Origin of the sequence: Streptomyces sp. NPDC050617 (genome assembly GCF_040654795.1) — a bacterium.
In the GTDB taxonomy this organism is placed as follows: Bacteria; Actinomycetota; Actinomycetes; order Streptomycetales; family Streptomycetaceae; genus Streptomyces.
On record NZ_JBFAIS010000047.1, the window covers coordinates 1 to 45,660 of the forward strand.

40 protein-coding genes and 5 pseudogenes are annotated in these 45,660 nt (G+C 70.9%); 25 read left to right on the forward strand and 20 right to left on the reverse strand.

Annotation, left to right across the window (positions count from 1 at the left end; genetic code table 11):
* Positions 1 to 292: 292 nt before the first annotated feature.
* Positions 293 to 1,594 carry a glycosyltransferase 87 family protein gene (locus tag AB0I49_RS36405; protein ID WP_363231513.1) on the reverse strand — a complete coding sequence of 434 codons (1,302 nt, stop codon included), beginning with the start codon at positions 1,592 to 1,594 and terminating at the stop codon, positions 293 to 295.
* 216 nt (positions 1,595 to 1,810) lie between these two features.
* Positions 1,811 to 2,935, reverse strand: coding sequence for a glycerate kinase (locus AB0I49_RS36410; protein ID WP_363231550.1), 1,125 nt, complete (start codon positions 2,933 to 2,935; stop codon positions 1,811 to 1,813).
* A gap of 177 nt (positions 2,936 to 3,112) precedes the next feature.
* Between AB0I49_RS36410 and AB0I49_RS36415 the strand changes: the two genes are divergently transcribed.
* Positions 3,113 to 4,894, forward strand: a complete 1,782-nt coding sequence (locus AB0I49_RS36415; protein WP_363231514.1) for a BCCT family transporter — start codon at positions 3,113 to 3,115, stop codon at positions 4,892 to 4,894.
* Positions 4,895 to 4,908: 14 nt separating this feature from the next.
* Here AB0I49_RS36415 and AB0I49_RS36420 read toward each other — a convergent pair whose 3' ends face one another.
* From AB0I49_RS36420 to AB0I49_RS36445, 6 genes and pseudogenes are all read right to left on the reverse strand, one after another.
* Entirely contained in the window at positions 4,909 to 6,276 is a 1,368-nt protein-coding gene (locus tag AB0I49_RS36420; RefSeq protein WP_363231515.1) for a cytochrome P450, read from the reverse strand.
* A 50-nt stretch (positions 6,277 to 6,326) separates the two neighbouring features.
* On the reverse strand, positions 6,327 to 7,325 hold the full coding sequence (locus AB0I49_RS36425) for a hypothetical protein (protein ID WP_363231516.1): 999 nt from the start codon (positions 7,323 to 7,325) through the stop codon (positions 6,327 to 6,329).
* Positions 7,326 to 7,405: 80 nt separating this feature from the next.
* Positions 7,406 to 8,746, reverse strand: coding sequence for a monooxygenase (locus AB0I49_RS36430; protein WP_363231517.1), 1,341 nt, complete (start codon positions 8,744 to 8,746; stop codon positions 7,406 to 7,408).
* Between the two features lie 271 nt (positions 8,747 to 9,017).
* A complete protein-coding gene (locus AB0I49_RS36435; protein ID WP_363231518.1) occupies positions 9,018 to 9,527 on the reverse strand; it encodes a methylated-DNA--[protein]-cysteine S-methyltransferase in 510 nt (169 codons plus the stop codon).
* A 62-nt stretch (positions 9,528 to 9,589) separates the two neighbouring features.
* Positions 9,590 to 11,062: an AlkA N-terminal domain-containing protein gene (locus AB0I49_RS36440; protein WP_363231519.1), complete on the reverse strand. Its 1,473-nt coding sequence runs from the start codon at positions 11,060 to 11,062 to the stop codon at positions 9,590 to 9,592.
* 204 nt (positions 11,063 to 11,266) lie between these two features.
* A pseudogene (locus tag AB0I49_RS36445) lies at positions 11,267 to 11,512 on the reverse strand (transferase); the annotation flags it as partial.
* Between the two features lie 27 nt (positions 11,513 to 11,539).
* Here AB0I49_RS36445 and AB0I49_RS36450 point away from each other — a divergent pair.
* Positions 11,540 to 11,705: pseudogene (locus tag AB0I49_RS36450) on the forward strand (transposase); the annotation flags it as partial.
* Between the two features lie 54 nt (positions 11,706 to 11,759).
* On the opposite strand, the gene AB0I49_RS36455 reads toward AB0I49_RS36450, so the two are convergent.
* Positions 11,760 to 12,377: a TetR/AcrR family transcriptional regulator gene (locus tag AB0I49_RS36455; protein ID WP_363231520.1), complete on the reverse strand. Its 618-nt coding sequence runs from the start codon at positions 12,375 to 12,377 to the stop codon at positions 11,760 to 11,762.
* A 65-nt stretch (positions 12,378 to 12,442) separates the two neighbouring features.
* Here AB0I49_RS36455 and AB0I49_RS36460 point away from each other — a divergent pair, with 65 nt between their 5' ends.
* Genes AB0I49_RS36460 through AB0I49_RS36470 form a run of 3 tightly spaced genes read left to right on the forward strand, consistent with a single transcriptional unit; the run spans position 12,443 to position 14,750 of the window.
* Positions 12,443 to 13,348 (forward strand): oxidoreductase, encoded by a 906-nt coding sequence (locus AB0I49_RS36460; protein ID WP_363231521.1) that lies wholly within the window; start codon positions 12,443 to 12,445, stop codon positions 13,346 to 13,348.
* A gap of 14 nt (positions 13,349 to 13,362) precedes the next feature.
* Complete coding sequence (locus AB0I49_RS36465; protein WP_363231522.1) at positions 13,363 to 14,292, forward strand: SDR family NAD(P)-dependent oxidoreductase; 930 nt, start codon at positions 13,363 to 13,365, stop codon at positions 14,290 to 14,292.
* On the forward strand, positions 14,289 to 14,750 hold the full coding sequence (locus AB0I49_RS36470) for a nuclear transport factor 2 family protein (protein ID WP_363231523.1): 462 nt from the start codon (positions 14,289 to 14,291) through the stop codon (positions 14,748 to 14,750). Before AB0I49_RS36465 ends, AB0I49_RS36470 begins: the two co-directional genes overlap by 4 nt.
* Positions 14,751 to 14,793: 43 nt before the next feature.
* On the opposite strand, the pseudogene AB0I49_RS36475 reads toward AB0I49_RS36470, so the two are convergent.
* A pseudogene (locus AB0I49_RS36475) lies at positions 14,794 to 14,952 on the reverse strand (transposase); the annotation flags it as partial.
* On the opposite strand from AB0I49_RS36475, the pseudogene AB0I49_RS36480 reads away from it, so the two are divergent.
* Positions 14,952 to 15,245 (forward strand): annotated as a pseudogene (locus AB0I49_RS36480) (IS5/IS1182 family transposase); the annotation flags it as partial. The pseudogenes AB0I49_RS36475 and AB0I49_RS36480 sit on opposite strands and share 1 nt — an antisense overlap.
* 22 nt (positions 15,246 to 15,267) lie before the next feature.
* Here AB0I49_RS36480 and AB0I49_RS36485 read toward each other — a convergent pair.
* The 4 genes from AB0I49_RS36485 to AB0I49_RS36500 form a co-directional block, all read right to left on the reverse strand.
* Positions 15,268 to 15,747 (reverse strand): hypothetical protein, encoded by a 480-nt coding sequence (locus AB0I49_RS36485; protein ID WP_363231524.1) that lies wholly within the window; start codon positions 15,745 to 15,747, stop codon positions 15,268 to 15,270.
* 82 nt (positions 15,748 to 15,829) lie between these two features.
* The gene (locus AB0I49_RS36490) at positions 15,830 to 16,063 is read right to left on the reverse strand and encodes a DUF397 domain-containing protein (RefSeq protein WP_363231525.1); all 234 of its coding nucleotides are present in this window, start codon (positions 16,061 to 16,063) and stop codon (positions 15,830 to 15,832) included.
* Between the two features lie 99 nt (positions 16,064 to 16,162).
* On the reverse strand, positions 16,163 to 17,017 hold the full coding sequence (locus tag AB0I49_RS36495) for a helix-turn-helix transcriptional regulator (RefSeq protein WP_363231526.1): 855 nt from the start codon (positions 17,015 to 17,017) through the stop codon (positions 16,163 to 16,165).
* Positions 16,990 to 17,523, reverse strand: a complete 534-nt coding sequence (locus AB0I49_RS36500) for a DUF6879 family protein (RefSeq protein WP_363231527.1) — start codon at positions 17,521 to 17,523, stop codon at positions 16,990 to 16,992. The genes AB0I49_RS36495 and AB0I49_RS36500 overlap by 28 nt, the downstream gene beginning before the upstream one ends.
* 378 nt (positions 17,524 to 17,901) lie before the next feature.
* Between AB0I49_RS36500 and AB0I49_RS36505 the strand changes: the two genes are divergently transcribed.
* Positions 17,902 to 18,279 carry a CU044_2847 family protein gene (locus tag AB0I49_RS36505; RefSeq protein WP_363231528.1) on the forward strand — a complete coding sequence of 126 codons (378 nt, stop codon included), beginning with the start codon at positions 17,902 to 17,904 and terminating at the stop codon, positions 18,277 to 18,279.
* A gap of 7 nt (positions 18,280 to 18,286) precedes the next feature.
* Here AB0I49_RS36505 and AB0I49_RS36510 read toward each other — a convergent pair whose 3' ends face one another.
* The 4 genes from AB0I49_RS36510 to AB0I49_RS36525 all read right to left on the reverse strand — a co-directional run bounded on the left by AB0I49_RS36510 (position 18,287) and on the right by AB0I49_RS36525 (position 23,198).
* A complete protein-coding gene (locus AB0I49_RS36510) occupies positions 18,287 to 19,708 on the reverse strand; it encodes an NAD(P)/FAD-dependent oxidoreductase (RefSeq protein WP_363231529.1) in 1,422 nt (473 codons plus the stop codon).
* Positions 19,709 to 19,776: 68 nt separating this feature from the next.
* Positions 19,777 to 20,607, reverse strand: a complete 831-nt coding sequence (locus AB0I49_RS36515; protein WP_363231530.1) for an inositol monophosphatase — start codon at positions 20,605 to 20,607, stop codon at positions 19,777 to 19,779.
* A 68-nt stretch (positions 20,608 to 20,675) separates the two neighbouring features.
* Positions 20,676 to 22,475: a gamma-glutamyltransferase gene (locus AB0I49_RS36520; RefSeq protein WP_363231531.1), complete on the reverse strand. Its 1,800-nt coding sequence runs from the start codon at positions 22,473 to 22,475 to the stop codon at positions 20,676 to 20,678.
* A 141-nt stretch (positions 22,476 to 22,616) separates the two neighbouring features.
* Positions 22,617 to 23,198, reverse strand: a complete 582-nt coding sequence (locus tag AB0I49_RS36525; RefSeq protein WP_363231532.1) for a DUF3761 domain-containing protein — start codon at positions 23,196 to 23,198, stop codon at positions 22,617 to 22,619.
* Between the two features lie 431 nt (positions 23,199 to 23,629).
* Here AB0I49_RS36525 and AB0I49_RS36530 point away from each other — a divergent pair, with 431 nt between their 5' ends.
* From AB0I49_RS36530 to AB0I49_RS36545, 4 genes are all read left to right on the forward strand, one after another.
* Positions 23,630 to 24,556 (forward strand): AraC family transcriptional regulator, encoded by a 927-nt coding sequence (locus tag AB0I49_RS36530; RefSeq protein ID WP_363231533.1) that lies wholly within the window; start codon positions 23,630 to 23,632, stop codon positions 24,554 to 24,556.
* Positions 24,557 to 24,805: 249 nt separating this feature from the next.
* Positions 24,806 to 25,870: a biotin/lipoate A/B protein ligase family protein gene (locus AB0I49_RS36535; RefSeq protein WP_363231534.1), complete on the forward strand. Its 1,065-nt coding sequence runs from the start codon at positions 24,806 to 24,808 to the stop codon at positions 25,868 to 25,870.
* A 346-nt stretch (positions 25,871 to 26,216) separates the two neighbouring features.
* Positions 26,217 to 27,443, forward strand: coding sequence for a threonine--tRNA ligase (gene thrS / locus AB0I49_RS36540; protein WP_363231551.1), 1,227 nt, complete (start codon positions 26,217 to 26,219; stop codon positions 27,441 to 27,443).
* Positions 27,444 to 27,917: 474 nt separating this feature from the next.
* Positions 27,918 to 28,403, forward strand: a complete 486-nt coding sequence (locus tag AB0I49_RS36545) for an SAM-dependent methyltransferase (protein ID WP_363231552.1) — start codon at positions 27,918 to 27,920, stop codon at positions 28,401 to 28,403.
* Between the two features lie 49 nt (positions 28,404 to 28,452).
* Here AB0I49_RS36545 and AB0I49_RS36550 read toward each other — a convergent pair whose 3' ends face one another.
* Positions 28,453 to 29,859, reverse strand: a complete 1,407-nt coding sequence (locus tag AB0I49_RS36550) for an MFS transporter (RefSeq protein WP_363231535.1) — start codon at positions 29,857 to 29,859, stop codon at positions 28,453 to 28,455.
* A gap of 190 nt (positions 29,860 to 30,049) precedes the next feature.
* Here AB0I49_RS36550 and AB0I49_RS36555 point away from each other — a divergent pair, with 190 nt between their 5' ends.
* Positions 30,050 to 30,724 (forward strand): helix-turn-helix domain-containing protein, encoded by a 675-nt coding sequence (locus AB0I49_RS36555; RefSeq protein ID WP_363231536.1) that lies wholly within the window; start codon positions 30,050 to 30,052, stop codon positions 30,722 to 30,724.
* Positions 30,725 to 30,883: 159 nt separating this feature from the next.
* On the opposite strand, the gene AB0I49_RS36560 is transcribed toward AB0I49_RS36555, so the two are convergent.
* Positions 30,884 to 32,374, reverse strand: coding sequence for an MFS transporter (locus AB0I49_RS36560; RefSeq protein ID WP_363231537.1), 1,491 nt, complete (start codon positions 32,372 to 32,374; stop codon positions 30,884 to 30,886).
* 445 nt (positions 32,375 to 32,819) lie between these two features.
* Here AB0I49_RS36560 and AB0I49_RS36565 point away from each other — a divergent pair, with 445 nt between their 5' ends.
* The 13 genes and pseudogenes from AB0I49_RS36565 to sufC all read left to right on the forward strand — a co-directional run.
* On the forward strand, positions 32,820 to 34,007 hold the full coding sequence (locus tag AB0I49_RS36565) for a hypothetical protein (RefSeq protein WP_363231538.1): 1,188 nt from the start codon (positions 32,820 to 32,822) through the stop codon (positions 34,005 to 34,007).
* Between the two features lie 33 nt (positions 34,008 to 34,040).
* A complete protein-coding gene (locus AB0I49_RS36570; protein WP_363231539.1) occupies positions 34,041 to 35,435 on the forward strand; it encodes a hypothetical protein in 1,395 nt (464 codons plus the stop codon).
* Positions 35,436 to 35,440: 5 nt separating this feature from the next.
* Complete coding sequence (gene leuD / locus AB0I49_RS36575) at positions 35,441 to 35,914, forward strand: 3-isopropylmalate dehydratase small subunit (RefSeq protein ID WP_363231540.1); 474 nt, start codon at positions 35,441 to 35,443, stop codon at positions 35,912 to 35,914.
* A gap of 29 nt (positions 35,915 to 35,943) precedes the next feature.
* Positions 35,944 to 37,230, forward strand: a complete 1,287-nt coding sequence (locus AB0I49_RS36580) for an aconitase/3-isopropylmalate dehydratase large subunit family protein (RefSeq protein WP_363231541.1) — start codon at positions 35,944 to 35,946, stop codon at positions 37,228 to 37,230.
* Complete coding sequence (locus AB0I49_RS36585) at positions 37,230 to 37,763, forward strand: 3-isopropylmalate dehydratase (protein WP_363231542.1); 534 nt, start codon at positions 37,230 to 37,232, stop codon at positions 37,761 to 37,763. The genes AB0I49_RS36580 and AB0I49_RS36585 overlap by 1 nt, the downstream gene beginning before the upstream one ends.
* Before the next feature lie 88 nt (positions 37,764 to 37,851).
* Positions 37,852 to 38,973, forward strand: a complete 1,122-nt coding sequence (locus AB0I49_RS36590) for a radical SAM protein (RefSeq protein ID WP_363231543.1) — start codon at positions 37,852 to 37,854, stop codon at positions 38,971 to 38,973.
* Positions 38,974 to 39,082: 109 nt separating this feature from the next.
* Complete coding sequence (locus AB0I49_RS36595; RefSeq protein WP_363231544.1) at positions 39,083 to 40,288, forward strand: PLP-dependent aminotransferase family protein; 1,206 nt, start codon at positions 39,083 to 39,085, stop codon at positions 40,286 to 40,288.
* 63 nt (positions 40,289 to 40,351) lie between these two features.
* Positions 40,352 to 41,611 carry a 3-isopropylmalate dehydratase large subunit gene (locus AB0I49_RS36600; protein ID WP_363231545.1) on the forward strand — a complete coding sequence of 420 codons (1,260 nt, stop codon included), beginning with the start codon at positions 40,352 to 40,354 and terminating at the stop codon, positions 41,609 to 41,611.
* A 16-nt stretch (positions 41,612 to 41,627) separates the two neighbouring features.
* Entirely contained in the window at positions 41,628 to 42,002 is a 375-nt protein-coding gene (locus AB0I49_RS36605) for an iron-sulfur cluster assembly accessory protein (RefSeq protein ID WP_363231546.1), read from the forward strand.
* A 30-nt stretch (positions 42,003 to 42,032) separates the two neighbouring features.
* Positions 42,033 to 42,668, forward strand: a complete 636-nt coding sequence (locus tag AB0I49_RS36610; RefSeq protein WP_363231547.1) for a NifU family protein — start codon at positions 42,033 to 42,035, stop codon at positions 42,666 to 42,668.
* A gap of 13 nt (positions 42,669 to 42,681) precedes the next feature.
* Complete coding sequence (gene sufB, locus AB0I49_RS36615) at positions 42,682 to 44,103, forward strand: Fe-S cluster assembly protein SufB (protein WP_363231548.1); 1,422 nt, start codon at positions 42,682 to 42,684, stop codon at positions 44,101 to 44,103.
* A gap of 104 nt (positions 44,104 to 44,207) precedes the next feature.
* On the forward strand, positions 44,208 to 45,401 hold the full coding sequence (gene sufD, locus AB0I49_RS36620) for a Fe-S cluster assembly protein SufD (protein ID WP_363231549.1): 1,194 nt from the start codon (positions 44,208 to 44,210) through the stop codon (positions 45,399 to 45,401).
* 122 nt (positions 45,402 to 45,523) lie between these two features.
* Positions 45,524 to 45,660, forward strand: a pseudogene (sufC, locus tag AB0I49_RS36625) (Fe-S cluster assembly ATPase SufC); the annotation flags it as partial.

Here is a 45,660-nt window from a genome sequence, read left to right on the forward strand (position 1 = left end):
CCTAACCCCAGCCCCGAACACGGCGGCAGGCAGCGAACCGCGACCGGCCACCCCCCTCCCCTGCCGCTGCCCGCGCTCTGGACCCGCAGGGTCCGAGACGAAACCCGCACCCGCCCACGCCCAATGCCGCCCCACGCGGCAGCGCTCCAGGAAGCCCCCCGGCCTCGTCCCACCGGCGTTGCCCCCCAATCCCGCAGGTCCGAGGAGGACCCCCGCCCCAGCGCACAGGCCCGACGCGACCGGCGGCCGCCCTGGTGGGGCAGGGCGGCCGCCGAAGCGTGTCAGTCGGAGGTCAGTCGGAGGCGGCGGCGGTGACCGGGGTTCTGGTGCCGGGGGCCGTGGTGTCGTGATCGGTGGGCGGTGTCCCGCGGTCGCGGGACAGGCTGACCGCGAAGCGGGGCCATAGCAGGAGGACGACGGGGTAGATGGCGTAGCCGATGCGCGTCGCCGGGGACAGCACGATGGCCAGTAGCAGGCCGAGCGCCAAGCGATCGGCGGCGGAGACGACGTCGCGTACCGGGCGGAGCAGGAGCGACGCCCCCACGGCCAGGGCGCTGATCAGGATGAGCGCCACGGCGACCGCCTTGCCCTGCGGCACGACCGAGACGATCAGATGCCCGAGCAGCGGGCTCTCGGCGGAGGACTGGGTGGGGCCGAGGCCCAGGGGGTAGAGGACGACGTTCTGGTAGAAGGCCCCGGTGTCCACGAGCGCCACCGGTACGACCGAGAGCACCGCGATCCCGGCGGCCCCGGCGGCGCACCTGATCGCGTCGCGCCTGCCGCGGCAGGCCCAGAGCAGGGCGACCACCACCGGCACGGCCGGCCAGGCGGTCCACTTCAGGGCGGCCGCCACGCCCAGCGCCAGGCCCGCGCGCCCGGCCCGGCCCCGGTGCGTAAAGGCCAGGGCGAGGCAGACCAGGGCTATGACGGGCGGGTCCACGCCGCCGATGGTCAGCGGCAGCGCGACGACGGGGCAGGCGATCAGCCACAGGAAGCCGGTGGAGCCGGACGTGCCGGCCGGGGTGGCGCCCGTACCGCCGGCGGCGCCCTTGCCGGTGCCCTTGAGCGAGACCCGCAGCGCGCCGAACGCGGCCGCGAGGAAGCCGACGAGGAACCAGAGCCGGGCGCTGCCGAGGAAGGAGTCGCCGAACAGCACGCGCGGTATGCCGAAGATCGCCATGCCCGGCAGGTAGGGGTTGAAGTCCGGTACGGCGTGCGGGTCCGAGTTGTACGGGGTTCCGGAGTGGAGCAGCAGGTCGGCGCCGCGCTCCACCACGCCGACCTCCATCTGGGCGCGGTCGATCACCGTCAGGTATACGAGCGGTACGACGACCGCGCCGATCAGCGCCACCACGGCGGCGTTGCGCGCCCAGCGCCTGGCGGAGACGGCGGCGACCACGGCCGCGCAGCCGTACCCCGCCGCGGCGGCGATGCCCCAGACCCGCTGCGAGGTGTGCGGGGGCGACGAGAGGCCCACCGCGAGCGCCACGACCGCGCACACCAGCAGCAGCGGCCAGTCCCACCGCCGGCCGGGGCGCGACGGGTCGGGCGCCGAGCCGATGCCCGAGGGCCGCCTCCGGATCGTCTCCGCCATCAGAACGCGGCCCCCAGAAACGTTTCACCACGGCCGGGCCGGGAGGCGGGTATGGAGAACAGCCCGGTTTCGGGCATGCCAAAGTGGGGGTGGCTGGAGATCATACGGGGGACTATACAGAACACCTATAACTGTGGTGTATAGCCAGCGCCCCGGCCCCAGCCCTCCCAAGCGTCACTAGTTTCCCAAGCGTCACCAGCTCCCCCAAGCATCACTTCAGCCCAGGCAGTCGCGCGCGATCGCCTCGGCCGCGCGCTCCAGCAGCGGCCCCGCCTCCGACATGCAGCGCCGCGGGTCCGCCTCCAGCTCGGTCAGGGGGTACGCGCGGCGGATGCCCGCCGCGGCCAGCGCCTCCTGCGGAAGCTCCAGGCGGCCGCAGACCGCCACGGTCTCGACCCCGGCCGCACGGGCCGCCGCGGCAACCCCCGCCGGGGCCTTGCCGTGCAGGGTCTGCTGGTCCAGCGCCCCCTCCCCCGTGATGACGAGCCCGGCGCGCGCCAGCGCCGCGCCGAAGCCGAGCACCTCCAGCATCACCTCGATGCCCGGCCGGAACGTGGCGTCGAGGCCGATCAGCGCGCCGTAGCCGATGCCGCCCGCGGCCCCGGCCCCCGGCGACTGCGCGTACTCGGCGGCCCGCGGCCCGATCGCCTGCTCCAGCACGCCGACGTAGTGCGTGAGCGCGTTGTCCAGCGTCGTGACGTCCTCGTCGCTGGCGCCCTTCTGCGGCCCGTACACCGCCGCGGCGCCCTTCGGCCCGGTCAGCGGGTTGTCGACGTCGCTCGCGAGGACGATCGGGACCTCCGCGAGACGCGGGTCGAGCCCGGAGAGGTCCGCCGAGGTCAGCTCGGTCAGCGGCCCGCCGCCGTGCGGCACGGGGTCGCCGTCGTCGTCGAGGAAGCTCGCGCCGAGCGCGGCCAGCATCCCGGCCCCGCCGTCCGTGGTCGCGCTGCCGCCGACGCCGAAGACGATGCTGCGCGCCCCCGCGTCGAGCGCCGCGCGCAGCAGCTCGCCGGTCCCGTACGTGGTGGCGGTGAGCGGCGTGAAGACGCCGGGCGGCAGGTGCCGCAGCCCCGACGCCTCGGCCATCTCCACCACGGCGGTGCCGTCCGGTCCGAGCGCGAACGTGGCGGTGACGGGCGCCCCCAGCGGGCCGGTGACCTGCGCCTCGTGGGCCTCGAACCCGGCCGCCAGCGCGGCGTCCACCGTGCCGTCGCCGCCGTCGGCGACCGGTAGGGCCTCGACCCCGACGCCGGGCGCCGCCCGGCGCAGCCCCGCCGCGACATGCTCGGCGACCTGAACGGCCGTCAGCGAGCCCTTGAACTTGTCCGCGGCGATCAGCACGCGCGTCGGCTCTGTAGTGGAAACGTCCGCCACCTTGCTCCCCTTGCTTTTCGGCCCGGCTCTCGCACAGGCGCTCGCGCCGCAGCGACCCTACCCGCCATGGTCCGGCGTTGCCCATGGCCCCCGGCGGCGCGCCAGCCCCGGAAAAACCTCCCAATCCGGCCATAGTGGGGCGACATGAGCACCGACACCCCGCAGCCGACCGACCCGGCCGCCTCATCCGGACCGCCCGGAACACCCGGACCGCCCGGAACACCTGGTCGGGCCGGACCGCCTCCCGGACCGCCGCACGACCAGCACCCGGACCTCGCGGTCGTCTCGATCGGCGGCGCCGCGGTGCTGGGGGTGGTCGCCTGGGCGGCGTTCGGCAAGCACTCCTTCGACCGCGCCTCGTCGGCCGCGCTGGGCTGGGTGCTGTCGAACTTCGCGTGGCTGTTCGTGATCGCGGCCGATGTCTTCCTCGTGATGGCCGTGCTGATCGCGCTGAGCCGGTTCGGCCGGATCCGGCTGGGGCGGGACGAGGACCGGCCGGAGTTCGGAAACCTCGCCTGGATCGCGATGATGTTCAGCGCGGGCATGGGCATCGGCCTGATGTTCTACGGGGTCGGCGAGCCGCTCCAGCACTTCGCCGCCCCGCCGCCCGGCAGCGGGGTCTCCGCGGGTACGGGCGCGTCGGCCCGTACGGCGCTGGAGTACTCGTTCTTCCACTGGACCCTGCACCCCTGGGCGATCTACGGCATGGCCGGGCTCGCCCTCGCCTACGCCGGCTTCCGCAAGGGCCGCGGCAACCGGGTCAGCGCCGCGTTCGTACCGCTGCTCGGCGAGCGCCGCGCGGCCGGCTGGCCGGGCCGCGTCATCGACCTCCTCGCCGTCTTCGCCACCGTCTTCGGCACGGCGACCAGCCTGGGCCTGGGCGCCCTCCAGGTGTCGAAGGGCCTGAACATCACGACCGGCGTCGAGGACTCCAAGACCCTCGAACTCATCATCATCGGCTCGCTGTCGGCGGCCTTCGTGCTCTCCGCCTTCTCCGGCCTGCACAAGGGCGTCAAGTGGCTCTCCACCATCAACATCGTGCTCGCCGCGTGCCTGATGCTCTTCGTCTTCGTGCTCGGCCCTACCGTCTTCATCCTGAACACCATCCCCGCGAGCGCCGGCGGCTATCTGCACGACCTGCTGACGATGGCGACCCGCACCGGCGCGTTCACGGACCCGGACTGGCTCGGCACCTGGACGATCTTCTACTGGGCGTGGTGGCTGTCCTGGGCCCCGTTCGTCGGCACCTTCATCGCCCGGATCTCCCACGGCCGTACGATCCGCGAGTTCCTGGTCGGGGTGCTGCTGGTGCCCAGCGGGGCGACGGTGATCTGGTTCTGCGTGATGGGCGGCAGCGCGGTGCGCCTGGACATCACGGGCGCGGCCGATCTGACCGCGACCATCAAGGACGGCGCGGAGGCGTCGATGTTCGGGCTGCTGGAGGCGCTGCCCATCGGCACGGTCACCTCGTGGATCGCGATGGCGCTGGTCATGACGTACTTCATCACCAGCGCCGACTCCGCCTCGCTGGTCATGGGCTCGCTCACCAGCCGCGGCGCGCTGCATCCGCGCACCTGGCTGGTGATCGGCTGGGGCGTGCTGATGGCGGCGGTGGCGGCCGTCCTGCTGGTGGCGGGCGGGCTGAACTCGCTCCAGTCGGCGACGATCCTGGTCGCCCTGCCGTTCGTGCTGGTGATGCTCGCGCTGTGCTGGTCGCTCGTCAAGGAGCTCCGCGACGATCCCGGCGCGGGCCCGGCCCGTCACCACGCGCTGCACGGGATGCGCGACGCGGTACGGGCCATGGTCGGCGATGTCGTCTCCGAGCAGGGGCCGGTGCGGCACGCGCGGCTGCGCCGGGTGGTGGAGAGCGCGCGGGACCGCGACGACGGCCGGGACGGCGGCGCGGGGAGCCCGCCGGGGGCATAGGCGGTGGTCGCAGGTCACCCCGGTCCCGTACGCCGGGTCAGCCGCAGCGCGAGGCGGCGCGGCCGGTAGAAGGCGGCGAGCGGCACGGGCCGCAGGTCGGCGCCGGGCTCGGCGCGGACGTCCCAGCGGCTGACGAGCGTGGCGAGGGCGAGCACGCACTCGGTCATGCCGTAGGCGTCGCCGACGCATTTGCGCGCCCCCGAGCCGAAGCCGACGAACGCGCCCCGGGGCAGGGCGGCGGCGCGGGCCGCCAGCCACCGGTCGGGGTCGAATTCCTGGGCGTTCGCGTGGACGCCGGGGTGGCGGTGGACCGGGACGGGGCTGATGACCACGGTGGCGCCCGGCGGCAGCGAGCGCCCCGCCAGCTCCGTCTCGGCGGTGGCCACGCGGGTGAAGAGCCACCCCGGCGGGTACAGCCGGACCGTCTCGTCGACCACGCGCCCGGCGCGCGGCAGCCGCTCGACGTCGGCCCAGCGGGCGGGCCGCCCGCCGAGGACGGCCGCGCACTCGGCGCGCAGCTTCTCCTGCTCCGCGGGGTTCCGGGACAGCAGCAGGAAGGCCCAGGTGAGCGTGGCGGCGACGGTCTCCGTGCCGGCGGCCAGCACCGTGACGACCTGGTCGTGGATCTCCGCGTCGGACAGCCCCGGCCCGCCGTCCTCGTCCCGCGAAGCCAGCATGACCGACAGCAGGTCGCCGCGGTCCGCGCCGTCGCGCGGGCGGGACGCGACGATCCGCTCCACGGTGCCGCGCAGATGCCGCAGCGCCCGCCGGTGGCGGAGGTTGGCCGGAAGCGGCGCCCGGCGCAGCGCCGGGGGCATGAACATCTGGCGGAAGAACCCGCTGAAGGCCGTCTCGAAGGAGCGCCGGATGCCTTCGACGGCCTCCTCGTCGACGTGGGTGCCGAACAGGGTGCGGGTGACCGTGCGCAGCGAGAGCGCGTACAGGGCGGGGTACGCGTCGATGACCTGGCCGGGGCTCCAGGATGCGGCGAGGGCCGTGATCTCCTGTTCCATCACCTCGGCGTATTTCTCCAACCGAGCGCGGTTGAAGGCGGGTTGGAGGAGTCTGCGCTGTCTGCGGTGGTCCTGGTGCGGGCAGGTGGCGACGCCGTTGCCGGCCATCGCGCGGGCCCTGTCGTAGTACGAGCCGCCCTTGTCGAACGTGCGGTCGCCGGCCAGCACCTGCCGCAGCAGTTCGGGGTGGCACGGCACGTACGCGCGGGTCCGTCCGAGTCGGATCTCCACGAGGTCGCCGTACGCGGGGAGTTCGGCGAGGAACGCGGTGGGGAGGTGCAGCAGCGGCCAGATGTGACCCAGCCCGGGAAGCGCTCCGGGGGCCGAACCGCAGGTGAATGGCGAGGTGTTCACAGGGATCTCCGTCACCGGGCTCTCCTCTGTCACCCGCTCCTCCTTCTCCACCGACCCCTCCTTCCTCACCGGGCGGCGGCGCACGTCGTTCCCTCCGGGGGGACGGCGTACCGTTCGGACCGCACCGACCAGTCGAGGTTTCCGCGCATCCAGCACTTCATCCCGTGCGTCAGGGAGTTCAGCGCCGCTCTCTCCGCTTCCGTGACTCCGAGCCATCCGGAGCAGATCCGCTCCAGTTCGGACTCCGCCGCGTGGAAGGAGCGGATGTCGTCGGCAACGCGCGCGTAGATGTAGTCCACCGACTCCTGTGCGGTCAGGCCGAGTTCGCGCCGTACGACCAGGACGCCGTTGGTGGTCTCGCCGATGGCCAGCTCCTTCGCCAGCGACACCACGTCGTTGACCCAGACGACCACGTCGGCGGCCCTGTTGGCCATCGTCCGCAGCTGTTCCGTCTCATGGAGCAGCGGCGGGACCTCCAGCCCCGTGGAGAACTCCAGCAGATCCAGGCACGCGGTGATGGAACCGGAGGCGCGGCGCAGCTGTACGTACTCGTCGAGCGACGGCGTGTGGCGCTGCCGCCGGTTCAGCGCCTCGTACCGGAAGGCGGTGAGGAAGTGCGTCACATGGGTGATGAACCGCATGCGCCAGCAGAGGCTGCTGCCGGGCGCGATCCTCCGCCACACGTGGGCGATCTGGCGCACCAGCGGCGAGTCGAGACCGTCCGCCCGCTCCCCCGGCTCCGGACCCGGTTCCTGCCGCGGCTCCGGGTCCGGCTGCTGCCGCGGCTCCGGCGGGAGCGCTGCCAGTACTTTCCGCACGGCGGCGGCGTGACCGTCCGGGGTGCGCGGGCCGCGATGGTCGAAGTAGTCGTCGATGGCGAAGAGCCAGGAGAACCAGCCCGCGAGGGGTACGGCGCGGTCGGCGCGCAGGCCGGGGTAGGCGCGCGCGATGAGGTCGCCCGCGCGGATGGCCGCCAGCCTTTCGCGCGCCTCCGCACCGCTCACCAGACCGTATTCCTGGGCCCAGTTGACGACCATGCCGTTGAGGGCGCGCGCCCCGGGCACTCCTTGGGAGGGGAGTCGGTAGATGGGGTGACCTGGGCCGGGCCGGATGATCAACTGCCGTAAGTCTTCGATGCGTTGTCTCATATCCCTTCACCGCCTTCGCCGGAGCAGCCGAAGGACGGGATGAGGAGGGTGGCGGGTGAGGCCGTCATGTGCTGGACCTTCAGGAACCGCCGGTACAGGGCGGGGTCGTCGGGTATGCGGCGCAGGAACCGGTGGAGAACCCGTCGCGAGAGGGCGGCCGTCAAAGGCACGTGTTCCGTCCTCCACCCCAGGTCGAGGCTCGATGTCAGCAGCCAGGGGAGGCGCAGGGTACGCGCGGCGCGACGCTGGAAGCTGCGGCAAGCACCGTCGATGTCGGGGGTGTTGAGCGTCCGACCCAGGAGTACGGCCTGCATCGCGGCGACGGTCATGCCGTGCCCGTACAGCGGGTTGAGGGAGCACAGCGCGTCGCCCAGCACGACGAGGCCGCCTGGCCAGGGGCGGAGCCGGTCGTAGCGGTGCCACTGGCCGCCGAGCCCCGCGTACCGGTGGACGGGGCCGAGCGGCCGGGCCTCCGCCACGATCTGCCCGATGTGCGGATTGGTGAGCGAGGCCGCGTACTCGGCGAATCCGCCGGGGTCGGTCGGCGCCATCTCGCCGTCCGCGCCGAACAGGCAGACCAGCCACCGCCGTTCCTCTATCGCGAGGACGGTGCCGCCTCGGCGCGCCGCCGGGGCGAGGGTGGCCTGCAAGGACGCCTGCCAGTCGAGGGCGGGGGCGCGGGCGTCGCGCCGGTAGACGCGGGAGGCGTACGAAAGCCTGGCGTCGACGCTGAGCGCGGCGGGGGCGGCGAGGCCGGCGTCGGTCAGCCACTGCGGGAGGCGGGAGTGGCGGCCGGCGGCGATGACGACGAGGTCGGCGGGGAGGATGCGGCCCGGTTCGGGCGGATCGGTGCTGACCATACGGACGCCCGTATGGACGCCCGTATGGACGCCGGTACGGACACCGGTGACGCGTCGGCGCCCGGCGTCGAGGGCGAGCCCTTCGACGCGGGTCCGGTCGGCGAGTACGACGGTGGGCTCGGCCAGGACACGTCGCCGGAGGGCCGCGTCCAGCAGGGGCCGACTGAAGGTCTGGAGCGGGATGCCCGTCGTGACGCGCGGGGACCAGCCCGTGGGGTACAGCATCGGGAAGCGACCGAAGTCGGACAACGGGGCCCCGTTCGCGGCCAGTTCGGCGCGCAGACCGGGGAAGAGCCGCTCCAGGATGTCCGCGCCGCGCGCCAGGAGCGCGTGGGGGTGGCGGCTCTGCGGGGTCCCCTTGCGGTGGACGGGGGCCGCATCGGGGTCGATGCGGTCCGCCTCGATCACGGTCACCGCATCGAAGCGGCGGGCGAGGACTCGGGCGGCGACGAGCCCCGCGTAGCCTCCCCCCACCACGACGGCGTGCCCGTGCCCGTTCCCGTGCCGATGTCGATGTCGATGCCTCGTACTCGACGACCGTGCGACCCCGTCGCTGCGCATGCCTTCCGCCACCGCCTCTCATGAGGGCAGGGGCCCCGGAGTGGCGCGCCGCGCGTGGCGGGCCGCCGACTGGTCCGGGGCGAGTGACGTTCACCGAAGGCTTACCCACCGTGCCGAGGCCATAGACGGGCGGCGGAAGGGCAGCATCGTCTCTCCCCTCCGCTTTCCCCTCCACGGTTGGGGCCGCTCAGAACAGCGCGTCCGGCTCCGTAGCACCGCTGCCGCTGACGCCGCGTTCGAAGTCGAGGAGCCGTCGCTTGCGTGCGATGCCGCCGCCGTAGCCGGTGAGGCTGCCGGTGGAGCCGACGACGCGGTGGCAGGGGACGATGATGCTGATGGGGTTCTTGCCGTTCGCGAGGCCGACCGCGCGGGAGGCTCCGGGGGCCTCGATACGGTCGGCGAGCTGCCCGTACGAGACGGTCTCGCCGTACGGGATGCGCTGGAGTTCGCTCCAGACGCGGCGCTGGAAGGGCGTGCCGTCCAGGTGCAGCGGCAGGTCGAACTCCGTGATCTCCCCAGCGAAATAGGCGTTCAACTGGCGCACGGTCTCGGTGAAGGGCGTGTCGTCGGGCGCGCCGAAGGTCTCCTCGGGCGGGCGGTGGCGCTGCTCGGTCATATAGAGGCCGCAGAGGGTGCCGTCGGAGGCGACGAGGGTGAGGGGGCCGTAGGGGCTGTCGAGGCGGGTGTGTACGCGCATGGGTACGTGCTTCCGATGGGGAGAGGGCGGATGGAAGGGGCGGAGGGTACGGGCTCGGGCGTTCACCCGGCGGGGATGCGGTTGATGGCGTGATCGTCGACGGACCAGAGGTACTGGACGGCGTACGCGCGCCAGGGCCGCCAGGCGGACGCGTGCCGGGTGAGGGCGGCCGGGGTGGCCGGAAGCCCCAGCTCGGCCGCCGCGCGGCGGACCCCGAGATCGGTCGGTACGAAGGCGTCGGGGTCGCCGAGCGCGCGCATGGCGATGACCTCGGAGGTCCAGGGCCCGATGCCGGGCATGGCGTCGAGGCGTTCGCGGGCGGCGGGCCAGTCGCTGCCGACGCCGAGGGCGAGGTCGCCGGAGGCGAGGGCGGAGACCATGGCGACGACGGTGGCGCGGCGGCCGGCCGGCATGGCGAGGGTGGCGGGGTCGAGCGCGGCCAGCGCGTCGGCGGAGGGGAAGAGGTGGGTGAGGCCGCCCGCCGGATCCTCGACGGTCTCGCCGTGCGCGGCGACGAGCCGGCCCGCGAGCGTACGGGCGGCGGCGGTGGAGACCTGCTGCCCGAGCACGGCCCGTACGGCGAACTCGTCCGCGTCCACGGTGCGCGGCACGCGCCGTCCGGGGGCCTTGTCGACGAGGGGCGCGAGCCGTTCGTCGGCGCGCAGCAGGTCGTCGACGGCTTCGGGGTCGGCGTCGAGGTCCAGCAGCCGGCGGCAGCGGCTGATCGCGCCGGTCAGGTCGCGCTGGTCGGTGAGGGCGAGGCGGCAGCCGATGTGACCGGGCTGCGGGCGCAGTTCGACGGTCCCGTGCCCGTACGGCAGGCGCAGCGTGCGCCGGTACGCGCCGCCGCGCCACTCCTCCACGCCGGGGACGGCGGTGGCGGCGAGGTGCCCGAAGAGGTTGTCGGGGCACAGCGGCGCCCGGAAGGGCAGCCGCAGCGCGAGCACACCGGACGGGGAGGGCCGCCGGCCGCGGGCGGCCCGGCCGCGCAGTTCGCTCGGGGAGAGCGCGAAGACCTCGCGTACGGTCTCGTTGAAGGTGCGGATGGAGGCGAACCCGGCGGCGAAGGCGACGTCCGCCATCGGCAGCTCGGCCGTCTCGATCAGCAGCCGCGCGGTCTGCGCCCGCTGCGCCCGGGCCAGCGCCTGCGGCCCGGCCCCGAGCTCGGCGAGCAGCTGCCGCTCGACCTGCCGCGTGGAGTACCCCAGCCGCGCCGCCAGCCCCGGCACCCCCTCCCGGTCCACCACCCCGTCCCCGATCAGCCGCATGGCCCTCGCCACCAGGTCCGCCCGCTCATTCCACTCCGGCGACCCCGGACTCGCATCCGGCCGGCAACGCTTGCACGCCCGGAACCCGGCCTGCTGCGCAGCCGCCGCACTCGGATAGAACGTCATGTTCTCAACCTTCGGCGGCACCACCGGGCAGCTGGGCCGGCAGTAGATCCCCGTGGTCAGAACAGCCGTGAAGAACCACCCGTCAAAACGCGCGTCCTTGGACTGCACGGCCCGCACGCAGCGGTCGAAGTCGGTGTGCATGAATCCAGCATGACGGCCGACGGGCCCGTGGGCTCGCGGAAATCCGACATGGGGGTCGGGAGCGAGGACACCGCTCACGCGACCTCGAACGCCCCCGCGCCCGCACTCCCCCAACGGAACCGACTCGGCTACCGCGATCCGCTGGTACGCGACGAACCGCGCGAGATCGCCCTCTGCCAGGCACCATGCGTCTCAGACCTCTCTTCAAAGACCACGTGTCGCAACGATCGCTGCGGCAGCCGGTGTTGTGAGCACTTCGGCGGCCCGCAGGAATGGATGAGTGAGGTAGAACACGCGGAGCTCATCCACTTCGCCGCCGAAACGGGGCGGCCAGTCCGGGGACGGGGTGAAGTCGTCCAGGATGAGGATGCCAGCGGGAGCGAGCAGTTCAATGACGCCCTCGGGGTCGTCGCGCTTGCCTCCGCCGTCGCAGAAGAAGACGTCAAAGGGCATGAGCGCGACGCTATCCGCCGTCAGAGGCGAACAGGGCCGGCCCCGGTCGACCGGGGCCGGGTCGGCTCGAAGCGCCACTTGATCACGGACGGGGCGTGGGGCACCGCTCACGGTCGTGCTGACCGGCGGCAACCGCAACGATGTCGCCCAGCTCATCCCCCTGCTCGACGCCATCCCGCCCGCCCGCGGCAGCGAGCGCCGTCGGTCAGGAGGAGCGGAGGCGGGACACGATCTTGCGGCCGGGTCAGCGCGGCCCTGCGGGACAGGCACCTCGCAGGAACTGTGACACCGCGTTGTCCACGAGCCCTTCGAGCCGTCCCGGCTCGATCATGCCGCTGTTGACCATGGACGTGATCCCCAGGACGGTGGCGTAGATGATGAGCCCGACGTCCTCCGGGTCGCCCCCCTCCAACTCGCCGCGCGCCTGGCCCTCTTCGATCAGGTCGCTGATCTGCCCGAACGCGGCCGCGGCGGCCTCGGCGACTGCGGTCGCCCCCGGGCGGTACTTGCTGGAGTTCATCAGTTCGGTCAGCGTGGCGTTCTCGGTGGCGAACCGGGCGTAGGCCCACGCGAACGCGTGCAGGCGAGCGGGCAGGTCGTCCTCGTCGTCGATCTCGTCCACCGCGGCCCGCAGCTTCGCGCCCAGGCGGACAAACCCCGACTCCGCGAGGGCGTCCAGCAGCGCACGGCGATCCGCGAAGTGCCGGCGGGGCGCCGCGTGGCTCACGCCGATGTCCCGTGCCAGGTCCCGCAGGGAGAGCTGCTCGACCCCGTGGGCCCTCAGGCTGCGCTCCGCCGCGTCGAGGAGCTCCGTACGGAGATTCCCGTGGTGGTAGGGCCGCCGCTCGGTGGTGTCAGGCATGGGGCCAGCCTACTCGGCGCAATGTTTCCATTGACAACAATGTTGTCGCTGACTACTCTCGCGGTATGTCCAGATTCTCCCTCGCCGACCTTCCGGACCTGACCGGCCGCACCGCCGTCGTCACCGGCGCGAACAGCGGTATCGGGCTCGTCACCGCCCGCGTTCTCGCCGAGCGCGGTGCGCAGGTCGTCCTGGCTGTACGCAATCAGGAGAAGGGGGAAGCGGCGGCGGCGACCATGACGGGCCCGGTCCGGGTCCGTGCCCTCGATCTCGCCGACCTCTCCTCCGTCCGGGCATTCGCCCACGGCCTTCCGGGCCCCGTCGATCTGCTGGTCAACAACGCCGGCCTCTCCCTGGGGCCGCTCTCCCGGACCGCGGACGGTTTCGAGTTGCAGTTCGGGACCAACCATCTGGGCCACTTCGCCCTGACGAACCTGCTCCTTCCGCGCATCAAGGAGCGGGTCGTGACAGTGGCTTCGCTCGGGCATCGCATCGGCTCCCTGGACTTCTCCGACCTCCAGTGGGAACGCAGGCCGTACCGGCCGAACGCCGCCTATGCGCAGTCCAAACTGGCCAACCTCCTGTTCGCCGCCGAACTCCAGCGCAGACTCAGCCGCGCGGGATCATGCGTCATCTCGACGGCGGCGCATCCCGGCATCTCCTCGACGAACCTGATGCGAGCGGAGGAGAAGCCCTCCCTCGGTTTCCGCGTCGAGAAACTCCTCGTCGGGCTCGTCGCCCACAGCGCCGAGGCCGGCGCCCTGCCCACGCTCTACGCCGCCACCGCGGACCTCCCCGGCGACAGCTATGTCGGCCCCGACCGGCTGTGGGGCATGCGCGGTGCGCCGACGCTGGTCGGACGGGCCACCCGAGCACGTGACGGCTCGGCGGCACGGCGGCTGTGGGAGGTGTCGGAGGAACTGACCGGCACGCGCTTCCCCCTCGATGCGCCTACGCCCCCTGCCTCGTGAAAGGAAGCGCCGCTGTGGCCCGTCCACGGAAAAACCTGCGGAAGAACAGTCAGAAGAACGAACTCATCGTCGTCTCCGGCGCCTCGTCGGGCATCGGAGCCGCGACGGCACAGGCCCTCGCCGCGATGGGCTACCACGTCCTCGCCGGGGTACGCACCGACAGCGAGGCGGACGCCGTCCGGGCCGACGGCGTCGAACCGGTCACCTTGGACATCACCGTCCCGGAACACATCGAGGCCCTGACCCGGCGGATCGCCGACGACCCCGAGCAACGCGTCCTGCGTGCCCTGGTCAACAACGCGGGGATCGAGATCAACGCTCCCGTCGAGGTGCTGCCCCTTACCGTGTGGCGCGAGCAGTTCGAGGTGAACCTCTTCGGGCACATCGCCGTTATCCAGAGACTCCTCCCCCTCCTGCGGCGGAGCCGGGGCAGGATCGTCAACATCAGTTCCGTGGGCGGGGTGGCCGCGCTGCCCGTCTTCGGGGCGTACGCGGGAACCAAGTTCGCCCTCGAAGCGGCCAGCGACTCCTTGCGCCGCGAGGTCTCGGCGCACGGTGTGCAGGTGGTCGTCGTCGAGCCCGGCGGTGTACGGACCGAGATGGCCGCCCGCAGCGGTGACATCTCCCTCGAACTCGCCGCCGGGATGAACGCCGAGCACCAGCGTCTCTACGGCGACCTCATCAACGCGACCGTGTCGTCGAACACAGCCTTCCTGAAACGCGCCGTACCTGCGGCGAAGGCGGGGGCCAAGATCGCCAGGGTGGCGACCACGCCCCGCCCGCGCGCCCGCTACACCCTCGGCAGGGACGCCGCCTTCATCATCCCCCTCGCCCGTTTCCTGCCGACCCGGCTGATGGACGGCATCCTCGCGATGAGCCACCGGTCCCGGAACCCGAAATCCGCGCCCACACCCGCACCCGAGTCAACAGGGAGCCCTTCATGAGCACGCTCGCCGACCGCATCGAACTGATCGAGCTGATGGGCCGCTACGCCGACATCGCCGACCTCAAGGACTTCACCCGCCTCCCCTCCCTCGTCTACAGCGACTCGGTGACCCTCGACTTCTCCTCGGTCATCGGCCTGCCGCCCATGACCGTGCCGCTCGACGAGTACGTCCAAGTGCTGGGCCAAGCCTTCGCCCCCTTCTCCGCCACCCACCACACCGTCACAGGTCACGTCGTCGAGATCGACGGCGACCGCGCGACCCTCCATGCGCACATCCGCGCCGAACACTGGGTGCCGGAGGAACGGGCAGGCGACGGGCCGGACCGATGGCTGGTCGTCGGCTTCTACGACAACGAGGCCGTCCGGACACCGCACGGCTGGCGCCTCAGCAGCGTCAAGCTCACCGCCACGCACCAGGAGAACGCCCACCTACAGGGGTCTACCCCAGGCATATGAGCACGCCGGCCAGCCCCTGGCACCGCTTGAGTCCCCAACACAATTAGTTGGTCTGTCGGAAGGTAATCAGGCAGCAGGCGAGGCGGAGGAAGGCTTCGTGGATATCGACTCGCCGTTCCCATCGGATGCGCAGGCGCTCGAAGCCGTGTAGCCAGGCAGAACTGCGCTCTACGACCCAGCGGTAAACGCCCAGGCCGCTGCCGCGGCCGGTACTTCAAGGCCCAGCGGCTGCATTCGGACAAGGCATACGACATCCCCCACCTGCAGAGATGGCTATGGGGTAAGCACATCGGCGTGCGCATCGCCCGCAAAGGCATCGACTCCAGCGAACGGCTCAGCCACCACAGGTGGGTGACCGAGCGGACCATGTCTTGGCTGTCGGGCTACCAGTGCCTCAGCCCCCGCTACGAGCGCAATTCCCGCAACTACCTGGCCTCCCTCGGACTCGCCGCCGCCCTGTGCTGCTACAAGCGGCTCGGCCGCCTCACCACATAGGACACGGTCTGAAAAGCGGCGGCTACGGGCGGGACGACCGGAGCGGGCAGTTCAGCTGGGGCGCGGCGCGGTTCGGGGAGCACGTCACCAGAGCGAGTGACAGGAATTGCGGCCGTCTCAGGTAGTGCCCGTGCGAGATGTCTCCGCCCCAGGCCAGGGTCTCGGCGGCGAAGGCCACCCGTCCGGTCAACCGGGTGCTGTCACGGTCCTCCTCCGAGGAGAAGCGGGGCGCGAACTCGACGAGCTGCCGGCCCAGCCACTCCGCGGCCTCTTTCGGCTCTTCCCACGTTCCGCGGACAAGCCGTGACGGCTTCATCAGCCAGTGAGCCACCTGAATCGGCGGCACATCGCAAGTGCGCCACTCGGCCGCCGCCTCCCGGTAGCGCTGCGCCACGTCGGACGGGCTTGTGGCGGTCGGCTCCTCCGCCGCCGGCGGACGACGGATGCCCTCCTTGTCGAAGGTCGCCTTTTCCCCGACCCAGAGATAGCCATGGCAGTGCATTGGTCCGTCCCGTTCGGTTCGGCAGGGTTGGAGGCGGCCCCGCCCTCCCCAGAGGGCGAGGCCACCAGTTGGCGCCGACCGGTCAGGCCGAGAGTCCGAAGCGCGCGGGGTCGATGCCGGCCGCGTCCAGTTCAGCGGTGGTGAACCTCAACGGCTCGGCGCCCGGCCGCTTGCTGTCGCTGACAGCCCATGCGTCCGCACCGATACGGGCCAGGGCCACGCACGATTCGCCGTCCGGGTGCGTATTGCCTCCGCAGGCCCGGCGGAATCGTGCTCCGTCGATATCGAGGTCGTACAGATCAGTGGCATTCGGCATGCTGGTGCACCTTTCTGGTACTTCCGGTGGGCGGCTGAGCTGCCGCCCGGAACCCGCCACGAGGCGTGGACCCAGCATGAGGCCATTCCTGACGTGCTTCTAGCCTGTTTCCCGTTCACTCAAGAAGCCGTCACGAACGCCGGCCACGAGAGCTCGCATATCTTCATCGAAAACAGCAACACGTTCGAAAACATTGAACTTCGCAACATACACTTCGATATCCCTCATCTCGCGTGTCGTGATCTCGGCGTGAGGGATTTCGATGATGGCAAGACGGGCATCGAAGAGCACGAAAGAGCAGGTAGGCAGGTCAGGCATCGCAGCAACCGAGGGAACAACGCCGATTCTGATGTTGGGCATTCTCGACAAGGCGATCAGCTTGTCCAGCTGTGCGGCCATCATCGGAGCAGGAACGAGCCGCCACCTGAGCACAGATTCAGTGATGATGAACCGGAATTCACGCGCACTGTCGTACAGGATCTCCTGACGCCGCAGCCGGGCGCCCATCATTTTCTCCAGCGTGTCATCCGTATGCCCGTGTCGGCCCAGTACGGCACGGACATACTCAGGGGACTGGGCCAGCCCTGGAATGCAGGAAGGCTGAAAGATCCGGAGCAGGAACGTCTGGGCCTCTATGCCGCGGATGTCTTCCTGGTGTTTGTGCGAGCCTGTGCGACGGTAGATACGCCACGCCGTCGCTTCCGTGGCAGTCCGGCGCGCCGCCTTGGTCAGTTGATCCTTGACCTCGCCCGACACCTCCAAGGCCGTCAAGATGCGCTCGACATCCATGACGCTGGGCGCCAGCACCTCATTCTCGATCTTGCTGAGCTTGCTCGGAGACATGGCAGCGCTACGGGCGACCACCTTCGCCTGCTTCCCGCTGGCTTCGCGCAGTTCCCGCAGCGCTCTTCCGATGTTGAGCCCGTTCACCCCGGCGCGTACCGGTCCCACCACGCACGGAACGGCACCGCGTGGCTCATGGCCACATCCCGGTGCTCCAACCATTCGGCAGCCTCCGGGCTGCCGGACAGCACCTCGGCGCCGAGGAACTTCCCGTCCTCGCTGTACCGCATCGGAACGATGGAGTGCTCATCGAATGCCCAGAAGTCCGGTACGCCTTCCAGCGGGTTATCCCGCTCTGTCGTGTCGAGGATGAAGAACTCCTCGCCGACTGCTTGGTTTCTGTGATACCCCCAGGCGAGTTCGAACCTCAAGTAGTCGCTCAGCGGTCGGCTGAGGACGTGCACGCGATACATGCGCTTTCCGGACCGGACAGCGTCTTGTACGGTCGTCACCCACTCCGCCGACTCATACCCTTCCGGCTGGCCTTCACCGGCCAGAAACGCCTTATAGGCCGCCACGCCACCGGATTTACTGTAATCGTCACGCGTCTCCAGCCGGAACGCCTCCCGCTGGAAATCGTCGAAGAGTTTCCCGAAGTCTTCAGGTGAGATATTCACGGGCCGCCCTCCTCAGAAGCGCTGCGGGGATGCGTACGGCCGTCTCATTGTCCGGAAGCGCCATGGTGGCCAGCGCTTCCGCGTCCTCCACTTTGAAGCCCTGAACCAGTACATGCTCGGTGCCCTCGACGGTCCATACCGTCGGGCATGGACCGTCGTCGCAGTCGCTCGCCAGCTGCCTGAGTTTCAATGGCTGACCCCCTGTCAGTCGGTGTGCCTTCGATCCTTCCGGTCCGGCGACAAAGGGGTCAAGGGACCACACTTGAGAGAACAGGAAACCGGATTGTCGGTCCCGCTCATGGCGCGTCGCGCACCTCGCGGGGGTGGATTCCGCAGAGTCCGCCGACCGGCCCGGCATCAGACTGCATCATGGGCCAAGTGACCGACTACGCCGAGATCGTGCTGGCCGATGACACCACCGTGCGCCTGGCGCTCGCGCCCGCCGGGGCGCACCCAGGGGGCGGGGATACCGGGCTCAGCGGGATGACACCGGTTGGGCGCGGTGCGCAGGCGGCGGCCGCTATCGCGACCGAAACACTGCGCACCGTGCTGCGGCCGCTCGGGCCGCTGCTTCAGGAGGTGCACGATGCGGTGGGGGCGGCGGCGGATCCGCCGCAGGAGTTGAGTGTGGAGTTCGGGGTGCAGGTCGGGCAGGACCTCAAGTTGGGCATTGTCGGGGCCAACGGGCAGGCCAGTCTCACCATTTCCGCTACGTGGAAGTTGAATGAGGGGGCGGTGGCCGGCGACGGCGGCTGATGCTTCCTCAGCTCGACCTCCCCCGCAGTCGCCGCCACACCGCCCGCGCCGCGTGGTGGCCCGACATGCCGTGCACGCCCGGGCCCGGCGGGGTGGCGGAGGAGCAGAGGAAGACGGAGGGGTGGGCCGTTTCGTAGGGGACGCGGGTCAGTTTGGGGCGCAGGAGGAGGCGGAGGCCCGCTACGGAGCCGGTGGCGATGTCGCCGCCGACGTAATTGGCGTTGCGGGCGGCCAGTTGTGGCGGGCCGGCCACGGCTCGGGCCAGGACCAGGTCGCGGAAGCCCGGCGCGAAGCGGTCGAGTTGGCGCTCGATGGCCTCCAGCGCGTCGCCCTCCCAGCCGTTGGGCACATGCCCGTACGCCCAGAACGTGTGCTTGCCCTCCGGGGCGCGGGTCGCGTCGACGATGCTGGGCTGGGCGGTGATGAGGAACGGTACGGACGGGTCGCGGCCGTCTACGGCGGAGCGGAGGGCCGCGGAGATCTCCCCGTACGTGGGGCCGATGTGCACCGTGCCCGCGCGGCGGGCCGCCTCGGCGGTCCAGGGCATGGGGCCGTCCAGCGCGTAGTCGACCTTGAACACGCTCGCGCCGTAGCGGTAGTCGCGGTAGGCGTTGCCGAGTCCGGCGATGCGGGCGAGGGCGGTCGGCGAGGTGTCGAAGACGTAGGCGCGGGCGGGCGGCAGGTCGTCGAGGCGTTTGACCTGGAAGCCGGTGTGGATCACGCCGCCCTGTTCGCGCAGGTACGAGCCGAGCGCGTCGGCGATGGCCTGTGAGCCGCCGCGCGGGACCGGCCAGCCGGCCGAGTGCGCGGCGAGCGCGAAGACCAGCGCCATGCCGCCGGTTCCGATCGCGCCGAGCGGGGCGATGCCGTGCGCGGCGAGCCCGGCGAGGAGGGCGCGCGCCTTCTGGTCGCGGAACCGGCGCGCCAGCAGGGCCGCCGGCTGGGCCGCGACCGGGCCGAACCGCGCGTAGGTGAGCGGGTCGCGCGGCGGGCCGTCCCACTGGGTGCGCAGGAAGTCCCTGGCGATGGCGTCCCACTTGCCGAGGAAGGGGGTGAGGAGCCGGCGGTACGCGCCCGCGTCGCGCGGTCCCAGCGACATCGCGGTCTCGCCGACCGAGCGGGAGAGCAGCGCGGCGGTCCCGTCGGGAAAGGGGTGGGCCATCGGCAGTTCGGGGTGCAGCCAGGTCAGGCCGTGGCGGGCGAGCGGCATGGCGTTGAAGGCGGGCGATCCCGCGCCGAGCGGGTGCACGGCGGAACAGGGGTCGTGGCGGAAGCCGGGGAGGGTGAGTTCCTCGGTGCGCGCTCCGCCCCCGATGGTCTCCGCGGCCTCGAACACCTCGACGGCCATGCCGCGCCGGGCGAGTTCGACGGCTGCGGTCAGTCCGTTGGGCCCGGCACCTACCACGACCGCGTCGAGCATGGATGGCACCGGATGGGCTCCCCTCGTCGTTGCGGCCGCTCTGAGGTCAGGCGGCCGGAAGCGCAGGCGTCCCGGCGTCAGGCGGCGGACGCCAGCAGCCCCAGGATAAGCCGAGCGGTCCCGGCGTCCCGCGCCGCGGCGAACGGAAGGGCGTTGCCCCCGGCGATCCGGAAGGGCTCGCCCGCGACCGTGGCGCTCGTGCCGCCCGCCTCGGCGACCAGCAGCAGCCCGGCCGCGTGGTCCCACGCGTTCTCCCAGGAGAAGGCGAGGGCGTCGAGCGTGCCCTGCGCCACATGCAGGTATTCGAGGCCCGCGGAGCCGCAGGGCCGCGGCGCGACGCCGTCCACGGCCAGCGCGGCGAGCACCCGCTTCTGGTCGTCGTTGGTGAAGTCGTGGTGGGAGGTGGCCACTTCGAGGGTCTTGCCCGGCTCGGGCGAACCGGACCGGATCGGCTCGCCGTTGAGCACGGCCCCCTGGCCGCGCACCGCGACGGCCATCAGGTCGAGCGCGGGCCCGTAGGTGAAGGAGGCCAGCGACTCGCCGCCCTGGACGAGGGTGACGAGCGTCGAGAAGCCGGGGTCGCCGTGGACGAAGAGCCGGGTGCCGTCGACCGGGTCGACGATCCAGACCGGCGCGTCGCCGCGCAGGGCGGCCAGCACGGACGGATCGGCGTGCACGGCCTCCTCGCCGACCACGACGGAGCCGGGGAGCAGCTCGGTGAGCGAGGCCGTGAGGTGCTCCTCGGCGAGCCGGTCGGCGATCGTCACCAGGTCGTGCGGGCCGTTCTTCTCGACGATCTCGTGGGCGGCGAGCTGCCGGAACCGCGGCATGATCTCGGCCGCGGCCGCCTTGCGGATCGCCTCTTCGACCTCGGACACCTCGAACTTCTTCAGCAGATCTTCGATCATGCGTCCATCGAACCACGCGTCACTGACAGTGGCGATGTACGGCAAGGTGACGTAAGTCGTACATGGGGTTAACGCCCGACCGCGTACCCCTGCATTCCGCGTGGGTTGGCCGCCGCCGACACCACGCCCGTCTGCGGATCGCGCGCCACCGCGCACAGCCGCCCCTCCGACCAGGGCTCCCCCACGGTCACCGCGTGCCCCCTGCGCCGCAGCTCCTCGATGACCTCGGCCCCGATGCGGGACTCCACAGTCACGCTGCCGGGCACCATCGCGCGCGGGTAGAAGGAGCCGGGGAAGCTGTCCTGGTGCCAGTTCGGGGCGTCGATCGCGCCTTGCAGGTCGAGCCCGCCGCGTACCCGCTCACGCAGCGCCACCGCGAGGAAGAAGTGCACCGACCACTGGTCCTGCTGGTCCCCGCCGGGGGTGCCGAAGGCCAGCACCGGCACGCCGTCGCGCAGCGCGAGCGACGGGGTGAGGGTCGTACGGGGGCGGCGGCCGGGCGTGAGCGAGTTCGGCAGGTTCGGGTCGAGCCAGGCCATCTGGAGGCGGGTGCCGAGCGGGAAGCCCAGTTCGGGGATGACGGGGTTGGACTGGAGCCAGCCGCCGCTGGGGGTCGCGGCCACCATGTTGCCCCAGCGGTCGACGATGTCGAGGTGGCAGGTGTCGCCGTGGGTCAGGCCGTCCCTGGCCACGGTCGGCTCCCCCGCGCCCGTGCCGGCGAGCCCGAGCGCGTCGAACCCCTCGTCGCCCGCCGCGACGGCGGTGGTGTGCCCGCTGAGCCGCGGCGTCCGGCCGTCGGGGCTGCCGGGGCGCAGCTCGTACGAGGCCCGCTCGCCGATCAGGGCGCGGCGGCCGGCGTTGTAGCCGTCCGACAGGAGGGTGTCGAGCGGTACGTCCGCCGCGTCGCCGTACCAGGCTTCGCGGTCGGCCATCGCGAGCTTGCCGCCCTCGATGAGCGTGTGCACGTACTCGGGGGTGCCGTAGACGAGGTCGTCGGGCAGCAGCGCGAGCTGCTGGAGGAAGACGGGGCCCTGCGACCACGGGCCGGCCTTGCAGAGGGTCCAGCCATTCCAGTCGTACGTGACCGGGTCCTCGTACGTCGCCTCGTACGCGGCGAGGTCGGCGGCGGTGAGCGTGCCGGCGTGGCGCTCGCCGGAGGTGTCCATGGCGGGCCGGGCGGCGGCGGCCACGAGCGCCTCCGCGACGAAGCCCGCGCGCCACACCTGCCGGGCCGCGTCGATCTGCGCGACCCGGTCCGTACCGGCCGCTTCCGCCTCGGCTATCAGCCGCCGCCAGGTCGCCGCGAGCGCCGGGTTCCTGAAGAGCCGCCCCGGAGCCGGGGGCTCGCCGTCGGGCAGGTAGAGGGCGGCGGAGTCCGTCCACTCCGTCTCGAACAGCTCGCGCACGCTCGCCACGGTCTCGCCGACCCGCTCGACGGGGGCGTGCCCGTCCTCGGCGTACCCGATGGCGTACTTCAGCACGTCCGCGAGGTGCTTGGTGCCGTGGTCGCGCAACAACAGCATCCACGCGTCGAACGCGCCCGGCACGGCCGCCGCCAAGGGGCCCGTGCCGGGGACGAGTTCCAGGCCGAGCCCCGTGTAGTGCTCGATGCTCGCCCCGGCGGGGGCCGGCCCCTGCCCGCACAGCACGCGCACCGGGCCGCCGGCGGGCGCGAGGATCATCGGCACCTCGCCCGCCGGTCCGCACAGATGCGGCTCCACTACGTGCAGGACGAATCCGGCGGCGACGGCCGCGTCGTAGGCGTTGCCTCCGTCCTCCAGGACCGCCATCGCGGACTGCGAGGCGAGCCAGTGCGTGGAGGACACCATTCCGAAGGTTCCTTGGAGGGTCGGCCGGGTCGTGAACATCGTCGGACTCCTCGGGCTGCGGCGCCGGGCGGCGGCGGTACGGACGGCACGTGCGGTGCGCGCGGTACGGGCTTGTCCTGCTTGTCCTTCCCGCTTCGCGGCACGGCCCGTACGAGGTGTACGGGCCGAGTGCCGCGCATCCTACGCCGGGAGATCCTTCAGCCAGGTGGCCACTCCCCCGTGGTGGGAGCAGGTGCCGCGGCGGTGCGCGGAGTAGGAGTAGCTGCCGTCGTTGCAGATGGCGGACGCGCCGCTGTGCGAACCGCCGGTGCTCGAACCGCCCGTGCTCGAACCACCGGTGCTCGAACCGCCGGAGGAGGAGTGGCTGCCGCCGGACGAGGAGTGGCCGGAGGAGGAGTGGTCGGAAGACGAACCGCCGGACGCGGAAGCCGAGCCCCCGCTCCCGCCCTCGTGCCGGGCCGGCGGCTTCGGCGCGGGGGCGCTCGTCGGCGGCTCGGCCTCGGGCTCGGGCTCCTCGGTCGCCGAAGGCGAGGGCGTCGGCGTGGGAGTGGGTGTCGGGGTGGGTGTCGGGGTCGGCGTCGGCGACTCGCTGGGCGAGACCGACGCGGTCGCCGTGACCTCGGGCGACGCGCTCTTGCCCGTACCACCGTCCGCCGAGTCGTCGCAGCCGACGACGCCGAGCCCGAAGGCCAGCACGGCAGCCGCCGATACCCACACCCGCCCCGGTCTACGCGCGGTGAAAGCAGTGAATATGTTGCTCACGATCAGGTCCCCCCTGACGCTCTGCTGCGCGGAACGTCCGCGCATGGCTCCGCCGCCCGGTCGCGAACCGACGCCCGGCCGACCGGGAGAGCGGTGTGGGGGGCGTGGGGGGAATTCGTGGGGTGCGCAGAGTGTACGACGAAATCCGGCCGTGCCAATGGCGGGGCCCCCACCCGGTCATCGCCCGGTCACCACCCTGGCGTGCCCCGGCCCGCCCGGCCCCTCCCGACCCCGTCGGCCCGTCGGCCCGTCGGCCCATCGGCCCATCGGCCCATCGGCCCATCGGCCCATCGCGGACGAGCAGACCGGATCGGGCACGGATTGTCGGGTGCGGCACCGTGGGCGCTCCCTAGCGTGAGCGGCGTATCAGAAAGCCGAAACAGGCCGAGAAAGAAGGCCGAGGACGAAGGCCGAGAAAGAAGGATCAGGGAATGCTGGACCGGCTGAACCAGGCCATGGAGCACATCGAGAACCGTCTCGATCAGCGGATCGAGACGGCCGATCTCGCACGGATCGCCGTCACGTCGGAGTACCACTTCCGCCGGGTGTTCTCGGCGCTGGCCGGTATGCCGCTGTCGGAATACATCCGCCGCCGTCGGCTCACCGTCGCGGGCGCCGATGTACTCGCCGGCCGGCACACCCTGCTCGATATCGCGGTGCGCTACGGATACGGATCGGGCGAGGCGTTCGCGCGGGCGTTCCGGGCCATGCACGGCATCGGGCCGGGTGAGGCGCGCCGCACGGGTGCGGCGCTGAGTTCCCAGCCCCGGATGTCCTTCCGTCTCGTCATCGAAGGGAGCAGCAGTATGGAATACCGGATCGTGGAAAAGGAAGAATTCCGGGTGGTGGGCCCGAAGGCACGGGTCCCCCTGGTGCACGCGGGGATGAATCCTGCGATCGTCGAATTCATCCGGGGCATCGCCCCCGAGACGCTGCGGAGGCTGGAGGAGCTGTCCGACCGGGAACCGCGCGGAATCGTCGCGGTCAGCGACGACCTCGCGGAAAGCCGGGCGGAGGGCACGGAACTCGACTATTACCACGGGGTCGTCACAGGCGCCGACGCCCCGGAGGGCTGCTCGGCTCTGACCGTGGCGGCGGGGACCTGGGCGGTCTTCGAGAGCTCCGGCGAGTTCCCGCTGGCCCTCCAGATGATGTGGCGGGACGTCTTCACGCAGTGGTTCCCCTCCAACCCGTACCGGAGCCGTCCGGGCCCGGAGATCCTGCGTACCCGCCTTTCCGGCGGCGCCTCGCAGGCCGATACCTCGCAAGCCGATGCCTCGCAAGCCGATGTCTCGCGGGCCGATGTCTCGCGAGCTGATGCGGAACTGTGGATTCCGGTGGAACGCACCAGCGGCTGACCGCGGCGCCTGCTGCCCGCGCGCACCGACTGCCCGCGCGCACGCGGGACGCGAGCCCGGCCCCGTACGACACATCCCGTGCCGTACGGGGCCGGGCCCCGCCGTACGGGCCGGATTCGCCCGGACCGGACATACCAGCTGTACCGCCGCCTTTCCGCGGCATCACCGCGAACCGGAAACCCCAGTAACGTGGGCGGCGAATCGGCGGATGTTCGAGAGCCGGTCCCGGAAGAGGCGGAGGAATACGCGGTGCACGGTGAGTACAAGGTCCCCGGCGGCAAGCTCGTCGTCGTGGATCTGGAGGTCGAGGACGGCGCGCTGCGCCAGGTGCGGGTGGCGGGGGACTTCTTCCTCGAACCCGACGAGGCGCTCGCCGCCATCGACTCCGCGCTGGAGGGCGCGCCTGCGTCCATGGAGACGGCGGGGCTCGCCGCCCGGATCACCGCGGCGCTGCCCGAGTCGACCGTGATGTTCGGCCTGACGGCGGAGGGCGTGGCCATCGCCGTGCGCCGGGCCCTCGCGCACGCCACCGAGTGGAGCGACTACGACTGGCAGCTGATCCACGAGGCGCCGCAGTCGCCCGCGCTGCACATGGCGCTGGACCAGGTGATCACTGAGGAGGTGGCGGCCGGGCGGCGGCCGCCGACGCTGCGGGTCTGGGAGTGGGCCTCGCCCTCCGTGATCATCGGCAGCTTCCAGTCGCTGCGCAACGAGGTCGACCTCGACGGGGCCACGCGGCACGGCATCGACGTGGTGCGGCGGATCTCCGGCGGCGGGGCGATGTTCGTGGAGCCCCCGAGCACCATCACGTACTCTCTCTCCGTCCCGGACGCGCTCGTCTCCGGCCTCTCCTTCGCCGACAGCTACGCCTACCTCGACGACTGGGTGCTCGCCGCCCTGGGCGACATGGGCATCAAGGCCTGGTACCAGCCCCTCAACGACATCGCGACCGAAGCGGGAAAGGTCGCCGGCGCCGCCCAGAAGCGGATGGTCGGGCCGAACGGCGGCCCCGGCGCGGTCCTGCACCACGTGACGATGTCCTACGACATCGACGCCGACAAAATGCTCGAAGTGCTGCGCATCGGCAAGGAGAAGCTCTCCGACAAGGGCACCAAGAGCGCCAAGAAGCGCGTCGATCCGCTGCGCCGGCAGACGGGGCTCCCGCGTGAGACCGTCATCGACAAGATGATCGACTCCTTCCGCAGCCGCTACGGGCTCGCGCAGGGGAAGGTCAGCGACGCCGAGCTGTCGCGGGCTCAGGAGCTGGCGCGCACCAAGTTCGGGACGGAGGAATGGACGGCGCGCGTTCCGTAACGAGCCGTGGAGGCAACGGTCTTCAGCGTGGCTGGGATGGAGACCACTGGGAGTGAGGGCGACCGCCGGGACCGCCTGAGAAGCTGAGAAGGTCACTGCCGGGCAGTGACCACAGCCCGCGGCCCCCGGCCGCCTCGTCGCGAATCTCCGGTGCGCACGCCGCCGCGGCCTGTTAATCTGCCCGGCATGAAGCGCGCTGCGATCAGCATGACGACGACGCCGGAGAGTGTCCCGGCGCGCTGACAGCTGTTCTGAGTCGAAGCCCCGGGGCGAGTGCCCCGGGGCTTCGCCTTGCGGTCACTCCCCCTGACACCGCGAGGAGACCGCCATGACCGCCATGACCGCCCTGCACGACCACCGCCGCCTCGGCCGCGAGCTGGGCCTGTTCGACACCGACCCGCTGATCGGCGCGGGGCTGCCCTACTGGCTGCCCGACGGCGCGACCGTCCGGCACACCCTGGAGGAGTACATCCGCACCGCCGAACGGCGCGCGGGGTACCGGCACGTGTACTCGCCGGTGCTCGGCAAGCGGGAGCTGTACGAGATCTCCGGGCACTGGGCGCACTACAGCGACGACATGTTCCCGCCGATGGAACTGGGCGGCGAGCAGGTCGTGCTGCGGCCGAGTCTGTGTCCGCACCACGCGGTCATCTACCGCTCGCAGGCGCACAGTTACCGCGAACTTCCGCTGCGCATGGCCGAACTCGGCGGCATGTACCGCTCGGAGCCGTCCGGGGTGCTCGGCGGGCTCACCCGCGTCCGCGCCATCCAGCTCAACGACGCCCATATCTTCTGCACCCTGGACCAGGTCGCCGAGGAGGCGCGGGGCGCGCTGGACATGATCCGCCGCGCGTACGAGGCGCTCGGCATCACCCCGGCCCGCTACCGCCTCTCCCTCCCCGGCCCCGGCGGCAAGTACGTGGCCGCTCCCGAGAAATGGGAACGGTCCACCGCCCTGCTGACCGAGGTGCTCGACGGCTCGGGGCTCCCCTACGAGGCGGCCGAGGGGGAGGCCGCGTTCTACGGACCGAAGATCGATGTCCAGGTCACCGACGGCGCGGGCCGGGAGTCCACCCTGTCCACCGTGCAGGTCGACTTCCACCAGCCCGAGCAGTTCGGTCTGCACTACATCGGGGCGGACGGCGCCAAGCACCGGCCGGTCATGATCCACCGCAGCATCATCGGCAGCGTGGAGCGGGCCGTCGCCCACCTCATCGAGGAGCACGGCGGCGCGTTCCCGGCCTGGCTCGCACCCACCCAAGTGGCGATCCTCCCGATCTCGGACGCGGAGCTGCCGAACGCCGACGCGTTCGCCCGGCGGTGCGCGGAACTGGGGCTGCGCGCCGAGGTCCACGGCCCGGAGAGCGGCACCCTCGGCGCCCGTGTCCGGGAGGCGCGGCTCGTTCCGTACCAGGCCGTCATCGGTGCAAAGGAGGCCGTGGACGACCGGGTCGCGCTGCGGCTGCGCGACGGGCGGCGGCTCGAACCCCGGCCGGCCCATGAGGCCCTGGCCCGCATCGGCGCGCTCGTCGAGGCCCGGAGCACCGAGCTGTGGGACGGGATCGCCGCGTAGCGCGACGACCGCCCCGCTCGGCGCCCGTACCGATCTGACCACGGAGCGAATCATCCGAAGCGCCGTCCGCGGCCATGGCGTTCGTGATAGTGATCAACAGGGTGGAGGTCGGCTCCACGGCGTGGAAGGAGTCGGAACATGGCGGTGCTCACTCTGTTGTCCGGGGCTGCGGATCCGGGGCGGGCGGGCCTCGACACCATCGGATCGGTGGTCGACGAGGCCCTCGCGCTCCCCGAGGGGAGCTGCGACGTGACGTGGCGCCAGTGCCTGGCCGACACCGACGCCGACGGCGACGGCGACGGCGACGGCGACACCGGCGGCGGCACCGAGGACCAGCCCGCTCCCGTCGTCTGCCTGCTGACGATCGACGAGGCGGACTTCCCCGATGCGGACCAACAGGCACGCCTCCACAGCCTGCTGGGCAAGGTGTTGCGGCAGACGCTCGGACCGGCTGGAACCGACATCCAACTGGTTCTGGAACGAAGGGCGTTCACGCCTTCGCCGGTCGTCTCGCGTCCGATCGCCACAGTCGTCGGGGGCCGACCCGAGGTCCGTGACGACAACTGGGCGGACGTCTCCTCGGTGATCCGCCTCGACGCCGGGCAGTTCCCGGCCGAGGCACTGTCCGGCATCGCGGCCTTCTCCCACCTGGAAGTCGTCTTCCATTTCGACCGCGTACCGGTGGAGAAGATCGAAACGAACGCCCGCCACCCACGAGGCAACAAGGACTGGCCGCTGGTGGGCATCTTCGCGCAACGCGGCAAGAACCGCCCAAACCGGATCGGCGTCTCACGCTGCCGCCTGATCGAGGTATCCGGCCACGACCTGCACGTAAAGGACCTCGACGCCGTGGACGGCACCCCCATCCTGGACATCAAGCCCTACATGGCGGAATACGGCCCCCGCGGCACCACCCGGCAGCCGCAGTGGGCGACGGAACTGATGCGCGACTACTACTGAGCTACGCAGCTACTCAGCTCGGCAGCTACTGAGCTTCTCAGCTGCTCAGCTACCGGGCAGCCTTGAGGCCGTTCGCCCTCCCCTCCCCCACCGAGCGTCCGTTGACCGCGGGCCCCAGGACCCCGATCTCCAGGGCGATGACGGTCATCACGGCCGCCACCGCGGCGAAGAGTCTCGCCGCGCCGAACGCGTGCAGGACCGGTACCAGGGCGAACGGCATGGCGGCGGTCGAGACGCGGGACATCGCGTAGGTCCAGCTGGTCGCGGTGGCGCGCAGTTCGGTGGGGAAGATCTCGGCCTGGTAGACGTGGTAGGCGTTGGAGAAGATGTTGCTGACGGCCGTGTAGCCCACCCCCGTGATCACGATGGCGAACTCGTCGGCGGCCTGCCCGAACGCGACGCCGAACACCGCCATCGCCAGGGCCGAGGCGACGATCAGATGCTTCCGCTCGAAGCGTTCGATCAGGGTCAGGGAGATCAGCGAGCCGAGCGGGTAGCCGAAGTAGGTCAGCGCGCTGAACAGCAGCGAGTGGACGATGGAGAAGCCTTTGGCGTCGAGGACCAGCGGGGCCATCGTTCCGAATCCGTAGAAGCCCACGCTCTGCAGGAGATGGAAGACCCCCATCATCGCGGCGCGGCGGCGGTAGACGGGAGACATTGGCCGCGAAGCGACAGCATCCGCAACAGCCTTTTCTTTTACGGAAATTGATGGAGTGTCAGTCGTACGCACAGGCTTCGCGGAAGCGTACGGCGTCCCCGCCTCCAGCTCCGCCACGATCCGTTCGGCCTCCGCCGTACGGCCCACCGACGCGAGCCACCGGGGCGACTCCACCAGGCCGCGGCAGCGCAGCAGTGCGGCGGCTCCGCCCAGCGCGCCGATGAGGAAGAGCCAGCGCCACCCGGCCATGCCCAGGGGGCTCATCCGGACCAGCCAGTGCGCGAGGAGACCGACCGTCGGCACGCCGAAGAAGGAGATGGTGTACGCCAGAGCGGTGTAACGGCCCCGTACGCGCGCGGGCAGCAGGTCACTCAAGTAGGCGTCGGCCAGCGGGAGTTGCGGGCCGATGCCGAGGCCGGCGAGAAAGCGGGCGGCGATCAGCATCGGGGCGTTGGCGCTCAGCGCGCCCACGGCGGAGAACACCGTGTACAGCGCCACCGAGGCGATGAGGAACCGCCGGCGTCCGTACCGGTCGGCCAGCCGTCCCATGATCACGACGCCCAGGAACATGCCGATGAAGGCGGAGGCGAGCACCGCCGACGTGGCGGTGGCGCCGAGGTCGAACCGTTGGGACAGGACGGGCCCCAGCACCCCCGACATGAAGATCTCGTACATGTCGAAGAAGAGACCCATGCCGATGGTGAGCACCAGCGAGCGGTGCCGCCGAGTGACGGGCATTCGGTCCAGGCGGGCCGCCACATCGGCGGACAGGCCCGGAGGGGCGGTTTCCTGAGCCATGGCGCGCTCCTTCACGGTGGGCGGCAGGGGGCACGGGGCGTCGCCCCCGAAACCGGATGTCCAAATCCTGGGATTTTTCATCTTGCAGATTGGTCACTGGGTGTATGTACTGTGCTCGGCGCCGCACCGGGAGTCGCGTGCCGCGCCGGCACATCACCGACTCATCGGACAGGGGCGTTGGAGGGTGGATATGAAGGCCTTGGACCGGGCCGTCGCCGTGTTGGCGGCCGTCGCCGAGGGGGAGCGCCATGCGTCCGGTATCGCCGCGGCCACGGGGGTGCCGCGTTCGACAGCACATCGGTTACTGCGCTCGCTGAGAGCGCACAGACTGGTCGACGAGGTCGAGGAACTGGGTCTGGTGGTCGGCTCGCGGGTCCATCAGCTCGGGGCCATCGCGCACGGCGGGGCGCTCGCCCGGGTGGCCCCCGGAGTCGTCGAACTCCTCTGTGAGAACACCAGGTTGAGCGTTCAGATCTATCAGCGCCGCAGTGACAGCGTCGAGTGCCTGGCCGCCGCCAGTCCGCTGGACGGGCTGCGGGACGTCGTCGAGACCGGGACGGTCGCCCCGCTCGGCGGAGACGCGACCAGCCAGATCCTCACGGCCTGGGACGACCGGCTGGACGGGGCGAGCGGACAGGCCGAGACGCTGCGGAGGGTACGGAGCCGGGGCTGGGCCCTGACGGAGGCGGCGGACTCGCGCACCGTGCTGTCCGTACCGGTCCGCGCCATGTCGCACCGGGTGGTCGCCGCGCTGAGCCTGTCCGGACCGCCGAGGCTGCGCAAGGACGCCGTCCGGCTGCGGACGGAACTCCGCAAGGCCGCCAAGGCCCTGGAGGACGAAGTGCGGGGCACCTGGCCCGGGTGACGCCACGTCAGCTACTCGGCCCGGCACACCCGCCGCCCGACCGGCGGCCACGGCAGGCACCCGAAGCGGCACGCCCGCCGCCCGGCCGCCGCCCGTCCGGCATCCGCGCCCCGCACCTCACCCGTCCGGCGCGCGCCCGCCGCCCGCTCCCCCACCCCCTCACTCCGGCTCCTGCGCGCGATGCCACCGCAGGACGAAGAGCGCCGCGATCACCAGGACCGCGGCGACGACCCGGTATCCGGTGCCCGCCGCGTCGCTGAAGGCGGTGACGGCGCGCGCGTGCTCCCCGGTCCCGAGCCGGGCCGCCGCCGCCAGGATGTCGGAGGCCGAGCGGTGCCCGGAGCCCGCCGCGGGGTCCACCGCGGCGGCGAAGCGGCTAGTGGTGACGGTGCCGATCACGGCCACCCCCAGGGCGCTGCCGATCTCGCGCGCGGCGCTGTTCAGACCGGAGCCGAGCCCCGCGCGGTGCGGCGGCACAGCGCCCATGATCCCCATGGTCAGCGGCGGCAGCGTGAGCCCCATGCCGCCGCCCGCGGCGAGCAGATAGACCGCGTACAGCGCGTAGGGGGTGCGGGCGTCGGACCATGAGACGCACAGCAGGGACGCGGCGATGAGCAGGATGCCGACGGCCATCACCGGGCGCGCGCCGAACCGGGCGGTCAGCCGCGAGGCGCGCCGGGAGACGAGCATCATGCACACCGCCAGCGGCAGGAACGCCACGCCGGCGGTCAGCGGGCTCATGCCCTTGACGTACTGGAGGTACTGGGCGTTGGTGAAGAAGAGCGCGAACATCGCGAAGAACGCGGCCGTCACGCCGAGCGCGCCGGCCCGCAGCCGCGGCGTGCGGAACAACTGGGGTTCGAGCATGGGGTGTTTGCTGCGCGCCTGCTGGAGGGCGAAGGCGGTGAGGATGAGCAGCCCCAGGACGAAGGCGCCGACGATGGGGGCCGACAGCCAGCCGGTGGCCGGGCCCTCGATGATGCCGTACAGCAGGGCCACGAAGCCGAGGACCAGGAGGCCGGTGCCGACGGGGTCGAGCGGGGCGTCGTTGCGCGGGGCGGCCGGGGCGAAGCGGACGGCGTACATGACCGCCGCCGTCACCGGGACCATGGCGGCGAACAGCCCTTGCCAGGGCAGGAATTGCAGCAGTCCGCCGCCGACGAGGTAGCCGACGACGCCGCCGATGCCGGCCGCGCCGGTCCAGGTGGCGATGGCCTGGGGGCGTTCGGCGGGCGGGAAGGCGATGAGGGCCAGTGACAGGGTCGCCGGCATGACGAGGGCGGCGCCCGCTCCGGTGATGATGCGTCCGGCGAGCAGCACCGGGATGCCGGCGGCCAGGGCGCAGACGAGGCAGCCCGCGGCGAAGACGCCGAGCCCCCACAGCAGCGCGCGCTTGCGGCCCCAGCGGTCGCCGACGACGCCGGCGGGGATGAGCAGGCAGGCGAAGACGATGACGTACGCGTCGACGAACCACAGCAGTTGGGTGGGCGAGGGGTGGAGGTCGCTGTCGGCGACCTTCGGCACGGCCAGGTTGACCGCCGAGACCATCGCCACCACGAGGATCACCGCGGCGCACATGGTGGTGAGCACGAGCCCGCGCTTCGGGTGGCCGGTCGCCTCGGCCGTCGGGGGTGCGGCTGGAGTCTGCATGAAGGGCTGCCTCGCGGGTGTGAAGTGACAGGGCGAGGCGGACCGTTGCGGCTTGGGGACAGGGCGGGATCTTAATTGACCGCGCCGCCGTACGGGCAGCCCTCGACCGTGATCCGTCCGTACGGCCGTGTGATCCGTCGGCACACTTCGGCCGCACCGTGGGCTTTCCGGAAGATCGAAGCGGACAAAGATCCTCTAAACAGACCTTCGAGATTTTCGGGTATGTCTCAACAGTTGAGATGTATTCGTCCACGATGTAGACCTGCGTAGGCCTAGCGCATAACCTCTGATTCCGGCGGACCCCGACGGCTTGGGGAGATGCCACAGTTGCGCGCGTGCCTGGACGGACAGCGGCCGTGCGCGAATTTCCCGGGCGAGGCGAGCAGTCTTCAGCAGCCGCCGATGGACGCCCTTCAGATGCCAAGTGACCGAACGGGGAGGGATCTTGTCGGCCAGTGCCACGATGGCGGAGGCGGACGTCGGCGACTGTCACGGCTCCGGTTGGCGTCCGGCGCTCCCGCCGCACCCGCCGGGGGGACGGACCGCGCGACCGCTCCCGGCGGGCGCGCTCCAGGAGCAGTACTCCGCTCTGACGACGCGACTCGCGTCCACCCTTCAGGATTCCGCCGATCGCTGGCGTCTGCTGTGCGACATCGCGCAGATCCGATCCGTTCTGAAGGCCGCAGGCGTCCGCCCTTGGGAATTCGGGCTCCGGGCGGGCGGCGGCAGCGCCGCCGCCCGCCGGATGTCCGGCCTCCTGCTGGACGTGGTGCGGCACACCGGAAGCCCCCGGCTGGCCGCGCTGGTCCCCGCCGCGGCGTCCTCGGCCCCCGGCCTGCGGCCGCTGCTGGAAGAACTCCGCTCGGCGAACCGGGCGCCGTGCGTCGGCGCGTACCTGCACGGCTCCGTCGACGCCGGCTACCGGACGGTCCAGGAGGAGGTGCTCACCCAGGAGTTGGACGCCATGGCCCGCTTCGTGGGGCCGCCGGCCGGCGGCGTACGGCTCGTCCTCGCGGAACTGGCCCTGCTGCGCGCCCGGCAGACCGCGCTGGCCTGCTGGTTACGGATCGGCGAACTCCTGCGGTCGCTGCTCCCCAAGCGCCCCGGCGTCGTCAGCATCGGCGCGGGCCTCGGCGAGTTCGAGGGCACCCTGGTGCGGGAGACCGCCGCGCGGGCGCTGTGCGTCGACATCGACACCGGCATCGAGACCGCGCCCCGCCTGCGGCCCGGCGGACTGCGCCGGCGGCGCATCACCCCGCTGGAGGCCTACCGGCCGCTCGGCGCCGACCTCGACCTGCTGATACTCAAGGACGCCCTGCACCACATGCGGCAGCCGCAGTGGCTGCTGTGGTCGGCGGTCCGCACCCTGCGTACGGGCGGTGTCGTCCTCGTCATGGAACCCACCGTCGAGGCGGCGGACCGGCCGGGGCTCGGCGCCCTGCGCGAGCTGGACTCGACCCCGTACAAGAACAGCATCGTCCCGGCCGGGCTGTGGGAGCGCTGGTACGGCCACGCGGGCCTGACCGTGCTCCAAAGGCTGGACTATCCGCCGGGGATCATCGACAACAACGACTCGTTCCCGCGGACGGTCTGGCTGCTCGGCCGGTCCCGCGGCCCCGGCCGGAGCGCCTGAACAGCCCCGACAGCGACGAGCGGAGGACACATCATGATCGAATTGAGGGAACCCCTCCACACCCTGGTACGGCAGCCCGTCGAGTTCACCGCGGGCAAGGAATTCCCGCGGCGCATCCACATCTACGACGAGACGCTCCGCGACGGCGAGCAGATGCCGGGCGTCGCCTTCAGCCCCGACCAGAAGCTCGAACTGGCCGGTCTGCTCAGCGACATGGGCGTGGACGTCCTCATGGCGGCCTTCCCCGCGTCGAGCGAGTCCGACCGCGAGGCGCTGCGCCGCATCCTGGCGGCCCGGCGGAGCGGGCGGCTGCGCGCCGACATGGAGATCATGACGATCGCGCGGGCCACCCGGCACGACATCGCCGTCGCCGCGGAGACGGCCCGCCAGGCGGGCGCCGACCTGGCCTCGGTGGGTGTGCTGGTCCTGTCCACCGCCTCCGACCTGCACCTGAAGTACAAGCTGGGGCGCACCCTGCTGAAGTACAAGGGCGCGCCCGAGGACGACTGGCTGGGCCGGCCCGTCGAGTGGTACCGGCGGGCCAACCTCGACCTCATCACCGACCACCTGGCGTACGCGGCCCAACTCGGCTTCGGCACCGTGGAGTTCGCCAGCGAGGACGCCAGCCGGGCCAGCGAGGAGTACCTGCTCCAGTGGGCGCGGGCCTGCCGCGACGCCGGCGGCACCCGGCTGTGCTTCTCCGACACCTGCGGGGTGTTCACCCCCGAGGCCGTGGACGCCTGCATCCCGCCGCTGATCAAGGCGCTGCCCGACTTCCCCGTCACCGCGCACTTCCACAACGACTTCGGGCTGGGTGCGATCAACACCGTACGGGCCCTGGGCCACGGCGCGACCCACGCCAGCATCTCCGCCTGCGGCATCGGGGAGCGGGCCGGCAACACCTCCATCCACCAGGTCGTCATGGTGCTGCGGGACCTGTACGGCATCGAGCTGCCGGGCTTCGCCTACGACCGGCTGTGGGATCTGCGGCGGGCGGTCGAGACGTACTCCGGAATTCCCATCCAGCCGCACGAGCCGATCATCGGCCACAACGTCTTCGCGCACGAATCGGGAATGCACACCGCGGGCATATCCATTCACCCCGCGATCTACCAGACCATCGACCAGGACGTGGTCGGCGGGGAGCACCGCTTCGTCCTCGGCAAGCACAGCGGGAAGGCAGGCGTCCTGCACGCCCTGGCGGAAATGGGGCTCACGGACGGACTGCCCGCCGAGGCGCTGGACAAGGCGGCCGACGCGGTGCTCGAAGAGGTGAAGCTCCGGCGCGAACGCCGCGCTTCGGAGGCCGACTTCGCGGCGTACCGGGAGGCGTATTACGCGCATCTGACCGGCCTCGGTGTGCCGGACGAGGAACTGCTGCAGATCTTCCGCGACGTGACGGTCGCGGCATCACTAGAAAGCATGTGAGCGACATGGGCAAAATCTGGAAGTTCGGCGACGATGTGGACACCGACCAGATCATCGCGACGCGGTATCTGCTGCTGCCGGGCGTCGACGATATGAAGGGCCACACCTTCGAGGGGCTGCGGCCCGAATTCGCGGGCGGATTTACCCCCGGCGACATCATCGTGGCGGGCAAGAACTTCGGCTGCGGATCCTCCCGCGAGCAGGCGCCGCGCGTCATCAAGGCGCTGGGCGCGGCGGCCGTCATCGCCCCCACCTTCGCGCGGATCTTCTACCGGAACTCGATCAACATCGGTCTGCCGGTGGTGATGTCCGCCGAGGCGTCGGCCGCCGCCGTCGAGGGCGAGGAGATCGAGGTGGACCTGGAGCAGGGCACGATCACCACCGCCGGGTCCGGCTTCGCCTTCCCCCGCTACCCGGACCACGTGCTCGACATCGTGCGCGCGGGCGGGCTCATCGAGCACCTGCTCGCCACGACGTGACACGCGCGCGCCGCACCCCCTGACCCCGCATGAGCACTATGAAAGGTCCGATCACCTTGGGCATGACCATCACCGAGAAGCTCCTCGCCCGTGCCGCAGGCGTTCCGCACGCGCGGCCGGGAGAGATCCTCACCGTCGATGTCTCCTGGTGCATGACGAACGACGCCACCACGCACATCAGCATCGACATGTTCAACGCCCGCCTCAAGGAGCGCGGCATCCACGCGCCCGAGCGGACCGTGTTCGTGATCGACCACAACGTCCCGTCGGAGAGCCCGACCACCACGGCCACCCAGAACAAGATGCGGGCGTTCGCCCGTGAGCACGGCATCCCGCTGCACGACGGCGAGGGCGTCTGCCACCAGCTGATCCTGGAGGAGTACGCCAAGCCCGGCGACGTGGTCTTCGGCGCGGACTCGCACACCCTGACCGCCGGGGCGGTCGGCGCGTTCGCCGCCGGGGTCGGCTCCACCGACTTCGTCGCCGCGATGGTGACCGGCAAGACCTGGGTCATGGTGCCGCCCACCATCCGCATCGACGTCGAGGGCGCGCTGCCCGAGGGCGTGTTCGCCAAGGACGTCGTGCTGCACATGATCGGCGACCTCGGGGCGGACGGCGCGACGTACAAGGCCATCGAGTGGGGCGGGCCCGGCGTCCAGGCGCTCAACACCGAGCAGCGGGCCACCCTCGTCAACATGGGCGTCGAGGCCGGCGCCAAGTCCTCCGTCGTGGAGCCCGACGAGGAGACCCTGCGCTATCTGCGGGAGAAGCGCGGCGACGACGTGGACACCGGGGAGCTGCTCGCCTCGGACCCCGACTGCGTCTACGAGCGCCGGCTCACCTACGACCTGTCCACGCTGGAGCCCGTCGTCGCCTACCCGCACAACGTCGACAACATCGCGCCCGTCACCGCCTACGAGGGCACCGCGGTCACCACCGGGTTCGTCGGCTCGTGCAACAGCGGGCGGATCGAGGACCTGCGGATCGCCGCGGGGGTGCTGCGCGGCCGCAAGGTGCTGCCCGAGGTCAAGCTCATCGTCGCGCCGGCCTCGAAGAGCGTCTATATGCAGGCGCTCAAGGAGGGCCTGATGGACGTCTTCCTGGAGAGCGGCGCCATGGTCGTCAACTCGAACTGCTCCGTGTGCTTCGGCAACCAGGGGGCCATCGGCGAGGGCGATGTGCTGATCTCCACCGGCACCCGCAACTTCCCCGGCCGTTCCGGCAGCCAGAAGGGCGAGATCTTCCTGGCGTCGCCCGCCACGGTCGCCGCCACCTGCGTCGGGGGCTACATCACCGACCCCCGGGAGTTCGTCTGATGAGCGGCGCCGACGTCTCGCGGGTCATCCGCCTCGGCGACAACATCGACACCGACATCGTCATCCCCACCCAGTACATGACCCTGCCGAGCGTACGGGAGATGGCCCGGCACGCCTTCTCGCCGATCTGGCCGGACTTCGCCGAATTCGTACGGCCGGGGGACGTCATCGTCGCGGGCCGCAATTTCGGCAGCGGCTCGTCCCGTGAACAGGCGCCGGAAATCATCAAGGAGCTGGGAATCCGCTGCGTCATCGCGGTCAGCTTCTCCCGGCTCTTCTACCGCAATGCCCTGAACAACGGCCTCCTGGTGATCGAGTCCTCGGCGCTGCCGCCGCTGGTCGACACCGGATCGCGGGTCGGCGTCGACCTGGAGCGGTGCGTGTTCGAGGTCGCCGACGAGCGGGAGGGGGCTCCGCCGCGCGAGATCCCCTTCGGGAGCATCCCGCAGGAGCTCATGAACATGGTGGCCGAGGGCGGCCTCGTCGCCTATTGGAGCCGTGTCAACGCCGAGGCTTCCGGCACCGCCTCCTGACCCACGCCGCGCGCAGTGCTCACTGCAACGGTGCGGCGTTGCCGGAGAAACCCCATTGGAACCGACCGGAACCATGGAGGAACCAGCAGTGCAAACGGCAAATCTCTTCAACGATCACACGTTCTCGAAGAAGGACGTCCTTCTTCTGCACGGAATCGACAATTACAACCGCGACGACCTCGACCTCCTCAAGGAGATCCGGGAGAACGGAAACCCCGACGCCATCCTGTCCATATGCGTCAGCACCACCTCGGCGTGCAACATCCGCTGTTGGTATTGCTACGCACTCGGCAACAAGAAGCGCAACCCGGGCCAGCTGACCGTCGACGAGTACCGCAACCTCATCGACCAGGCCGTGGACCTCGGCGCCCGCACCATGATCGTCTGCGGTGACGGCGAGCCCACGTACGACCCGGCGCTCACCGACATCGTCAAGCACGCGGTCTCCCGCGAGCTCATGCCGGTCATCGTCACCAACGGCACGATCATGGGCAACGACCGGGTCTCCAAGCACCTGCACGGACTCGACGGCCGGGAGCTGACCCAGTTCCTCAGCGACTCCGGCGCCTCCCTGCTCGTCAAGCTGGAGACGCTCGACCCCAAGCTGTACGAGAGCATCGTGAACGTCCGCGGCGCGTGGGAGAAGTTCGAGGCGGGCGTCGACCGGATGATGGAGGCCGGCTTCGGCGACACCTGGGAGCAGCCGGACGGCACCTACACCCGGATGTCCTTCACCGGCATCGCCACCAAGGAGAACGTCGACAGCGTTCCGGCGATGAAGCAGTGGGCGCGGGACCACAACGCCCAGTTCATCTGCAAGGTGCCGTCGCCGATCGGCGGCGCCCTCGACCAGGCGGCGACCAAGCTGTTCCCGCCGGCCGAGGTCGAGTCGGTCCGCACCCTGATCGACAACTACACCGACAAGCGGGAGACGCTCACCCCCATCGTCCTCGACGGGGACAAGTGCATGACCTGCCTGGCCTGGCACCTCGGTCCGGTGATCACGGAGGAGGGCTACTACGTCGAGTGCTACACCTCGACCGAGGCCACGTTCGGCAATGTGCGTGAGAAGTCCCTCTCCCAGCTCCTGAAGGAGAAGGTCAAGGGCACGGACTGGGACAACCCCTGCCCGATCAAGGACCGCCTGTATGTGCAGCTGACGCAGAAGATGCAGCAGCAGAAGGCGGAGGAAGTGATCTGCACCGGCTGACCGGACGCGCGGGCGCCGGACCGTAGCGCTCCGGTGCCCGCGCTCTCCCAGGTCCGTTCCCAGGTCCGTTCCCGGGTCCGTCCGGCCGCACAGAGAGTTTCCACGACGTATGAATTCAGCACAGGGGCTGTTATCGCCCCGGGAAAGCCCGGCCGCCGCCTGGTCCGCGGTCGCCGGCCGGCTCGGCGAGTCCACCATGGGCGACGTCCTGCGGTGGGGCGCCGGCGGCTCCGTCAACTTCGCCGGCGGATTCCCGGACGAACGGCTCTTCCCGATGTGGCACGTACAGGAGGCGTTCGAAAGCGTCCTCGCGCGGCGCGGCCCGCAGGCCCTCCAGTACGGCTCCGCGCAAGGGGCCCCCTGGGTGCGCGAGGCCGTCGCCGGCCACCTGGAGCGGCGCGGAGTCCGCACCTCGCCGCAGACCATCCTGCTGACCAGCGGCGGCCAGCAGGCGATCGACCTCGTGGCCCGGCTGTACGTGGACCCCGGCGACGTCGTCGTCACCACCTCCCCCACCTACTTCGCGGCCCTCGAACTCTTCGAGGCGGCGGGCGCCGAGATCGTCACGGTCCCGCTCGAAGAACAGGGCCTCGACCTCGACCGGCTGGCGAACGCCCTCGGCGATCCCCGCGCCAAGGTCTGCTACCTCATCACCGACCACCAGAACCCGACCGGCATCAGCCTGCCCGCCGAACAGCGACCGCTGATAGCGGACCTGCTCCGGCGCCACGCGTGCCACCTCATCGAGGACGACGTCTTCGGGGACATCGCCTTCGAACCGCCCGCGCCCCCGATCCAGCGGTGGGCGCCCGACCGGGTCTCGTACGTGACCAGCTTCTCCAAGGGGCTGTCGCCGGGGCTGCGCGCCGGTGTGCTCGCCGCGCCCGCCGACGTGATCGGCAAGGCGCTGGCCCTGCGGGAGAACACGGACGTCTGCCCGAACACGCTGACCCACGCCGTCATGGGCGAGCTGCTGGCCGGCGGCGCGTACCACCGGCTGCTGCCCCGGCTCTGCGCCCGCTACCGCACCCGCCGGGACGCCCTGCTCGCCGCGCTCGAACGCCATCTGGCCGGCCGCGCGCACTGGACGACGGCGCACGGCGGCTTCTTCACCTGGGTCACCCTCGACGCGGCGACCGACATCGAGGACCTGCTGCGGACGGCGGCCCGTTCGGGCGTCGTCTTCCTGCCGGGCTCCCGCTTCCGCAGAGGCGGGAAGGAGGGCGGGGAACGGGCCGAGCTGCGGCTGAGCTGCGCGCGCCTGGACCCCGCGGAGATCGAAGAAGGAATCGGCCGGCTCGCCGGCCTGCTGTAGGCGAACGCGCGATCACGCGCACGGAAGAGCGCGATCATGCGCACGGAAAGTGAGAGAGAAGACGTGCCCGCAACGCTTTACGAAAAGATCCTCGCGCAGAAGGTCGGGCGCCCCGTCACGGTGGGCGAGATCGTGGAGATCGACGTCGACCGTGCGATGATCCACGATTTCTTCACGCCATTCGTGATCCGCAAATTCCGGGAGATGGGGTTCACCCGGCTCAAGAACCCCGACTCCGTCGTCATCATCTACGACCACCTGGTCCCCACCAATTTCCCCGAGGACTCCGTCTACCACCGGAAGACCGAGGAGTTCATCAAGGAACAGGGCATCGCCAATGTGCACCGGTCCGACGGCATCAGCCACCAGATCATGTGCGAGCAGGGATACATCACCCCCGGCGACATCTCCGTCGGCACCGACTCGCACACCGTGATGTACGGCGGCCTCGGCGCCGTCGCCACGGGCGTCGGCTACACCGAGATGGCCGCGGTGCTCGGCACGGGGCGCACCTGGCTGAAGGTCGTCCCCACGATCCGGGTGAACGTCGAGGGCGACCTCGGACCCGGCGTGTACTCCAAGGACATCATCCTGCGCGTCATCGCCGACATCGGCGGCGACGGAGCGACCTACAAGGCGCTGGAATTCGGCGGCGGCACGATCGACGCCATGACCATGGACAGCCGCCTCACGCTGTCCAACATGAGCGTCGAGGCCGGCGCGAAGACCGGCCTGATCGCGGCGGACGACACCACCCTCGCGTACGTCTCCCGGCACGGCGACATCACCGGGAAGAGCCCGCTCGGGCCGGACGCCGGCGCCGTGTACGAGCGGGTCCTCGACTACCGCGCCGAGGAGCTCGAACCCGTGGTGGCCTGCCCCAGCACCGTCGAGAACGTCAAGCCGGTCGGCGAGGCCGCGGGCACCGAGGTGCAGCAGGCGTTCCTCGGCTCCTGCACCAACGGGCGGCTGGAGGACTTCGAGATCGCGGCCCGGATGCTGGACGGGCGCAAGGTCAGCCCGGGTATGCGCTTCTACGTCGTCCCCGCCAGCCGCGAGATCTTCCGGGCGGCGGTGGCGGCCGGCTATGTCGAGACCCTGATCGCCGCCGGGGCCGTGGTGAACCAGCCGGGCTGCAGCCTGTGCTGCGGGCGCAGCGGCGGCCTGATGGACGCCGGCGAACGGATCATCAGCAGCAACAACCGCAACTTCATCGGCCGGATGGGCAGTTCGCAGGCCGAGATCTACCTCGGCTCGCCCGCGACCGTCGTGGCCTCGGCGATCGAGGGCCGGATCACCGATCCCCGCACCTATCTGAAGTGAACTCAAGGAGGCAGCCATGACGGAGACGACGCACCGGGTCCCGGTCAGCATCCCCTCGCGCACCGGCGCGGACGCGCTGCGGGTGACCGACGCGGCCATCGGACGGATCGCCGCGTCGCTGGGGCCCGACGCCCGGGGCAAGGCGCTGCGCATCGGGGTGAAGCCCGGCGGCTGCTCGGGGCTCTCGTACACCATGTACGTCGAGGACGAGATCGCGGAGAGCGACACCACCATCGAGCGCGACGGGGTTCGCATCGTGGTGGGCGAGACGGCCATGCCGTATCTGAAGGGCACCACCCTCGACTACGAGGAGGGGCTCATGGAGTCCGGTTTCGTCTTCGACAACCCCAACGCCTCGTCGTCCTGCGGCTGCGGCAACAGCTTCAACTGACCTTTTCCGTCGCGTACTTGGGAGGCACATATGAGCAGCACGGCACAGCAAGCCGCGGCGCGCACCGCGATCACCGTGACCGACGCGGCACGCGCGGCGCTGCGCGATCTGGCCCAGCCCGAGTCGGGTGCGGAGCGCCCCGCGCTGTTCGTCTCGGTGGAGTCCGGGGACCGGGGCGAGTTCCGCTACGAGTTCGCCTGGCGGACGACGGCGGAGGCCGGCCCCGGAGACCTGAGCACGGACTGCGGTGAGTTCACCGTCGTGGTCCCCGAGGCCGACGCCGGCCGGCTGGCGGGCGCCACGCTGGACGCGGACCCGCAGTTCGGGGTCGTGATCAGCAACCCGAACGCGGAATCCGAGGCGGCGGCGGACTCCGGCGACGCCCCGGCGGGCGCCGATGACGACGAACTGCGCGCCAGCGTAGAGAAGTTGTTCGCGGAAACGGTCAACCCGGCGCTGGCCTCGCACAGCGGCGCCATCAAGCTGGAGCGGATCGAGGACGGAGTGCTCTACGTCAGCCTGCTCGGCGGCTGTCAGGGGTGCAGCGGCGCCGCGCTGACCCTGGCGGACGGCATCGAGCGGTTCATCGTCGACGCGATGCCCCGGATACGCAAGATCGTCGATGTGACCAACCACGCCGCCGGCGCCAACCCGTTCCTCCGCTGAAGGGAGCACCGCCATGACGCTCCCCACGGAGACCGCCCACCCCGACCTGGACGGCCTGGGTACGTACGGATACGGCTGGGCCGATTCGGATGTGGCCGGTGCCGCGGCCAAGCGGGGCCTGTCCGAAGAGGTCGTCCGAGACATTTCGGCGAAGAAGAACGAGCCGGAGTGGATGCTCAAGCTCCGGCTCAAGGGTCTGAAGCTGTTCGACAAGAAGCCCATGCCGACGTGGGGCTCGGACCTGACCGGTATCGACTTCGACAACATCAAGTATTTCGTGCGGTCCACGGAGAAGCAGGCCGCTTCTTGGGAGGACCTGCCGGAGGACATCAAGAACACCTACGACAAGCTGGGCATCCCGGAGGCGGAGAAGCAGCGGCTGGTCGCGGGTGTGGCGGCGCAGTACGAGTCGGAGGTCGTCTACCACCAGATCCGTGAGGACCTGGAGGAGCAGGGCGTGCTGTTCCTGGACACGGACACGGCGCTCAGGGAGCACCCGGAGATCTTCCAGGAGTACTTCGGGACGGTCATCCCGGTCGGCGACAACAAGTTCGCGTCGCTGAACTCGGCGGTGTGGTCGGGCGGCTCGTTCATCTACGTTCCGCCGGGCGTGCACGTCGACATCCCGCTGCAGGCGTACTTCCGGATCAACACGGAGAACATGGGCCAGTTCGAGCGGACGCTGATCATCGTCGACGAGAACGCCTATGTGCACTACGTCGAGGGCTGCACCGCGCCGATCTATTCGTCGGACTCGCTGCACTCGGCGGTCGTGGAGATCATCGTGAAGAAGGGCGGCCGGTGCCGGTACACGACGATCCAGAACTGGTCGAACAACGTGTACAACCTGGTCACCAAGCGTGCTGTGGCGTATGAGGGCGCGACGATGGAGTGGGTGGACGGGAACATCGGCTCCAAGGTGACGATGAAGTACCCGGCCGTTTATCTGATGGGCGAGCACGCCAAGGGCGAGACGCTGTCGATCGCGTTCTCCGGCGAGGGCCAGCACCAGGACGCGGGCGCGAAGATGGTGCACATGGCGCCGAACACGTCCTCCAACATCGTCTCGAAGTCGGTGGCGCGCGGCGGCGGCCGTACCTCGTACCGGGGTCTGATCGAGATCGGCGAGGGCGCGCACGGTGCGAAGTCGAATGTGCTGTGTGACGCGCTGCTGGTGGACACGATCTCGCGCTCGGACACGTACCCGTATGTGGATGTGCGGGAGGACGATGTGTCGATGGGGCACGAGGCGACGGTCTCCAAGGTCAGTGATGACCAGCTGTTCTACCTGATGAGCCGTGGCATGACGGAGTTCGAGGCGATGGCGATGATCGTGCGGGGCTTCGTCGAGCCGATCGCGCGGGAGCTGCCGATGGAGTACGCGCTGGAACTCAACCGGCTCATCGAGCTGCAGATGGAGGGCTCCGTCGGCTGACGGCCCAGGCAGCAGTCTCCGCCCGCTCGTGGGGGTCGGCGCCGGCCCCCGCGGGCGCTCCGCAGCGAACGCCCTGACCGCAGAAAGCGAGTGCATCGACAGCCATGGCTGAGGCTAGGAAAATCCCCGCGGGTTCCACGACCGTCGGTTCCGTCCGCGTCACCGCCGAGTCCACCGTCGCCACCCGGATAAGCGCTCCCCCGTCCTACGACGTCACCGACTTCCCCATCCCCCACGGCCGCGAGGAAGAGTGGCGCTTCACCCCCCTGGAGCGGCTGGGCGGCCTGCACGACGGCACGGCCGCACCCGTCGGCGAGAGCGCGACGGTCGCGGTGAGCGCCCCCGCGGGCGTCACCGTCGAGACGGTCGGCCGCGACGACGCACGGCTCGGCGCGGCGGGCACGCCGGTGGACCGCGTGGCCGCCCAGGCGTACAGCTCGTTCGAGAAGGCGACGGTGGTGACCGTCCCCCAGGACACGGTCCTCGGCGAGCCGGTCCGGATCGCGGTACGCGGCGAGGGCGGCACCTCCTTCGGCCACCAGGTCGTGGAGCTGGGCGCGTTCGCCGAGGCCGTCGTCGTCATGGAGCACACCGGCTCCGGCGTGCTCGCGGCCAACGTCGACTTCGTCCTCGGCACGGGAGCGAAGCTCACCGTCGTGTCCGTACAGGACTGGGACGACACGGCCGTGCACGTCGCCCAGCACAACGCGCTCATCGGCCGGGACGCCGGCTTCACGTCGACGGTCGTCACCCTCGGCGGCGACGTCGTACGGCTCCACCCGCGCGTCTCCTACCAGGGGCCCGGCGGCGAGGCCGAGCTCTACGGCCTGTACGTCACCGCCGCGGGCCGCCACCACGAGCACCGGCTCCTCGTCGACCACGCCGCCCCGCACTGCCGCAGCAACGTCACGTACAAGGGCGCGCTGCACGGCGACGGAGCCCACGCCGTCTGGATCGGCGACGTCCTCATCCAGTCGCCCGCCACCGGCACGGACACGTACGAGCTGAACCGCAATCTGGTCCTCACCGACGGGGCGCGCGTCGACTCGGTGCCCAATCTGGAGATCGAGACCGGCGAGATCGTGGGGGCCGGGCACGCCTCGGCGACCGGCCGGTTCGACGACGAGCAGCTCTTCTACCTGATGGCGCGCGGCATCCCCGCCGACGAGGCCCGCCGCCTGGTCGTCCGCGGCTTCTTCGCCGAGCTCGTCCAGCGGATCGGCCTCCCCGACGTCGAGGAACGGCTGCTCGCCAAGATCGAGCGGGAGCTTGAGGACTCCGCGGGGCCGGCGGCATGACCTGCCCGCGGCACGCTCCGTTCCCGTACGTCCCATAGAGGCCCCGTTATCCCGTGGAGATCCGAGGAGGCGGCCGGAAGCGACTGTGCGCGTCTCCCCTACCGAGGAGTCCTGAGTTCGATATGGCTACGCTTGAAATCCGTGACCTGCACGTCTCCGTCGATGTCGACAATGGCACGAAGGAGATCCTGCGCGGCGTCGACCTGACGGTGCGGCAGGGGGAGACGCACGCCATCATGGGCCCCAACGGCTCCGGCAA

What these genes read in the sequence shown, in the direction of transcription:
- AB0I49_RS36570 (WP_363231539.1), top strand. Translation starts at nt 34,041, where the DNA reads ATGATCGAATTGAGGGAACCCCTCCACACCCTGGTACGGCAGCCCGTC.
- sufB (WP_363231548.1), top strand. Translation starts at nt 42,682, where the DNA reads ATGACGCTCCCCACGGAGACCGCCCACCCCGACCTGGACGGCCTGGGT.
- AB0I49_RS36580 (WP_363231541.1), top strand. Translation starts at nt 35,944, where the DNA reads ATGAGCACTATGAAAGGTCCGATCACCTTGGGCATGACCATCACCGAG.
- AB0I49_RS36460 (WP_363231521.1), top strand. Translation starts at nt 12,443, where the DNA reads ATGTCCAGATTCTCCCTCGCCGACCTTCCGGACCTGACCGGCCGCACC.
- AB0I49_RS36405 (WP_363231513.1), bottom strand. Translation starts at nt 1,594, where the DNA reads ATGGCGGAGACGATCCGGAGGCGGCCCTCGGGCATCGGCTCGGCGCCC.
- leuD (WP_363231540.1), top strand. Translation starts at nt 35,441, where the DNA reads ATGGGCAAAATCTGGAAGTTCGGCGACGATGTGGACACCGACCAGATC.
- AB0I49_RS36595 (WP_363231544.1), top strand. Translation starts at nt 39,083, where the DNA reads ATGAATTCAGCACAGGGGCTGTTATCGCCCCGGGAAAGCCCGGCCGCC.
- AB0I49_RS36415 (WP_363231514.1), top strand. Translation starts at nt 3,113, where the DNA reads ATGAGCACCGACACCCCGCAGCCGACCGACCCGGCCGCCTCATCCGGA.
- AB0I49_RS36555 (WP_363231536.1), top strand. Translation starts at nt 30,050, where the DNA reads ATGAAGGCCTTGGACCGGGCCGTCGCCGTGTTGGCGGCCGTCGCCGAG.
- AB0I49_RS36605 (WP_363231546.1), top strand. Translation starts at nt 41,628, where the DNA reads ATGACGGAGACGACGCACCGGGTCCCGGTCAGCATCCCCTCGCGCACC.
- AB0I49_RS36435 (WP_363231518.1), bottom strand. Translation starts at nt 9,527, where the DNA reads ATGCGCGTACACACCCGCCTCGACAGCCCCTACGGCCCCCTCACCCTC.
- AB0I49_RS36440 (WP_363231519.1), bottom strand. Translation starts at nt 11,062, where the DNA reads ATGCACACCGACTTCGACCGCTGCGTGCGGGCCGTGCAGTCCAAGGAC.
- AB0I49_RS36610 (WP_363231547.1), top strand. Translation starts at nt 42,033, where the DNA reads ATGAGCAGCACGGCACAGCAAGCCGCGGCGCGCACCGCGATCACCGTG.
- AB0I49_RS36585 (WP_363231542.1), top strand. Translation starts at nt 37,230, where the DNA reads ATGAGCGGCGCCGACGTCTCGCGGGTCATCCGCCTCGGCGACAACATC.
- sufD (WP_363231549.1), top strand. Translation starts at nt 44,208, where the DNA reads ATGGCTGAGGCTAGGAAAATCCCCGCGGGTTCCACGACCGTCGGTTCC.
- AB0I49_RS36455 (WP_363231520.1), bottom strand. Translation starts at nt 12,377, where the DNA reads ATGCCTGACACCACCGAGCGGCGGCCCTACCACCACGGGAATCTCCGT.
- AB0I49_RS36550 (WP_363231535.1), bottom strand. Translation starts at nt 29,859, where the DNA reads ATGGCTCAGGAAACCGCCCCTCCGGGCCTGTCCGCCGATGTGGCGGCC.
- AB0I49_RS36530 (WP_363231533.1), top strand. Translation starts at nt 23,630, where the DNA reads ATGCTGGACCGGCTGAACCAGGCCATGGAGCACATCGAGAACCGTCTC.
- AB0I49_RS36515 (WP_363231530.1), bottom strand. Translation starts at nt 20,607, where the DNA reads ATGATCGAAGATCTGCTGAAGAAGTTCGAGGTGTCCGAGGTCGAAGAG.
- AB0I49_RS36520 (WP_363231531.1), bottom strand. Translation starts at nt 22,475, where the DNA reads ATGTTCACGACCCGGCCGACCCTCCAAGGAACCTTCGGAATGGTGTCC.
- AB0I49_RS36560 (WP_363231537.1), bottom strand. Translation starts at nt 32,374, where the DNA reads ATGCAGACTCCAGCCGCACCCCCGACGGCCGAGGCGACCGGCCACCCG.
- AB0I49_RS36485 (WP_363231524.1), bottom strand. Translation starts at nt 15,747, where the DNA reads ATGCACTGCCATGGCTATCTCTGGGTCGGGGAAAAGGCGACCTTCGAC.
- AB0I49_RS36470 (WP_363231523.1), top strand. Translation starts at nt 14,289, where the DNA reads ATGAGCACGCTCGCCGACCGCATCGAACTGATCGAGCTGATGGGCCGC.
- AB0I49_RS36490 (WP_363231525.1), bottom strand. Translation starts at nt 16,063, where the DNA reads ATGCCGAATGCCACTGATCTGTACGACCTCGATATCGACGGAGCACGA.